The following is a 41,637-nucleotide window of genomic DNA, read 5'->3' as shown; positions in this document are numbered from 1 at the left end:
CCCCGAAAACGGCCCCCCAAGCTGCACCCGCTTGTAAGCCTCATAAATCGCCTCTAAAGCAGGCTCAGGCAGCGGCCCTTGTCCGCCGTAGTTAAAATAAGCTTTATTGGCCAAAGCTGAAAATTGTTGCCGGTGATTGTCCTTTGTCATTTTTTTTGGGGAATTATTGATAACGTTAATATTGCATAAATGTCGATCGTCCAAAACCTCTCTAAAAAAGGTTTCTTCTTCCTTCTTCCTCCGCTAGCATCTCTTTTGGGCATTTGTAGTGCTATTTGAACACAGTAAGTCGTCCTGAAACCTACTTTTTAGATGCCGCATAAATCCTCCCGACTAATGACTAATGACCAATGACCAATGACTAATGACTTCTAATTATTCTCTGCCTTGCGAATACTAAATGTTAATAACTGACAAACTGCTACTTTCCTATCAACGATGCAATCTCCGAGCATTTTTAGACACCTGCGGAGACTGGAAACAACTAGATCCCCCCAGCGACTTTTTGCTGAAACTGATGCGCGACAGCGCCGCATACCAGCAGCAGGTTTTGGAACACGAGACTTACCAACAACCATATTATCCTAGAGGGGATTGGGAAGCTGGCGCGATCGCTACATTGAGTTTAATGCAGCAAGGAGTCGATCGCATTTACCGAGGAGTTCTAATCCAAGGCGAATTGGGCCAAACCAACGGTAAATTAACTTCTATGGTAGGAATTGACGGTCAATATTTCTCAGATACGGGGGAAGTCTCCCAAACTAATATTCATCTTTCATCCTCCACTCCGCACTCTTCAAATATTACCCTCGTCAGCCGCCCGCATTTATTAATCAAACAGCCAGGACAATCCAAATTTGGCGATTGGAGTTACGTTACTGCCGATATTTGGCTCAGCAAACGACCAAAGCTAGACTATCAAATTATTGCAGCTTTTCACGCCAGAATATTAGCGGCCGTGCAGGGAAAAATCCCCGAATCTGCGTGGCTAATGCTGCGAAAAAAAGGGTTTTGGGAAGTGAATATCGATCGGCGAAATCCTCAGATGTTCGAGATATTAGATCGCTGCATTCAGATGATAGAAAATATGGATAAACCCGAAGTGTTCATTTCCCGCCAAAAATGCAATCTTTGCGGTTGGTATACTACTTGTCATGGGGAAGCAGAATCTATTAAACATCTTTCGCTATTGCCCGGAGTTACTGCCGGCCGCTATGCTAGACTAAAAACTCTAGGAATTACTGATGTAGAATCTCTCGCTAATGCTAATTCCGAATTGCTGGCCGATTATCCAGAATTTCCCGACAGAGTTGCTTTTGATGTGGTGCGGCAAGCTCAATCTCATTTGTTAAATCAACCGCTGTTGCGGGAAGAAGGAAGTTCGGCAACGGATTTTATAACGGATGTAACGGATGTCAGTTCGATGGAAGTCGGAAGAGGGAAGAAGGAAGAAGGAAGGCACGACACGGATTTTGACATGGATACACGGATCAAGGATATAGAAGAAGGTAGAAGTGAGAATTTAGAACAACTTAACTTATCTGAAATAGTACCAGATATTGTAGATAATATCTTGAATGACATCACAGTTGAAGAAGTAAAAATTAGAGAAAATAAACCAGCAGCACCAGCAAAGCCTGCGCCTATTCTCCGCAGCAAACCAATTCCCTATTCTCAATCTGTTTTTTTGTCGGTAGCCCCAATCGAACTCTATTTTGACATTGAAGCGGAACCGGAGATGAATTTAGATTATCTCCACGGAGTCTTAGTTGTCGATAGGTACAACAAAACTGAAAAATTCCACGGTTTTCTGGCAGAATCAGCAGCAGAGGAAGGTGCAATTTGGGAGCAATTTTTAGAATTAATGTGGGCTTATCCTATTGCTCCGATTTTCCACTTTTGCGACTACGAAGTCAAGACTTTTAAACGCCTAGCTAAACTTTACAATACTCCAGCTTATTTGTGGAAACCAGTGCTGAAACGGTTTGTAGATATTCACAAACAAGTGACGCAAAAGGCGATTATGCCGGTGGAAAGTTATGCACTCAAACCCATCGCCCGCTGGTTGGGTTTTGACTGGCGCGATGCTAAGGCTAATGGGGCTCAGTGTGTCTGTTGGTACGATGATTGGCTCAAAACTGGCGATCGATCGATCTTGGAGGCGATCGTCCGCTACAATGAGGACGACTGTCGCGCTACTTATGTGGTGAAAGATTGGTTGACTAATTTTTTGCTGAATCAGAAACGGTGATTTTATGATTAAACGAACCGCGAAGGCGCAAAGGGCGCGAAGTTAGAAAGAGAAGATAGTAAGATGCGAAAGTCAGCAAAAATAATTATATTTATTTCCTGTTTTTTGATAGCAGCAACTGTGGCAATTTTGATAAATTTGTCAGTCCAATCTTTCGCCCTTACCAAAATAGATTTTATCGGCAGAGCAATATTTCCTACTGGTTCTCCGTTTCAGGGGACGGAGATTGGCGGACTTTCGGGGATTACCTACGATGCCGAAAAACAAGTTTATTATGCCATTTCGGATGACCGCAGCAGCAAGGCTCCGGCTCGCTTTTATTCTCTCAAAATAAACTTGAAATCGGGTAAATTGGAAAAAGAAAATATTGAATTTACTGGTGTCACTACTTTATTAGATGAAAAGGGCGAAAGTTTTCCGAGTTTAAGTTTAGATCTAGAGGGGATAACTTTTGCGGGCAATAGCGTGTTTGTTTCTTCGGAGGGAGATGTCGATCGCCAAATCAATCCTTTCATCAAAGAATTCTCCCTCGACGGTAAACTGCTCAAAACGCTGCCAATTCCCGATCTATTTTTGCCAGACGACAAAGGCACTAAAGGCATTCGCAACAATCTATCCTTTGAAAGTTTGACTTTAACTCCCGATCGCCAATATCTATTCACCGCCACCGAAAACGCTATGGTACAGGATGGCGCCGTGCCTTCTCTGGAAAAAGGCAGCCCGTGCCGGATTCTGCGCTACGATGCGTTAAGCGGCAATCCAGATGCCTCCTTTGCCTACATCACCGAACCGCTACCCCCTGGTGCAAATCCTGTGGGAAAATTCACTACCAATGGTTTAGCGGATTTGTTGGCGATCGACGACAAGCGCTTGCTGAGTTTAGAGCGTGCTTTCTCCCTGGAAACCGGCGTTACTGTTAGGCTATTTGAGGTTTCTTTGGAAAAAGCCGATCGCATAGAAGGGATAGAAAGCCTCAAAAGCAGTCGGGGCGAGGTTTCTCCCGCTCAAAAACGGCTGCTGCTGGACTTGGAAACCCTAAAAATTCCCCTAGACAACATTGAGGGGTTGACATTCGGCCCGGAGTTAGCCGATGGTAGCAGAGGTCTGATTTTGGTCAGCGACAACAACTTCAGTCCCCTACAAGAGACTCAGATTTTGGGCTTCCAAATAAAAGTTCAAAAAACCTCTTGACAAAAGGTGAAGTTATAGGCATAATAGAAATTGTGCCTGAAAGAACGGCAAAACGAGGGACAGTAGTTCAATTGGTTAGAGCACCGCCCTGTCACGGCGGAAGTTGCGGGTTCGAGCCCCGTCTGTCCCGTTCTCTCGTAAATATAAAGTTTAAGCAGTTCAGCTTTGTAAAAAAGCTGAACTGTTTTAATTTATACTCAAGGATAACTCCTTGTACGATCGGCAAGCGCAGTACAAGGCTGGATTCTAACCAACTGCAGAAGGTATATTGTGTCAGTACGCACAGAACTGCTACTCCGTCTCAGACAGGAAGTTCTCGGCCCGAGAGAGTCTTGTTTCGAGGTGTTACCCAGCACCCAAGACCCCCGTAATGAGTTCATCACCGGTGTCCTGATCCCGCGAGATGCTAGCGAGGAGGATGCTAAGGAAATTGAAGGAGAGGCTGAAACTTTAGGGACTGGGATAGATGAATGCGGCGATGACGATTCCGACGAAGAATCCCCAATTGCAGCAGCAGCCCCGATTTTAGATCCCAAGTCTTTACCCCGTTCTATGGGGATTTCTTTTATTGTCCGCGCTACAGATACAGGGAAACCGCAGATAGCTTTTTGTGCAACTTGGGCGCGGTATCAAGATCAAAAAGATCCGCAGGGAAAACAAGTTTTCAGGCGAGTTCCACATTGCTACCTAACTCCGGAAATAACACCTATTTCCGAATTTTTACAAATCCCCGAAATAGATGCGGTTAGAATTACTCTTCGCAGCGCGCGGCGGGGTGACAATACTTACAAAGTATCGATTTACCTAGTTAATGAAACTTCTCTGATTGACCCGATGGAAGAGTCGGGAAAACGGCGGTTTCAGACAGGCGATATGATTTTTCAGCCTCAAATTCGAGTCCTTTGTGCAGAAAATACTGAACTTTTACCTTTTGATAGTTTTGAACCGGCTGCGGAGGTTCCTGCGGCGGGAAGTCTTGAAGAAGAAGATGAATCGTTAGCACTCATATATCGAGAGTATCAAGCTTACGCGCGGGGTCATTTGTGCGCTGCTGTTTGGGCAGAAATAGACCCCGAACGTCCTTGTCAGGTAGAAAATCCCTTGCTGTGGATTGACGCAGAAGTTGTCGATTCTGAATACGGAAAAGAGCAGCGGCAAAAGTTTGCTAAACCTGAATGCCGAACAGAATATGTCCCTTGTTATCCGATTCAATCTCCAGAAATTGATTGGGATTTGGAAACTGGACATCCTCCTGAACTCAGGACAACTGCATTAGCCCAAACCTGGAATCCGATCGCAATTCGGGAGGCGCTGCAACCTCTTGTCCATGGATATGCAGCTTGGATAGGTCAACAAGCCACAGCAGTCGATCGCTTGGAGAGTAGATATCGCAGGGCCGCTAACCGACACTTAGCAACCTGCCGTCAAGCAATGGCAAGAATTCAAGAAGCGATCGATCTGATCGCTGAGGATGAGGAAGTTAGGCTGGCTTTCTGTTTAGCTAATAAAGCAATTGATTTGCAGGCTTCTTGGAAGGGTAAGAGAGATGAATTTAGATGGCGACCTTTTCAACTTGCTTTTGTGTTAGTGAATATTCCGGCGATAGCCAATCCACTCCACCCCGATCGCGCAACTTGCGACTTATTAGCATTTGCGACTGGCGGCGGCAAGACTGAGGCGTACTTGGGTTTAGCTGCTTTCACTATGGGATTGAGAAGATTGAGATCTCAGAAAGATCCCGAGGGCGATCGCACCGGACACGGTATTAGCGTCATTTCTCGATACACCCTCAGACTCTTAACAATTCAACAGTTTCGTCGTGCTTTAGGCTTAATTGTCGCCTGTGAAGTGTTGCGAGTTGAAAATTTAGGAACCAGTGCACCTGTCGGTTGGAGACCTCCAAAGTGTAGCTTGAAAGATAGTAACATTTGGGGAACTACGCGCTTTTCTGCCGGATTGTGGGTTGGGGGAAGTGTTACGCCCAACAGTCTAAAAGGATCGTCATATCTCAGGGCGGGTGCTATTGATGCCCTCAAAGGGCAAAAAGCAGAGGGAGAACCTGCTCAGATTCTTAACTGTCCTTGTTGCGGCTCAATTCTAGCTATTCCCAAAGATGGTTTGGGTGCAAAACAAGACGGACATACTATTTATTTGGTCATCAAAGGTGAAGTTAAACCCAGCTTACTTGCTCGCCACGTTATACCTTTAGAGGAAATGGCAAAAGCTCCTATTTTTTCTGTATCTAACAACAGCAATGCTGAAGGTTATATTACACTATCAATTAATTTTAATTTAAAAGAAGGTGTCAGACTTTTATCGGGACAATTAGATGATTGGTGGAGAACTCAAGTAAAACCTCACTCAATCGATACAGAATTAGTTGCTTTCAGAATTAGCAGGTCGGGATATTTTAAGAAAGCTTATCAAGGCAGCCGCGGTGCCGAAAATATCGAAAATTTTGAAATTTACTGTCCCAGTCCCAACTGCTACCTAAACACGGCTAAGCAATGGAATGAAAAAGTACCCATTCAATTTAACCAAACATCTAAGCCTCTCTTCAACATTTCTAATAAATTGGTTTGGGAAAATCCAATAGCAGCTTTCAAACAAAGCTCGCACTCTTCCAGAATCCCAATTTCAGCATTTACAGTAGACGACCAAATTTATTCGCGCATTCCTTCTTTACTGGTTGCTACAGTAGATAAATTTGCCCGTTTAGCATTTGAGCCAAAAGCAGGCTCTCTTTTTGGCAACGTCAATCGCTATTGCAGCAGAGAAGGTTACTACCGTGCGAATGCAGGAGTTGAGTCAACATCTCCTCAAAAGCATAAAAAAGATGTGCATCCGCTGTTACCGCCCGACTTGATTTTACAAGACGAGCTGCATTTAATTGAAGGCCCATTAGGCAGTATGGTAGGGCTTTATGAAACGGCTGTTGATACTTTGTGCGAACAAATGTATCGCGGTCAAATTGTCAAACCTAAATATATTGCCTCTACTGCAACGGTACGACAGTCTCAATCCCAAATACAATGCCTGTTTGACCGCAATGTATTTCAATTTCCACCGATGAGTCTGTCAGCAGCAGATAGCTTTTTTGCCAGAACGCCAGCGAATGTTCACCCCATAGATACTGATGAAAACGATCGACATCCTAGCGGTCGCCTGTATGTTGCTGTGTGTGCTCCTGGTAAGGGCGCTCAAACTCCGATTGTTCGGCTGTACTCGTCAATGCTCCAAAGTATTTGGGAACTGAGACAAGGAGAATATAATGACACAGATTGCGATCCGTACTGGACGCTAGTTGGTTATTTTAATGCGATTAGAGAGTTAGCTGGAGCCTTGACTCTTTACCGCCAAGATATTGCGGAACGGCTGAAGTATGTTGCAGATATTAAAGGAGTTGCTCAACGAGAGTTAGGCGAAGAAATAGAGCTTTCCAGCCGCAAGGATTCGACGGAACTGCCAGGTTTATTGAGCAGCCTCGCCCAATCATTGCCTGAAGCCAAAGATATTGTTTTGAGTACGTCAATGTTTGGTACAGGTGTTGATATCGATCGCCTAGGTTTAATGATTGTCAACGGTCAGCCGAAAACTACTTCATCCTACATTCAAGCTACAGGTCGAGTCGGTCGTTCTCAAGGAGGTTTAGTCATTACTTTCTTCAGAGCTAGCCGTCCGAGAGACTTAGACCATTACGAGTTTTTTACTGGGTATCACAGAGCTATTTATCGCTATGTTGAACCGATTACAGTCACACCATTCGCTGCTAGGGCTAGAGAGCGAGGTATGGGGCCCGTAGCCGTCGCATTGCTGCGCCAAGCCAGAGAAATTCAGAATGTACCTGTTTTGGCGGAATGGGCGGCAAGGAGCAATGCTTCTGTGATGCAAAATAATCGCAAAGCGGAGGAATTAGAGGCGATCGATCAAGTAATTAACAGGCGATCGCAAATTCAACTGCCAATTCGCCGCCCGCCAGAAGATCAGGTCGATCGCGAAGTGCGAGCAGGCTTCGATCGCTGGAAAACAGTCGCAGAAAATGAAAACAATCTGGTTTATGAAGAATATGCGATCGATAAAGATCCAACCAAGCCCGTTGTCTTAGGAGATGAGCAACATCAAGAACGAAACTTTTCCGTCGTCTATCGGAATGCTCCCCAGTCATTGCGCGACGTAGAAGGAATGACACGCTTTGGTAGCATTCCCTCAAATTATCGACAAAACTCAGAAAATCAACGAGGTTAATTATGGCATCAAAAGGTCAATCTCTGCGGCCTTCACAGTACATTACAACTTTTGGGCCCGGCAGCATTCTGGAAACGCCAGACGGCCCAGTTGCGATCGCCTCTCCCAGCCATTCCCGGCTATTTGATAATAGTCATCCTGAGATTTATGAAATTCGAGACTTGCGGCTTTCACAAACTTTGTTGAATAACAAAAAAATCTTTCGGCTACCATCTAACGCTGAATTAGGATACAAAGAAAATTTAGTGGTATATAACGCTTATAATTTTCCGAGGTGGTCTCTGTGTCCAAATCACGGCATTCTTTACAGATACGAAAATCAGTCTTTAATAGATTGTCCTGACTGTCCCAAGAAACGCACATGGGTAGACGCATGGGCGAAGTCTCGCGAAGAAGCCGTTCGCTTTGTTTTAGCTTGCTCCCACGGACACGTTGATGAAGTTCCTTGGGCCTCGCTCATGAAACACACGGCTAAATGTTCTGGTTCAAGTTTCTACAAGTGGCAAGGCGGTGGAGGTGCCATCAAAAATATTCAGATTACCTGTCCAAATTGTGACGCTAAACAAAACTTTGGAAAGGCTTATTCTAGAAAGTTTCCATGTAGGGGTAAATTTATAGAACGAGGCTCAGAAGAAGGTACTGGATGTGGAAAGCCAGCCAAAATAATTCAACGCGGTGCTGCTAATTTGCGAGTTTCTGAAATCAGGTCTGCACTGACAATTCCTCCATTAGATACGGCTTTACACCGCCTCCTTCAAAGTCGTGCTGTCTTAGATGTTCTTGTTGCCGTACCTGTAAATTCTAAAAATCAGCTAGTACAGATTTTGAACAACTTAGTTAAAGGAAAGCGCCTCGATCCCACAATTACTGAAACTATTAATCAGTATGATGAGGCGGAAATTATGGGAGCGATCGCTGACATTTTAGGCGAAATAAACAATTCCGAAGAAATAACAGAAGCAACACTGAGAAAAGATGAATTTATCAGCTTGCAAAATGCAGCTTGTGACGGTGCTCCTCCTCAGCGTTCCGATAAACCAGGAGGGCCGAATCAATTTGAAGTCTACATCGAAAATGTGAGGCAATTCAACTTAGATTCAGGTCGAATTTTGAGGATAACACCGCTAAGCCGATTGCGAGTAGTAATGGTACAAATTGGCTACACGCGACCAATTGATGCAGACAATGAAAAAAATCAGCCGAAAATTGTCCCGGTTGAATACGTGCCTCCAAACGAGCGTATTGCTTGGCATCCTGGAGTTGAATTGTTTGGTGAAGGAATTTTTATCGATTTTGTATCAGACCGCGAACCTCAAGGAATTTCCGAGCATTTCCCTTTACAAGGAGAAGCCCCCAATCGCTGGCGACGCGCCTATAATGCACCCGAAGGCTACCGAAAAATCAAGGCTATGCCAGGAACTAAAGAAGAGTATTTGCATCCTGTTTTTGTGTGGTGGCATACACTCTCTCACCGTTTAATCACAGCACTTTCAGTTGATTCTGGCTACTCTAGTGCGGCCATACGAGAACGAGTTTATACCTCTACAGTTAACAATAAAACAACAGGAGGTGTGCTGCTTTACACTGCTCAATCGGGCGGCGACGGGACACTGGGAGGATTAATCGGTTTAGTTCCCCATTTCGATCGCATTCTTAAATCTGCTCTTCGCAATATAGATGCTTGCTCTAATGACCCGATTTGTATTGAAGAACAATTTGGAGAAGACAAGGTAAACGGTGCTGCTTGCTATGCGTGTCAGTTAATTTCTGAAACTTCCTGCGAACACAGAAATACTTTACTAGACAGGGGATTGTTACTAGACAATTTACCGTAAAAAATCTCGCATACTTGCATAGTAGGATTGTACTTGCTCGACAATAGGTTTGGCTATCGCCTCAGCTAAAAGAGGCGGCACAGAATTACCAACTAACTCAAACATTCTAGTCATAGGTGCGTCAAATACAAAAAAATCTGGGAAACTTTGCAGTCTTGCAGCTTCTCTGACAGAAATACTTCTAGTCTGAGTTGGATGAATATAAGCTAAACAGTCTTTCTGCATATGTGCTGTTAGTGTCCACGAAGGTTTATGCGATTCTAAGCGTCTGTACTTGTCCTCAAAAATTTGATCGCTATAGCGTTTAAGATCGTCAGGTATATTTTTATATTTTCCTCCTTGAGGCATGATGCTAAATATATACAAATCTTTGTCATTGTGAGCGCGACAAAGATGATTCATTACTGTTGTGTCAGATTGGCTTCTCATCAATTTTTGATATTCGGATTGTGGTCCGCACTTGTAATCTGTGGCAGAGTCAACTTGCCTTGGTGCCGTATTTTTTGTTTTTAAGGACAGACATTTAGGCTCTAATTGCGGTAAATCTTCAATAGCTTCTCCCACAGAAATAGGAGAAGCTGTATTCGGTTCGGGAAACTCAAAATTTAGATTTAAATCCTTGCGCCGCCCGACGATGAACAGGCGTTTTCGGATTTGAGGCACGCCGTAATCAGAAGCTACTAAGATTTTTGAGCTAATATCATAGCCTGGATAGTCGCCATCTTTTTTGTGCAGTCCATTTTCCAAATCTTGGATCAAAGTAGGGAATATCCAGTGGCTGTTGAGATAATTAACATTTTCAATTACAAAAAAGTACGGTTTATAATATTCAAGGAATCGAATAAAATCTTCGTATAAAAAGTTTCTAATATCCCTTTCAATATTTTTGCCTAAAGACCTCATTTTGCCTTTACCAACTACTGAAAATACTTGGCACGGCGGCCCGCCAATTAAAATATCAACTTCTCCGGGCTGCAAACCAAGTTTACTTAAATCTGTAATGGATTCGATCGGTTTGGCATCCAGCTTGAGCTGGCAGTCAGGGAAGTTTTTATGATGAGTTCTGATGGCATGGGGATTTTTATCAATACCTCCGATAATCTCGCAGCCGGCATTTTGAAAACCTAAACTCATCCCGCCTGCACCGCAGAAGAGATCGAGTACAGTAGGAGCTTTGATTGTGGACTTGGTTTGCTTAGGCATCAATCAGGACAGTCTTTCAGGTAAACTAATTACTACGTGGTATAGTTTAGTCGAAAATACTGGCAAAAAAACTTCTGCTGCTGGCGATCGAATTTTTCCCGAGCTAGTTTATCAGGTGTTGGAGCATCGAAGGTCTGGCTATTTGATAGAGTAACACTAGGACGATCGGCACTAGAATCGGAATAGCAACCAACAATCCCCATTTGCCAAACCTCAACTTTTGACCGTCCGATTTGAACAGGACAATCACAGCGATAATTCCCATGACTACCCAGAGGCCGCCGAAGCCCATGAAGACTGTATATCCTGCATCTTGCATTGTTTTTACCTGCTTTCGATCAATCAATCTTTAATGTTAGTTGCAGTTGGTTCCTGCTGAAATCTGCAAATCCGTCGATCGCACTTACTCAATATGACTCATTTCGAGTTTGGTTGGCAGCGGCCTTGAACTTCGCACTCGATCCGCGCAGTTCGATCGCTCATAATACTTGCTAAATCCTGCCTTCGGGTCAACCTCAGCCGCCAATCTGCCCAAATTCCGTACAGCCAATTAGCGATCGCCCCAATCACCGGCAACTTAGTAACAGCATAAATCCATCCCATTCCCAAAATCTCATAAATACGGCGAAAAACCTCCACATTTTTAACCGTCGTACCGTCGGGTAACACCGCGTGAATCCGCCCCATCGCCGTTTCGTAGTCAACTCCGCCGTGGGCTTCCGGGTTATAGCCATCCTCCGCGATATCCACAAACGACACCAAACCTCGCCCTGCATCCCGTTTCTTCAAAAAATTCACCTCTCGCACGCACAGCGGGCATTCAGCGTCGTACAGCAACTCGATTTGCCAAGAGGGCTTAACCTCAACAGATTCGGAAAACTCGGTTTTAGCAGCAGACATAGGGAAATATGTTTTAAGAGCGATCGCACACAAACATTCTACAAGAATTATTTGGTAGTCCTACGACAGTTATTTGTGCTTTGAAAATAGTCCCAAAGGTGAATTCAGTCTTGGCCGCCCGCAATGCTAATATCATCAAGATGCCCTTTGCCCAGTTGCCCAACAATCAAATATCAAACAATTCCAGGCCAAGCACCTGCCAAGCACAACTGTTAATTCGGCAACAAAATATAATAAAATTTTAAAGTCTGAAACATCCGCGATTCCCCCAACCAGCAAATCAACCCCAATCTAAAAGCAAAAATATACATGAATGTCAGAGTCCGTCTAGCCCCCAGTCCCACCGGAAACCTCCACATCGGTACCGCCAGAACCGCCGTATTTAACTGGCTGTTTGCCCGCAACCAAGGTGGCCAATTCATCCTGCGGGTAGAAGACACAGATGTCGAACGCTCTAAAAGCGAATACACCGATAACATCCTCGAAGGACTCACATGGCTGGGGATGAACTGGGACGAAGGCCCGAGTTTTCAGTCCGAGCGTCTGGAAATATACCGCCAAGCAGTCCAAACCCTTCTAGACAATGGACTCGCCTACCGCTGCTACACCACGTCGGAAGAACTCGACGAAATGCGGGAAGCACAAAAAGCCAACAAACAAGCCCCCCGCTACGACAACCGCCACCGCAACTTGACAAGCAAAGAGCGCGCAGCTTTTGAAGGCGAAGGGCGACAAGCTGTGGTTCGGTTTATCATTGACGACGATCGCACAATTTCTTGGAACGACATGGTGCGCGACACCGTAACCTGGAAAGGTAGCGACCTCGGCGGCGACATGGTAATTGCCAGAGCATCCAGCGGCGGCGTCATCGGCCAACCACTCTACAACCTCGCCGTAGTTGTCGATGACATCGACATGGCCATCACCCACGTCATCCGCGGCGAAGATCACATCGGCAATACTCCCAAACAAATATTGCTCTACGAAGCTTTGGGCGCGACAATCCCAGAATTTGCCCACACGCCGCTGATTTTAAACTCCCAAGGGCAAAAGCTTTCTAAACGCGACGGCGTAACCTCGATTTCTGACTTCAAAGATATGGGCTACCTCCCCGAAGCTTTAGTCAATTACATGACTTTGCTCGGTTGGACTCCGCCGGATTCAACGCAGGAAATATTTACACTGTCCGAAGCTGCAGAATTATTTACATTCTATCGAGTCAACAAAGCTGGTGCAAAATTTGACTGGGACAAACTCAACTGGCTCAACAGTCAATATCTCCACAAAATGCCAGTACCGCAATTGACAGATTTGCTGATACCTTATTGGCAGAAAGCCGGTTATGAGTTTGACACCGAGGCAGACCGCCCCTGGCTCGAACAAATAGCTGCTTTAATCGGCCCTAGTCTCGTTCGCTTAACCGATGCTGTCGATATGTGCAAGTTGTTCTTCTCTCCCACTGTGGAATACGAAGAAGAAGCACTCGCACAGTTGCAGCAGCCAGGGGCTGCAGAGGCTTTACAAGCAGTTCTAGAAGTTCTGGAAAGTCATGCCACCCTGCAGTCAGCCGAAGCTCAGAAAATCACTAAAAAGCTCAGTAAAGAGAAAAATCTGAACAAAGGGCTAATTATGCGATCGCTCAGAGCCGCTCTGACAGGTGCAATGCACGGCCCCGACCTGATAGAATCTTGGGTAATCCTTCACCAGCGCGGGACAGCGAAAACCCGCTTGCTTGAGGCCATTAGCAACTTGAATTTGCCCGCTGTTGGTGTCGCGGCCGAAACTCCTACCCCAGAACAACCAAACGCAGAAACAGTCGCCGAAACTTCTGTCGCACAACACCCAGCAGCGGAAGTTTCACCAGCCGAAATACCGACTTCAGCACCAGAGGTTTCAGCAGTCGAAATATCGGCTCCTGAAGCAGTGGCGGCAGAAGTTACAGCAGTCGAAATACCGACTTCAGAAACAGGCGAAGTGTCGGCTCTAGAACCAACCGACGGGGAGGTTGCAGCAGTCGAAATACCGGCTCTTGAAACAGTCGCAGCAGCAGTTGAAATACCTGCCGCCAACCAGCAAAAAACTATTGCGAGTGGAGAAATGACTTCATCAAACGAACCAGAAAAAACAATTATCATCACCGAAATTCCTGCTGAAAATGAAGCAGACAGTTCGAGCGGTACCACACAAGTCATAATTACCGAAGAACCGCCAAGTCAGACCCAGCAGATCAAAGAACAAATTATCTCAATTTTGTCGGAGTTTCCCGCTTACATCGGTAGCTTTTACGAGCAGTACAAAAGCCCCCTGACAGTTGTCGGTGTAATTTTAGCCTCGATTGTTTCTTTGAAAGTGCTTTTGGGCATAGTAGACGAACTCAATGACATCCCCCTGCTAGCACCCACATTTGAGCTAATCGGTATCGGATACACCGCATGGTTTGTCTACCGCTATTTGTTGCGCTCTTCCAACCGCCAACAATTAGGTCAAGAAATTCAAGCTTTGAAAGAACAAATTTTTGGCAAAAAGTCCTAAACTTTTGCTGGTAATTTGTTGAATTTGTGCCCGACATTGACAACTTTTTATGAGTTGTTAGTGTCGGATTTTTTCATGACTGTTAACTGTTGACTGTTCACTAATAACTGTTGACTGTTAACTGTTGACTGTTAACTGTTAACTGTTGACTGTTGACTGTTGACTGTTGACTGTTGACTAATGCTTTCGGGCCAACTAACAACTGAGGGCCCGCACGCACCATCCACCGCCCCTACCAACTAACAACTAACAACTAACAACTAATATCGTTTCCGCTTGCATCGGAATGATTTAACCGGCGCTAGAACACAGAGTACACAGAGTCCGAGAATATATATCTGAATCATTCCGATGCTACCGGATTTGATATAACAACTAACAACTGCCAACTAACAACTAACAACTAACAACTGCCAACTAACAACTGCCAATTAACAACTAACAACTAACAACTAACCACTAACAACTGCCAACTACCAACTACCAACTGCCAACTCACAACTGACTAAACTCCAGCAGCCGTAAAAGCAGCCCAGTGATAGGGATTAGCAAAAGGACAGGGTTTGCGGTTGCGAATTTGCTGCAAAGATGCCTCTGCAATCAGGCGAGAACTTTGAGAAAGCCGATCGAACGTTTGCGAAATTTGAGGTTGAAAATCCGCCAGCAACACCTCCAATTCCTCGCTAGTCAAATCTCGCAGCCACCTTTGAGCGTCAATCAGCGCCATCGCCACATCCCCCACCTGCAACCGAGGAAACCGCCCCAGATTTTCATAAAACTTGCTTGTCAGCAGCAGCATCGAAATATCGTTCACTCTCCACAGACTGCTGACCGCACTAGACGTACCAGCATACAACAAACCCGCCGACAAACCGACAAAATCTTCACCGGCGCTAGGGAAACCGCCGGCAATTTCGCAAGCCGATAAAGTCACTAAAAAGTATTGCCGAAAATCCAAATTAAAAATTTCTTCCAAACTCAGAGAATCATTCCTCAACAACACAGCAGATTTCATCGATTCCGCCAAATTTAGCACACTCAAACAAGCAAAGTGAGCACATTTTTTCTGCTGCAACTGCCCTGTTTTTTGGGAAAAAGCCTGTTGAATAGCAGGCTTTTGACGCAAAATTTCTGCACTGGAAAAATGTTCGGAAATAGTGCCGATTTCCAGGTTGCTGTAGAGTGAACTTTTGGTGAAAGTAGGAACTGCTAAAAGGTGCTGCAAACGCGGTCTGTACCGGCCAATAGCTGCGCCGCGCGCGCTTTGTCTCAACCGCAATAACTCGCAGCTAGGAGCATAGCGAATTCCTCCAGCAAATCGATCGATCAAATAACCAGCAGCCTCTGAAACATCCCCAAAAGTCGAACTTCGAGCAAAAACATCAGAACTGCTGTGCGCCTCCCCCTCAAAACTGCTGCTCGAATTCCACCCAGATTTGAAAATTCCCCCGCCCTCCTCAAGCCCCTCTGTCACCCCCAGAGGCAAAGCGTGGAGCGGTAAAGCGTGCAAAAATCGGTGCGGCACAAAAATTAGCCGATCGCAATTTTGGGGAATCAGCGCCACCAGTCGATCGATTTCCAGCAGCGCCGCCAAGCGTTTGAGCCGAGCCGGGAGATGATTGATCCAGCGACCTTTTTGCTCAGAATAAGCGCTGAGGTACTCCCTGGCCCAACTTTCGACAGCCAAAGCATTTTCCGGCGAACACAGGTGAACGGCGGGATATTGCACGTCAGCAACCACCACAAAAGCCACCAGCAAATCCTCAAAACTCGCCCACACCACAGCAGCGGAATTAGCATCAGGCAACAATTGGCGAATTTGCTCGAAAGCGATGGGTTCAACCTTGTGAGCTAAGCTGAAGAAAGGGTCGTTTGCCTGCACCGATCGAGCAATCAACCCATCAAACTGCCGCCACAATTGATTTAAGTTGATAAAATCCGAACTCGGCAGCAGAGAACCGCTGTTCAAACTAGAGCTGTCGCCCTCAGAAATTAAGGTAGCGCTCGACTCTGCCTCTGACTGTTCTTCGTGTCGCTGTGCCCTGGCTATTTCCAGTTGCAGCGATTTCAACGAGCCAAGCACCTCGGCAGAAAAGTCTCCTTTGGGAGTCAGATCGCATTTCAGCAGCAGTTCTACCAAATTCCGATTTTTGTGGCGTTCGGCATATTCCAGAGCCTTAGCGCGATATGCGGGTTGGGTGTTGCCGAGTTCCAGACAAACTTGCACCAGCCCTTTATAGAGTCCCGTCGAGATGCTGGCTAATTTGACTTTTGCCGTACCGATCCGATCGCCCAAATCGACCGCATCAACCCCAGCTTCAGGGCGCAATAATTCCACAGTATCGACAGCAGCAGCAAACACGCTGCAGGCGCGAAGCAACTCGCCGCGAACTCGGTAAGCTTGACCCAAATAAAAGACAATTTGCAGCCAGTGGTGGGGATAGGTTTCGCGAGTGTAGACTTGGCAAGCAGCGAGATAGCAGCCGATCGCGCGATCGAGGTGAGACAAGTTGTCCGCCTCCGTCAGTTTCGCAAAAGCCCGCCCAAGATCGATTTGCAGCATCGCCCAGCGTTCGGGGGCTGCCTGTTTGGTGTATACTCTCGCCGCATTTTGATAGCACGCGATCGCGCTTTTGAGGTTGCGGTTTTTTTCCCCTTTCAGGTGTTGGCTGAAAGCGCGGCCGAGATTGGTGCACAGCATGGCCCAGCGTTCGGGAGTTTTGGGACGGTTGCAAAAGAGCAAAGCATTTTGATAGCAGGCGATCGCAATTTCGATATTTTCAGCTTTGTCCCCTTTCACCCGCATGGTGTAGATTCTGCCGAGGTAAGTTTGGATCGAAGCCCAGAGTTCGGGAAATTTGATGCGGGTGTAGACTTGTAGAGCATTTTGAAAACACGAGATCGCCATTTCCAGATTTTCCACCGGATCGCCTTTAGCGCGATCGATAAACACCCGGCCTAAATTCTTTTGAGTCGTCGCCCACTGCTGCGGAAAAGCTTCCTTAGTCCGCACTTGCAAAGCTCTCTGATAGCACGTTACCGCGTATTCGAGATTTTCGGCTCGGTTGCCCCGCAGTTGCTCGCAGTAAGCATTTGCCAAATTATTTTGAGTCGTGGCCCAGCGGCGGGGAAACACCTTGCGGTTGTAGACTTGCAAAGCATTGTGGTAGCAAGCGACTGCCAGTTCTAGATTTTGGGCTTTGGATCCCTGCAGCCTGCGGGTGTAAGCGCGGCCGAGATTGTTTTGAGTGCTCGCCCAATCTACCCCGAAAGCTTCGCGGGTGCGAACTTTTAGGGCGTTTTGATAGCAGGCGATCGCCTGTTCTAAATTTTCTGCCGGATCTCCCCGCAGGCGATCGCTGTAAGCGCTTCCCAGATTGTTTTGCAGCGTCGCCCACTGGGATGGGTACTCTTCGGGAGTCTGCACTTCTAGGGCATTGACAAAGCAAGCGATCGCCAGTTCGATATTTTGAGCCTTATCGCCTTTCGGGCGATCGCTGTAAGCGTTGCCCAGATTATTTTGCATTGCCGCCCACTCTTGGGGAAAATCTTTGCGGGTAAAAACCTTAGCAACAGTTTCGTAACCTGCTATTTCGATTTCCAGGTTATTAGCCTTGGTACCGAGAGGAAACCGCCCAATTTTGTTACTCAGATTGCCGATCAGGGCTGCCATGCGCCTAGTCTCGGATTGATTGGCAGCGGGTAGTACCAAAAGTGCCCAGCAGCGCAACAATTCTGCGAAATTATGGTCTAGTTTGTCTAAATTATTTCTCAGCAGCGAGTACAGGTGGTGCGAGTCACTGCTGCCCGCCACTGCTTGCAAGGCTTCTGCTAAAAAAATTAGATATGCTACCCCGGTTTGAGGATTGCCATTTGCAGATTCTAAGGGTGCGATCGCCCTTTGGAAAAATTTGGCAGCTTTGAGCAAACTGTCTGGCGTCAGTGCCGGCACTTCCAAGTAAAGCGTTTGCACGAACCCAAAGTCGATCGACTTTGAGTTGGTCTTCAAAATCAAATCTATTCCTGAGTCAACAGGATTTTCCAGCAGCGCTTGGAGCATATTCACATCAGTTTTGCGACGCTGTTCGTCCATCGTGCATTCCGCCGAACTATTAACCATACGATCGCTGCTTCTGTCCAGCAATTAAATCAGTTCCCGGTTTAAATTTCAATTCCCAATCGGAGGTAGGAGTCGCCGAGGGGAATTAAAGAAACCTGGTTTTTCCACCATACACATCGCTACAACCTATTCGCCCCAAAAAACAGGTTTTCGGCCAAGTTTTAAACTGGATAAACCCGCCCCCACAGACTTGCAGCGGGGCGGGTTTATTTTTACCATGATAAATTTTAGACTTAAAAAGCTGATTGCTTGGAAGCTATAACAATCCTCAAAGATTTATACAGATATAGTCTTTCTCAGAAAGATGAGGTACTGTCCGGCATTGGGCATCTTGCCCCCCGAGCGAAGTCGAAGGGTGGGCGGAGCGAAGCGGAGGGATTGGGCGAGCGCGAAGCGGAGGGATTGGGCTATTACTCGTTACCTGGCTCTGCTTGGTAACGCAGATAGGCGAGGCTCTACCTCCTTTTTTCGCAGCCGAGGCACTTCCTATGGACATCGGTTCCCAGACAGAGCCAGGGAACCAGTTAAACTGAGTCGATTTAGTGTACCGCTAGAGAGTGCAGCGCCGTCTCCACCGCCTGCAAAGCCCGATCGACTTCTGCAGCAGAGACAATCAGCGGCGGCACAAACCTCAACACTTTCGGGCCAGCGGGAACCAACAGCACACCAGCGGCGATCGCCGATTTAACAATATCAGCCGATGTAAGTTCGATGTCAGCCTGCAATTCCAGCCCCACAATCAAACCCCAGCCGCGCACCTCAGCAATCAAATGCGGATATGCAGCCGCCAACTTGTTGAGGCCAGCTTTCAACTGTTCCCCGCGCTGCAGCACGTTTTCCAGAATGTTTTCCCGTTCTAAAGTTTCGCACACGCACAAAGCGACAGCGCAAACAAAAGGATTGCCGCCGAAAGTGCTGGCGTGACTTCCCGGTTCAAATACATCGCAGAAAGATTTGCACAGCATCGCGCCGATGGGGATACCGCCGCCCAACCCCTTCGCCGACGTAAAGATATCCGGTTCAATCCCTAGGTTTTCGTAGCCCCAATATTTGCCGCTGCGCCCCATCCCGACTTGCACTTCATCGAGAATCAGCAAAATACCTTTTTCGTCGCAAATTTCGCGAATCCGCTGGAAGTAGGCGATATCTCCGGGGCGAACTCCCCCTTCACCTTGCAGCGCTTCCAGCATAATTGCTGCTACTTGACGTTCGTCTTTGTCGAGTTCTGCGATCGCCAGTTCGAGCGCACTAATATCGTTATAAGGCACATAGTGAAATCCCGGAACCAACGGACTAAAACCCTTCTGATATTTAGGCTGTCCCGTCGCCGTAATTGTCGCCAAAGTCCGCCCGTGGAAACTAGCAACGGCGGTAATGATCGTCGGATTCGAGATATTTAATTTTTCGTGGCCGTACTTGCGCGCCAGTTTAATAGCCGCTTCATTAGCTTCAGCGCCGGAGTTGCAAAAGAAAGCTCTGTCCGCGCAAGAATGGTCTACAAGCCACTTCGCCAGCTCGCCCTGTACGGGGATGTAATAAAGGTTAGAAACGTGGTGTAAGGTCTGTATTTGCTTCGTTACCGCTGCAATCATCGCCGGATGGGCGTGTCCCAGAGTGCAGGTAGCAATACCCGCCACAAAATCGAGATATTCGCGGCCCTCGGTATCCCAAACGCGACAGCCCTGGCCCCGTTCTAGGGCGATCGCAAAACGCCCGTAAGTAGTCATTACATAGCTGTCGAAGCTTTCAGAACTGAACAAATTCGCTTCGGCTTGGACGCTTGGTTCTTTTAGTAAGGTTTCAGGACTCACGAACGGCTCCTTAACAGATAATATCTAGACCTCGATTGTACGGCAAAAATCCAGCTTAGCGGTGCAGCCTGTTACTTTTGTCATAAAATCATAACAGTAACAACAATTAATCCTTCACAAATCTACTGATGAGTTATTACATTTCTCCTAGCTTTCTCGATCGAGTTGCAGTACACATCACTAAAAACTTTTTAAATTTGCCGGGGATAAGAGTTCCCTTAATTTTGGGAATTCACGGCCGCAAAGGAGAAGGCAAAACTTTTCAAACCGAACTGGTTTTTCGGCGAATGGGCTTTGAACCCGTGATGATATCTGGTGGAGAATTAGAAAGTCCAGATGCGGGAGATCCAGCGCGTTTAATTCGCTTGCGCTACCGGGAAGCTGCGGAGCAAATTCGGGTGCGGGGCCAGATGTGCGCCATTTTTATTAACGATTTGGATGCCGGTGCTGGCAGGTTCGATACTACTACTCAATATACCGTCAATACTCAGATGGTCAATGCCACTCTGATGAATATTGCCGACAATCCAACTAACGTGCAGTTACCGGGAAGTTATGACAGCACGCCACTGCACCGAGTACCGATTATTGTCACCGGAAATGACTTTTCAACGCTGTACGCGCCGCTGATTCGCGACGGACGGATGGAAAAGTTTTATTGGGAACCCAGCCACGATGATAAAATTGGGATTGTCGGCGGAATTTTTGATTCGGACAAATTGTCAAAGGCCGAAATTGTCACTTTAGTCGATAATTTTCCCGATCAGTCGATCGACTTTTTTAGCGCTTTGCGATCGCGCATTTACGACGAACAAGTCCGCAAATTCATTCACCAAATTGGAATCGAGCGAGTTTCCAAACGTTTGGTAAATACTACAGAAGCACCGCCCGATTTCCACAACCCAGATTTCAGCCTCGCTCGTTTATTAGAAATGGGCGGTTTGATGGTGGGTCAACAAAAGCGGATTCAGGAAATGCGCTTAGTGGATGAATACAACCAATCGCGACTGTTCAACGTTCAAGGAACCGCCAATGTTCCTGCTGCCGCGCCAACGCAAAATCAATTGAGCGATCCTAATTCCAAATATTATAAAGCTTACGTAGAGCCAACTTCTGCCGTGAGTAACGGTCAAGGGCGGCTGAGTTCCGAGGTGTTGGAACAAGTGCAACAATTGTTAGCACAGGGCAGCAAAATCGGCATGGAATATGCAGACACTCGCCGATTTAAGACTGGTTCTTGGCATAGTTGCACGATAATTCAAAACGGAAAAGAAAAAGATGTAATTGCATCTTTAGAAACTTGTTTGGCGGAACACGGCGGCGAATACGTGCGGCTGATTGGTATCGATCCAAAAGTCAAGCGGCGGGTAGTTGAAACAATTATTCAACGGCCATAATAGGGCGCACAATACCCATTGCGAAAATTCCAATAACGATCGCCTTTGGGTAGTGTCGCACCAGTAATATCAAATCCTGTCTTCATCGGAATAGTAAATTCAGGCGTTGACTGTTAACTGTTGACTGTTGACTGTTAACCGTTAACTGTTATCCCTCGTTATATCGTTGACCGTTGCATCGTCAGGTGATTTAACCGGCGCTAGAACACAGAGTACACAGAGTCCGAGAATATATATCTGAATCATTCCGATGAAGAGAGGATTTGATATTACCAGGAAGAGCCTGGTAATGTAGATTCGGAGGCTCTACCTCCTTCTATCTCGCAACTTACAGGAGAGAGGACTTTAGGAAGTGCTTAAGTTATTAAGTTTTCGAGCCTAAACAGACAATACAGATAATATTACAAATTGCTTTGAAGCCCGATCGCAGTTACAATCGTCCACGCATCCACCAACAACAGCAACAGCGTGCATCCCAGCAAAATTAGATACATCCAAGGCTGCGATAAAGGGCGAATATCCCTCGTATCAATACCGGTTTTTGCTTCCACCAAACCGACTAATTTATTAAATCCAGCCACCCGCATCGGTAGCAGATAACCTTCACCCCCATGACTCAGAAAATAGTAAACCAAGCCTCCTTGACCGGTCGATCGAGGTTTGAGAGCCTTCACCTCAGTCCAAGGTAGCGACCAACCCCTGCGAAACACGCGCGGAAACCACTTCGGATAGGTAACTTCAATCCCCTCCTCACTGAGAATTACCCGTTCGCCGAGCACGCCGTAGAGGCCTGCTGCGCCGACAATAATTGCCGCCCAGAGTGCGATCGGAGGAATTGGTGCTTTCGTGACTTCCGACAAAAACGGTAAGGGAATTGTGAGGGCTGCGTATAAGCTCAACAGGGTGATTCTAATCAGGGGAGAAAGCCGGAATACTGCTGGCTCAAATGCTGGGGCGGAAGATGGAGAAAGTGCGGATTCGGATGACATAACTGAAATGAAAGAAGCTATTTAATGCTATTGTTGCACAGTTGTCAATTCCGCGAACAAAACTCAAGAAAATCTCAAAAACCAGACAATATTCGCTGTTTTGAGTTGCGATTTAAAATTTATTTCAAAAATTGTTATTTTTAAGTGTTGAGTTTTTATTTACCGCTTTGCAGAAGTTGGAATCTTGAGTGCGGAGTTATCAATTAACTGACAATTTATAACTCAAAACTCACAACTTCCATTAATCGACGGCGGTTAGCGCGGGTACTGTCAAAGGTTCTGAAATTTCTCTGGCTTTTGGGCGGCCGGGGGTTGCTGCGCGATCGCCCTGAACTTCCCCTCGCGATCTGCTAGGATTGACGTTTGAATAGGGGCCTTCGTTAATCTGCAAGCGATCGCAAGGAATGGTGTCCGATAAAATTGCACTCGCCATCATCCCGGTGTGAATTTCCAATGCTGCGGCGGACATCGCTTCAAACACCAAACGCTGTCCGGGAAAAACCACTCGTTCAAAATACCAGTTAGGAATGTTGGAGATGCGAGCAATCTGAATCAGACTGGTGGCGTTGACGTAGCAGCACAGAATCTTGCTGTCGGTGTCTGAGGGTAGTGGGTCAAGAATTTGAGCCATAACTGCTGAGGGAGCCTTACCTAAAAGTTTTAGTTATCTTCTCAGGCTAACACTAGGCGATCCCGCCTACTGTAAAGCCGACTACCAACTCCAAGGATTTTAGATTTTAGATTGGGGAATGACTTACTGAATCTGGATTGGGAGCTTGCCTGCAGTTGCATTTTTTGTCTTAAAGCGTGTCAATAACATACCAGAGACCGATCGCCCTAAAATTTCTATTTACCCAGAAAAATACCTAATTGTTGACTCTCATCGGCAATTTTCCGTCAAAATCCGCTGTATTTGCTTACATATTCGCTTTTTTCGGCTGCTGTCACCGACCGAAACTCGCAAACTCAGCCTTAAACCGCTCGGCCAAATTTTCAAATATTTAATATTAAATTGCCAAAATTAGAGAGATTGTAAAGTTATATTAAAAGAATATAAACATAGCTCGAAAAGTCGCAGTTTAGGATATAGCAATCATGGAAAACCGAGTTCTGTACGTTCGCCTCCCTTGTAATCCGATTTTCCCGATCGGAGTAGTGTACCTTTCCGATAGCGTACACAAGATGTTTCCCGATGTTCAACAGCGCATTTTTGACCTAGGCGCAGTACCCCCGCTGGATTACGCTAAAGGTTTGGATGCGATCGTCGATGAGTTTCAACCAACGCTGTTAGTTTTCTCTTGGCGGGACATTCAAATTTACGCGCCCGTGGGCGGTAGGGGCGGGAATCCCTTACAAAATGCCTTCGAGTTTTACTACGCCAAAAATCCGCTGACAAAATTCCGGGGAGCACTCGGAGGATTGCGTTTGGCCGCGTCTTACTACACCGAACTGTGGCGCAATCTGGGACTAATTAAGCGCGGATTGAAGCGGGCCCGGAAATACCGCCCGGAAGCCCGCGCAGTGGTCGGTGGCGGTGCTGTGAGCGTGTTTTACGAGCAGTTGGGGCGCAGCTTACCGGCGGGGACTGTGGTTTCGGTGGGGGAAGGTGAAGCTTTGCTGGAGAAGCTGATTAAAGGCGAAGATTTGGCGCAGGAAAGGTGTTATGTAGTAGGAGAAACTGTGCCGCGCGCGAGGCTAATTCACGAAAAGCCAGCCAACATCGAGAAAACCGCCTGCGATTACAACTACATCGAAACAATTTGGCCGGAGTTTTCATATTATCTACAGGATATGGACTTCTACGTCGGAGTGCAAACCAAGCGCGGCTGTCCTCACAATTGCTGTTACTGCATTTATACGGTGATTGAAGGCAAGCAAGTGCGGATCAATCCGGCGGATGAGGTGGTGGCGGAGATTCGGCAATTGTACGATCGAGGTATCCGCAATTTCTGGTTTACCGACGCTCAATTTATCCCGGCACGCAAATTCATCGACGATGCGATCGAATTATTGCAAAAAATCATCGCCTCCGGCATGGACGACATCCACTGGGCTGCTTACATCCGTGCGGACAATCTCACACCCGAATTGTGCGATTTGATGGTAAAAACGGGGATGAATTACTTTGAAATCGGCATCACCAGCGGTTCCCAGGAATTGGTTCGGAAAATGCGGATGGGCTACAACTTGCGAGTAGTTTTGGAAAACTGCCGCGATTTAAAAGCAGCCGGTTACAACGATGTGGTTTCCGTGAATTACTCGTTTAACGTAATTGATGAAACCTTTGAAACCATCCGGCAAACTATTGCTTATCACCGAGAACTAGAGCGGATATTCGGAGCCGATAAAGTAGAACCTGCTATTTTCTTTATCGGGTTGCAACCGCACACAATTTTGGAAGAATACGCCTTTAAACAGGATATTTTGCAACCAGGTTACGATCCGATGAGTTTGATGCCTTGGACAGCGCGCAAATTGCTGTGGAATCCCGAGCCTTTGGGCTCGTTTTTCGGACAAATTTGTTTAGAAGCTTGGCAGCGTAATTCCAATGATTTCGGCCGTGAAGTGATGGCAATTTTGGAGGAAAAACTCGGCTGTGCGGATTTGGAAGAAGCATTATCTGCGCCTGTGGAAACCAAAGATAAACAGTTGGCAGCAGTTAATTAATTACTAGGTTCGCAGTCAGGACGACCGTTTAAAAAAGGGGAAATGGGAGGGAGAATGTATCTGCCATTTCCCTTTTTATCATTAAAAAATCAAAATGTAAGAAACTCTTGCTACAATCATCAATCTTATACCAATCATTAGACCAGATTGCCAAAGTCGAAAACAATCTTCAAATTATCTGCGTTCATCTGCGTCTATCAGCCTTAAATCTGCGGTTGACCTATCAATCAAAGATTTAGGCAATAAGTTTATTAAAAATCGCAGATCGAGCAAATATCGCTTAAGATGTAATTATATATAGCGGTTCTCAGAAAGATGAGGTACGTTGTTGGGCCCCGGCCCTCAAGCGTCTGGGTGGTTATGTAAGCTGTCAGTCATACCTCATCTTTTTGAGAAAGGCTATAGTTAAAACCAGGAGTGACAAGATGTTTTCTAAAGATAGAGTTAAGGGCATTAAAAGAGTAGTTCTAGTTATGGCAGGCATTAGTGCGATTCCCTTCGGGATAGCTTCGCTTCACGGCTTTTTGACCGCTTCAGCACAAGCAACTGCACTAAATCAACCCGTTGGCCAAGTTCGGGCGATCGCGCCGAACACTTTGGGCAATTATCAACCGCTGCAAATTGCTCAAGTTGAGGGATGTCCGAGGGCCGAAATGGTGCAATCTTTCGCAACAGCCAACTTTTCTATATATATTTGCAAAACCCAGGAAGGCGATATTTTTTACCGCGGCCTCAGCAAAATAAATGGCAGCCAAATCAATGTCATGCAAGTAACTACAGGTGACGACGGAACTTATGAAGCGACTAACGGCAATATTATCTATTCGATTAACCCCCAACGCCTGCAAGTCCGGCAGAATGGTAAGGTAATTTTGACCGAAGGTGTTATCAAGTAGCACTAATTGTGATTCAACGATCGATCGGATAAATTTAGGGTGTATTTTATTTAAGTTAAAAATTCAAGACCAGCAAAAATATATTGATTCCTTAATAATCAAAGAGAATCAGCGGTAACGGTTATAAAATTGACTAACTTTTGTTCAAATATCTTTCAATCAAGACGATCGCCACGATATCGTCCACCGGTCTCGGCGGCGTCCGCATTCCCTTCGGAATCAAGCGATCGAGTCCCGTCGGAGGGTACATTTGCCAGTAGCGTTCCCTCGCTTCTAAGCTGCTGTATCTCTCATCCACCTGAACAATTTTGAGCGCAGGCGACAAACTCTGCGTCAGTTTTTGTTTCCAACTTTTAGAAGTCGTTTGATCTCCCATGACTAATAACTCAATTGAAAACTGTTCGCACAGAGATTGAATAGTCGAAATTGCACTCTCGGAGGGTACAACTTGATGGTAGGAGACATTGTTGTCTGTACTCATGACGGCGATGCCGCACTTGTCTTTACCTGGATCGAAACCTAAAATCATATTTATTAGTTCTGAGTTAATAAGTTTGTAGTTGCGCTGTTGTAGTCGAGGAAACCCATCGCCAACCTAGATATCATCTGATACTTGCATTCTTGAATGTCTCAAAATCTTTGCGGGCGATCGTACTTATTTTACTTAACTTTTTTGTGGGATTGACATATTATATCATGGGAATCCGTGCAGCAATATAAAATCATTTCCGTTCGATTTACCGCAAATCATAGAGACTGGAAAATATTCATTTTTTTTATTGGCTCTTGACAGGGAAGAAAATATGCGGTATTATAATAACAAATCATATTTTTATTGAAAATGTAGACCAACATCTAAATTAAGCTTTAAACCATGAAACAAAAGATTAATTTATGAATCAGCAAAATTTAGATAGTGACTTAAGTAATATTGAGTTAAACATTACCATAAGATCTGGAATTTTGTTAAAGCAGAGGCTGAGATGCTTTCTGTTTCGTATTTACTCTGAACAATATGATTCTTGCGATGCTCATGCCTTAGTCTTTTTTTCTGAGATTAACCAAATGAGGGTTAATGGGGAAAGAATAGAGCATACAGAATATTTAACTTTTCATGACACTCAAGGTCAAGTATGGCAAATTGATAGTTTCCGGGAGAACTCTCCTCCAGATCCTCCTGCACTTATCTTTCGTTTGACTCGTAGAAATTGACAGCACACAACATGGACGGTAGTTTGGGTCAGAGCAGGTTTTTATGCAGCATTTGCTGGTTAACACTTAGTTAAGTAGACAAGTTCAAACTTTAATTAAAGCAAGGTTGAATTTATGGGAAAGGCAAAACGACGTAAGAAAGTTCATCCTAATTATGAGAAGCCGACTTCTCAAAATGAGCCAATAGGCTTAGAAGAAAACTATGAGTGTTATGGAGAACGTGCAGAGTATTTCAGAGATTTAGATTTTTATCTAAATCAGGGTGGGGCTTTTGAAGAAAGTCTTCCTAAAGACCATAAATATAGATCCGTTACAGAAAGTCAACTTTTTCAGTTTATTCAAAATGCCGTTGATCGGGAAGAGCAAACTGCTACTTACATTCTAAATAAAGTGAAGTCATTGTCTGACCTCACTGAAATTCAGAGCGATTTATTAAGCCTAGTGGATAAGTCGATTATGTCAAAGAGAGATGGCGATCTCAATCAAGCCTTCAAATACTACGATCAAGTATTTAGTCATAACCAGACATGGTTTATGCTTTGGTACGGTCTTGCGAAACTGTTATGCCTATTTCGAGAATACAGGATGGCTTTTGCTTGCATAAAAATTTGCACTTACTTATACCCCAAAATGTGGAATGGCCGTCAATACCATTCCGATCATAATTTGTCATACCATTATGACCAAATCTATTCTTTAGCTATAGCTGGCGAGGAAAATGAATCTTATCTCAAGACACTAGGTCGTCCCCTTGATACAATAATAATAGCAGATTCTAACGGAAAAGTTATAGCAAATTCTCCAGTCGGCAAAATAAAAGTAGTCAAGCCAGAATCGCTCTCTTCAGATATCAAAACGCAGGTACAAGGTGATAGTCACAACATGGTAACGATTAAAGTTGTTGATGTTGGTCGCTCCGGTAATCCTGAGTATGCTGAATATACCCAGGCACAGATTAAAGAGTTCCGCTCCATAATCGTCACAGTGCTGACAAGAAACTTGATGCCTACTGCTGATGATTTTATTGAGACAGTTTTAGGTGCTTCTCTTGCGTGTCATTACTGGCGCAAAGATTTAAGTTTTGTTGGTGCTGTTGAACAAGTTGTACAAGATATAGAAAGAACTATGGGAAGAGGATATTGACATGGGAAAAGCAAAACGCCGCAAGCAAACTCCTAATTATAGGAAGCCTACTTCTCAAAATAAACCAATAAGCGTAAAATGGAACACTGAAATACATAATATAGATTTCCCAATCACACCGAGAAAAGCTTGTGAATTAAATAAAAGGCTTAGGGAAAAAGGATGGGGATGGTTTTACAAAGAATTCATGAGTCAAAATAATATGCTTACATCCCGGTACTATAGAACCGAGGTAATACTAAGTACGGCTCCTTACATGGGGGATACCAAGTTTAGTGTTGAGGGAAAAGACTTTTATGTTCCAATTGTCTGTTTTAATCCCCAAAGTAACATAGTCAAGGTACTGGGATTGAAACACAACGAAATTGTTCTTGTGTCTCGTTTTAAATACTTCGATCATCTTCACAGGAAGGTTATAAAACCACAATTTTTCGGTTGCGTAAAAATGTTAAGTAAAAATATTATACCGGAGTATGGATATGTAGGTTTTAATTGGCATTCTTGTGATTGGAACGAATCAGACGAAAACTCTTTGATTATAAATACTCTCAGAAATTCGGAGGACAATCAAGAAGAAAAAGTTAAAACTATTACAGAAAGAGAAGAGTTAGGGATATCAGCAGATAGAGTAGGAATTACAGTAAAGGTATATTACCCAGATGAACATGAGGGGCAAAAATGCCAAGAAGTTTTAGTGTTTTTGCTAAAAAGCTTGGGATTTTATCACACTACAGGTTATGAGGATAGAATTACTACGATAATTAATGAAAATTTAGGTGATAATTGGTTGAAAATCAGTTGGACAGATGGGTTCTGCTCCGGTTCCTACTGTAACCCAAATTGAGCAAGCCTATCATCAGTTAAATTTAATCTCTACTCCCATACCCTCATCACCCAGCACCCAAAAACCCAACAGATCCCAAAACCCTCACCGGGGGCAGGGAACAACCTCGGATCTAAAGTTACCCTAAAGTTCAACCACCTTTGAGAAAAGCATTCCTAATATAGAAGTTAGAACCCACAGCAAAGCCGATATTAAAAGCAGAGCTTAAGCCTGCTTACCCAAACTGAGAGCTACTAGACAGGGAGTATATCAAAATTATGGTAAACGCACAGAAAGCGCCAAGTTGTACGATCGACAAACTCAACAATATACTGTTACAATAATTATTACAAATGCTATGAATTGAGCAAAATTTTGTTCTGTGATGTCAATATCTCAGGGTTCGATTCTTAGTTTCTTTCTTTGCCTTCTTAGCGGTGCGGTGCGTCGCTGTGAGATTGTTGGTGGTGCTTCCAGATTTTTGGTGGCGACACACCCTACTAATTGGGTATGGTGCGTCGCTGTGAGATTGTTGGTGGTGCTTCCAGATTTTTGGTGGCGACACACCCTAGGATTGCTCTATATATGGCGGCACGGATTCCGATTATTTAATAATATGTCAAGGGCGCGAAAAAGTCAAGCAAAATTGTGATTCTATCGCCCAAAATCTTGGCTAAAATTCGATATGTCGATCGCACTTATTTTTTAATTTTCAAGTCTCCTTGGCCTGGTTTTTGTTGTCCGGTGCGGAAAACAACGGCTCCGTTTTCAAGAGCAACTAAATCTATTTTAAGCGGGCCGGCTATGTAAGTGACATCTGCGGCGATCGCCTGAACGTCCAGCGGTTTCTCGTACTGCTGCAACCGAGCGATAAAACCAGCCAAAGTTTCAATCTCACTGTCGGCAACTTGGACTCTACCGCCGACAACGCCGATCAGGCGAGCGCGAAATTGACAAGCTTCTATCAATTGCAGCAACTGCTGCCGCACCTGTTCGTCGGTCAAAGTCACCGGATCGACAGCAACCCCTGCAATCACATCTCCAGCGCGGAACACAACTCGATTGATTTCTGCTTCTGCAAATACCTTAATTAGCTTTTCTTGCCGCAGGTAATTAGCGCCGGCGACAATTCGCACCACGTAGTCTTCACCGTCTTTAATCTGACTAATTAGTTGATCGATTTCTGCTTTAGTAATTTGAATAACCTGGTCTCTAACCTTCTTATTCTCCGGCTGCATCAGTCCGACGGTGGTTTTATTTGCTTCTTGCAAAAGTCGATCGATCGCCCGACTCGCCTTATCCGGTTCCAAGATGCGAACAACGCCAGCAGCTAAAATTTGACCGCGCCTGATCGCAACTGTACCCTCGCGGATGGCCTGAAAGTCCCGTTCCAAAACTTGCACTTGCTGCTGCAATAAAGTTTGTTGCTGTTCGAGTTGAGTTTGTTGCTGTGCGAGGGTTTCTAAGAGTGCTTCCCTCTCGGCAATTACTTTGTCTCTCTCGACAATTATGCGATCGCGATCGGCGAGATTTTGCACCCGCTGGGCAATTTCCTTGTCCCGCTGGGAAATTAGTTCGTTGCGATTGACAATTTCTGCGTCTCGCTTGGCAACTTCTTCCTGCCGCTGGGCAATTTCTGCGTCTCGCTTGGCAATTTCTCGATCGCGCTGGGCAATTTGAACTTTCACCTGCTCTCGCTGCTCGATTAACTGTTGGCGTTCCCCTTGCAGTTGGGCGATTTCCGAGCTCAAAGCTGTTTTTTGATCGGAAACTGTTTTCAATTGGTTCTCAGTGCGATCGAGCTGAGCTCTTGTAGTCGATCGGGCAGTTTCAACCAGTTTCAACTGTGCTTCGGTGCGAGACTTAGCAGCTTCCACCCTAGCAAGCTGTTCTTCCGTGTCCGATTTAGCTGCTTCTACCTGACTTAACTGCTCTTGGGTTTTAGACTTGGCTGATTGCACGCTGTTGAGCTGGGCCCGCAGCGAGTTTAATTTTTTTTCTGTCCGAGCTTGCTCGGCATTAGCAGTTTGGAGCGATTGATTAATTTGCTCTAAATTGGCTTTAGCTTGCGCTTGAGCGGTTCTGGCTCCATTTAATTCAGTTTCAACTCGATTTTTTTCTTGAGTGGTTTCTTTGAGCTCTCTGCGGGCTTGGTTGAGCCTTTTTTGAATCTCGTCTATTTGAAAAACCCCGGTTCGCAGAGGCTTGCTGGTAGCAAACAAAATGGCCAAAGTAATTGCTGACAGGATGCTGCCGGCCATCACTGTCACCACAACAGCAGTGTCGCGGGGGCGAAGTTTGAACAAACTCAACCTTGCCTTGCCGACTTTCGTCCCAAGACGATCGCTGACAGTCGCGATCGTACCCCCCAACACTAAAATTACAAATACCAAGATGTATCCAGCAGTCATTCCGATTTTAAATTTAGGATGGTGGATTTTGGATTGAATCTAAAATCCAAAATCCAAAATCCTATACTTTCTCGGCATCAAGTGAATTGCTGGCTTAAGGCCACCGGGTTGTGGACAGTGATCTTTTTCTTGTGGATCGAGATCATAGTTTCTTGTCTGAGATCCCCCAGCAAACGAGTCACGGTTACCCGCGTCGAGCCGATCGCTTCGGCGATCGCCTGGTGGGACAGCTTCAAATCAATCGTAATCCCATCCGTACCGGGCACGCCAAAATCCCGGCACAGAATCAGCAAAAAGCTGACGAGTCTCGAACCCATATCTCGGTGTGCGAGGGTTTCGATCATCATCTCCGTTTGCAAAATCCGAGAAGAAAGTCCCCGTAGCAAAACCATAGGCAATTCTGCGTCTTCCTTGAGAGCTTTCTCGACTTGTTCGATCGGCAGCGAGATCAATTCTACCGGCGTAAACGCTACCGCGTGGTAAAATCTGTCCGAGCGGTGTCCCGTAATCAGAGACAACACGCCGAACACGCTGTTTTCCCGCAGGAGCGCCACAGTAATTTCTTCGCCTGCTTCATACACCCTAGAGAGCTTCACAGCGCCTCTAAGCAGAACGTAGACGCGCTCAGCCGGGTCTCCAGGGAAAAAAATTGTCTTGCCCCGTTCAAAGTTTTCCACAATGGGTGGAAACGCCCCGCCGCTGATTTGGCGGAACACGGCTGCTAGCGGTCTATCATGTGTCACGACTAGATCCTTTGTACTAATCAATAGTTTGTAAATTGTCGATTAAGCTTATTGAGTAAATATACTGACCAACCTCCAATGTCCAGGGATTCTGTTACAGCCATCTAATGTTAAGTTAAACACACGCTGTATGATATTAAATCTAGCCATTCTCTTAACTTTTTCAATTCCGCCCATTTAGCTCCACAACCAAATTAATCTCAATTGTGTCTCAATTGTCTGTCAATCAGTTAAATCTGAATCAGTTGTGTCTAAACTGGCGGAGTTGTCGGATATAGCCCACGAGAACGGTGCAAGTTGCTTCGAGAAGAAATACAGATGATAGATTTGACCGGAAAAAATGCTCTTGTTACGGGCATTGCCAACAATCGCTCGATCGCCTGGGGCATAGCTCAGCAGCTCCACAAAGCAGGGGCCAACCTCGGCATCACTTTTTTGAAGGATGAAAAAGGCAAGCACGAGCGCAAAGTCGCCGAACTTGTCGAACCGCTCAATCCCAGCCTGTATTTGCCCTGCAATGTCCAAAACGAGAGCGAAATCGAGTCTACTTTTCAAACCATCGCCGACAAATGGGGCAAGTTAGATATCCTGGTTCACTGCTTAGCCTTTGCCGGCAAGGACGAACTTTCAGGAGATTTCACCAACACCTCCCGCCAAGGCTTCTCCAATGCTTTGGATATTAGCGCTTACTCGCTGGTGCGGCTTTGTGCTGCGGCTAAACCGCTGATGGCGGAGGGCGGCAGCATTATCACGCTGAGTTATTTGGGCGGCGTGCGGGTAGTTCCTAATTATAATGTGATGGGCATTGCTAAGGCAGCTCTGGAGATGAATGTTCGCTATCTGGCGGCGGAACTCGGCCCGTTAAATATTCGGGTAAATGCGATTTCTTCGGGCCCGATTCGGACTCTGGCTTCGTCAGCAGTCGGCGGCATTCTGGATATGATCCACCACGTTGAGGAAGTGGCCCCGCTGCGGCGGACTGTGACTCAGCAGGAAGTGGGAAATGCTGCGGCTTTTCTGTGCAGCAATCTCTCTAGCGGGATTACGGGTCAAGTTTTATATGTCGATGCTGGTTACGAAATCATGGGAATGTAACAGTTGACAGTTGTCAGTTGTCAGTTGTCAGTTGACAGTTGTCAGTTGACAGTTGTCAGTTGTCAGTTGTCAGTTGACAGTTGTCAGTTGTCAGTTGTCAGCGAAGTTTTTAGACAGTTAACAGCAAGATTTGCCAACAGTCAACTGTCAATAACAGTCTTTTGTTCGCTACAAAAGTGTTAATCCCAAATTACTAATTATCAACAATAACTATGAATGACAAATTGGGAATTATGGAAATAATCGATCGCCCTCCAGTACCTCCTGCAAATTCGGTTCAACCAGCCAGGGCCGCGTTGGTGAAACGCACGACACTGGAAACGGATGTCACCGCCAGCCTCAATCTCGACGGTGTGGGAACTTGCAAAGCGTCCACGGGGATTCCGTTTTTAGACCATATGTTGCAGCAGATTGCTTCTCACGGATTGATCGATTTGGACGTACAGGCGATCGGGGATTTGGCGATTGACGACCACCACACCAACGAAGATGTGGGAATTACCTTGGGCCAAGCCCTAGCAAAAGCTGTCGGAGATCGATCGGGCATTTCTCGCTTCGGCCACTTCATCGCCCCTCTAGATGAAGCATTAATTGAAGTAGTCTTAGACTTTTCGGGACGGCCTCACCTAAGTTACAGCTTAGAAATTCCCAACCAGCGGATCGGCACCTACGATACTGAATTAGTGAAAGAGTTTTTTTCGGCGGTGGTGAACCACACTCAGATGACACTGCACATTCGACAGTTGCAGGGCGGAAATTCACATCACATTGTCGAAGCGGCGTTTAAGGCCTTTGCGCGAGCTCTGCGGATGGCGGTAGAAATCGATCCCCGGCGCGCCAGTCGGATTCCGAGTTCTAAAGGAGTTTTGTAGTTTGGGGTTTGCAGTAGCGCTTCTGGGCTACTGCAAACTTGTAAATCAAAATATATCTGCTATATAGTTAAAAACACCTTGACTTCCCTCGCCGTACTTGCCGATAAATTGATCGATTAGTCGATCGCTACACCTTTCTATAGCATCAGCTATAGAACTTTGTGCTAAAACTTGACTGGCAGATTGACGCAAAACTTCAAACAAATTTACAGTAAAATCAGTATCTTCACTGACAAAATCCCACAGTTCTCGACCGATCAAAGTGCTCATTTCAGAATTCGGCAGAAGTTGCTTCAGCAGACCAAAAGTTACAGTCTTATTAGTTCTCTTGCCGTAAGCTATACCAATATAAGCGCGATCGCCTGCATTAATTTTTTCCTGAATTTTGTCAGCCCAATATACTATCTGGTCTTTATCCATATCATTCGGGCCGCTTTTGACCTGTATCCAACAGCGATCGCCATCACTGGTAGTTTTGATTGCATCCCACCCTGACTTACCGGGCGGACTTTCTGCACTTTCAGAGCAAGATATCAATAGTTTTTCAATAAAAAACCCCATAGAAGTAACAATAGACCTAGTAGCCGCCATATAAACATTAAGTCTGACAACTTCTGCTGGAGTATCAAGATTTAACGCCCTAATTAAAAATGGGTTGGGGTGAATTTTTTCTAAAGTTAGATTGTCAACCATAGCTAACTGTCGCCTTGTGAAGTCCCGACAGATACTAGCTAGAAAATTTGCGGCTATAGTAAGTTGCAGCGAAAGCTTACCTGAAGATGTAAATGCTAAAATGCGTTCAATCTCATCGGGAGTAAATTTAAGAGCTCTTTTACCAGATATGCTGCTGATGCCGTTTCTGAGTGTTTCTGCTTGTAAATTAAAAAATTCTTCTAACTCCGCAAAATGACTGGCGAAAGATCGAGACTTGCTGGCAGGGAGTCCTACTTCTTTTTCTAAAACAAATGCTAATAATTCATGAAGTTGCTCTGACACTTTTATTTCTCCTCAACTCTATTTTAAATATTAGCTAACTGAAAAGAGACAACTGTTGACTTATTTCTCTTCCTCTAACTCGATCGCCCTTAATTACCTGACAAAGGTATTGACCGATCGCCTCTCCCAATAATACAGGAACAGCATTCCCAATTTGTCGGTATTTAGAAGCAGTCGATCCATAAAAAACCCAATCATCTGGAAAAGTTTGAATTCGCGCGCACTCTCTGACACTCAAAGGACGCAATTCATCAGGATGACACATATCTGTAGCCTTTTGATGGGGACTGGTTGTGACAGTAGGCGACGGTTTATCCCATGCCAAACGTCGGTAAAAACCAACTTTACCGCCTTCAGATTTATAAGCTCCTCCCATTGCTTCTTGCTGTAATTCGCTGGGTAAATGCCTCCAGTTTTGACCTGCTGTTAACAGACGCAGATACTTGAGGCGATTTTCTGAATAAGGGACAAATTCTGGCCGAGAATCTACTAAATCTTTTAATCCTTCTCTAATCGTCAACCATTTTGGTTTTTTAGCAGTACCTTTCTGACTGTAAGTTGGCAGTGGCAAAGTAACTGAATCATTACCTTTATAACCAATAAAAATTACTCTTTCTCTAGCTTGAGGAACGCCGTAGTCAGCAGTATTTAGTAAATCATACATAACTTCATAACCAATGCGTTTCATCTCTGCCAAAATCACTTGTAAAGCTGCACCTGGCATTTCATCATGTTCTAATTGCGCGCAACCTAAACCTCTGCGATCGTGAGGTCGATGTCGAATCGGAGCTGACAGCAATCCCTTGACATTTTCCATGATAAAAAAGCGCGGTTTAATTTCATCAACAATGCGTATGAAATCCATAAATAAGCTGCCGCGCGGATCTCCAACAGACCCCCGTTTTCCGGCTGTGCTGAAGGGTTGGCACGGGGGGCCGCCGGTCACTAAATCTACTTCATCAGCGCGCAGAGGTCTATCTAAACCTAAGATTTGTCCGCCTTCTTCTAAGAGAGTTTGGGCGCTGACTTCGCAAATATCTCTCGGTACAGCACATGGGGATAAGTGAGGACGATTTAGAGAGATAGTTTTGGTAGCATCAGGTTCAATTTCTACTAAACTTACTGTCTGAAATCCTGCTTTTTCTAGACCTAAATCTAAACCGTAAGCTCCAGCAAAGAGGCTAATAGTTATCGGTTTGTTGTTAATCACAAGTTTAAGCCTCATAATATGTATGGTATTTAGGAAATCTCAAGAGTTTGCGATATTCCAGCCTACCATTCATAACCGTGTTCTTTTCCCCATTGTATCCAAGCTTGAGCCATTTGTTTCATTCGACCGCGCTGCTCTGGCTTTACCGGATTATCACCAGTAATTGCCCTCAACGCCCAAAACCAATGATCTGGTTTTTGTTCGAGATCGCGAAAAATCAACGGTACAACAGGCTGTCCCATGCCAATAATTCTTTGATAAGCTGGGTGCATTGACTTTTGTGTAACTAATGACAGCATCCTTGTCTGGGCACGCCATTCTTCTGCAAAGCTATAAAACTCCGCTTCGAGTTCTACCTGACTTTTAATCGGGTATTTATAGGTTGTGATGCGATCCGGTAGTTTCATGTCAAGCCGTGGCTACTTCATAAATCTATATTACCTTACCTTCCCAAAGTATTCAGCCAATTAGCTAAAGAATAAACAATGCGATTTGAGTAAGGTACGTCAGATTGGAAAACCTCGACAATCGTTATACAATTTTATCTGACGCACCCTAGGATTCGATTTGAGTGTGACACGCTTGGTTTATTTCAATCTATCCAAACTTCGTCAAGAACCGGAAAGCATCCAGTACGTGACTCGCGCAAACGTAGGGCGAAGTATTGTAAAAACCTTGCCACGCCGCCGCCTTATCTTCATCGTACCTGTCCGCTCTTTCCGAGTGTCTTCCCAGCCAATTAAGCCGCACCGCGTGACCGACTAATACATCTAAAACAATGTATTCTTCTACTTTCAATTCTGGGTTGCGCTGCGCGAGCGCCGCCAACTCCATCAGCGCCTCAATATTGACTTGTCGGTATTCCGGCGCTACAATTTTGTTTAGCAAATGCTCGATTTGGAGCGCGAAATTTTTTTCGCCTGGGGTCATTTCCGCTAAAATAAGATCGCTATCTAAGCGATTTCGACGCTCTAATTTATCGCCAATAATCAAGCCTTTGCAGTGCCGCAGCAATCCCCAAACACTCGGATAAAAATCCTTCGGTACGCGGTTGACTGCACCTTCCATTTGCCGCTTGCGCCGCCATCCACCCGCAGGCATTTTGGGTTCCTCAAACACGGGCGCGACTACCCATTCAATATCTTTTTCCGGCTGTTTGACACGCAGTGATTCTTGCTGTTTGAGGATTTGATTCATTTCCTCATATTCTGCCAATACTTGGCGCAGGCGATTTTTAATTTCAAAGGGACTTAGCTGCATTAAATATTCGTAAGCTTCATTTTGCGTAACTCGCAATTCGCGGGCTAATTCGCTAGTTAACAGCAAAATAAAGTAACTCACTCTCAGAGTTAGCAACCCTTTAAACAACTGCGGTTCGGCTTTAATTAGCAAGCCTAAGTAAATCAGAATTTCTTGAGTGAGAACTCTATCGCGAACGTCCTCTCCACAGAATTCGCGAATTTTGTCCATGATTTCCGTGTAAGAACCAGGTCGCGAAATCAGCGAATCTTCGCTGTAGGCTTTCCCGACAGCAATCTGTTTTTGCTTCACCAAAATGTCTGTCACTGCATCCGACAAGCTGATATCAACTTTGTCCAGCAATCCAGCAGCGTGACGGACAACGGCCCATTGAATTTTTGATTGCGAACTTTCTCCAGCTTTTGTATAAACTTCGTTGAGTAAATCCACAACTTCAACAGTTGCTTCCGCGCCGCCAAATCCTGTATCAAAGTTTAATCCTTTGAGGCGAATCAGCGTATGCAGCAACTCAATTTGTTCGTACAAATTCTCTGATTTTTGCAGGCTGGTGAGCAATAATTGAGGATTAGTTTCGCACTCTAATTTAAATTCTTGGGTATGACCCAATGGCCAAGTTTTTTCGGGATTGTAACTCAGATAGGTGGGGGTTTCTACTGCACCTGTCACTGGAGATTCAGTGAATTCAAAATATTGCATGAAATCTATTCTCTCTGTGCCAGCAGTCAGCATTAACTGGTTAAGATTTCCGAGTTTGACAGGCGTATTTCCTGAGTTTCCGTCGCGGAGTTGCTTCATCAATTCCAGCAGTGCTTCGCGGCCGGTTTCGAGCATCGCGTGAGTCAGCATCAGCGTTACCGTGGGTCGTCCCAACTGATACCAATGGCGGTGAATGTGAGCTATTTCGCTTTGAATTTTAGATACTAGAAAATGGTAGTCTAGAGTTAGGTAAAATTCTTCTCTGTCCAAGAATGAGGGAAGAAATACGATCGCCTCTCCGCGAATTTTGAACACCCGGGAAGTCGTCAAACTCCGCAAACGGCGCACGGGGCGGCCTGTTAAGCCTAGTGAATCGTTGCGTCCAATCTCCGCGTAAATAGCGGATAATTCTTTGGCTTGGCGGACTTGAATTGGTTCTACCTGTTTTGGAGTTTGCGCTGCAATACCGTTGGTGGCTAATTCTGCTTGCAAATCTTTGTCTTCAGCTAACAGGGCAATTTGCACTAAAGGTTCTCTGTGCCCGCCCACTGACAGGTGTCTTCCCAAGGGGTCAATATCGCCAACTGCGATTAATCCTTCGTTGAGTAATTGACCTAGAAAATACAAACTTTGCGCCCAAACTAGGGGAACATTTTCATTGGGTAGGCGCTGCTGACTGCGGGGATTGAGCTTTTCTGCTTCTATATTTTCGGCGGGGACGTAGTACAATTCTGGTAGTAGTGGCAAACCAGAGCGATCGACTGCTAGAGATTCCAAACGCTGCTGGTACTCCTGCACTTGGGCTTGATTTCCCTGAAATAGGCCGTCCAAGAATAAATAAGTGAAAAATAGCGGCCACTCGCATTCTATATGCTCGAACTGCTTTAATTCTGTCGGTTCGTAATGCAGGCGATCGGCATCTTCCAAAACTGTTTGGTGTCCGTCCCGCAGAAACCGCTTGCAGCCGTAATTGCCTTGCAATTTGTCGATTATTTTATTTCTAGTTCGTTCTACTAATTCTTTATCTTCCACAGCAAAAGCCGGAAAACTAATCACGCTCAATAAAGCTGCATCTACTTCTTTTGAACTAGATTCCCGAGGCAAAAGCGATTCTAAAGTTACGCGGCTTCTGGCAATTTCATCGGGTAAAACGTGAATCACTGATGTTTGAGAACCGTTAACTCCGAACAAATCCAATCCATTTATTGCTTCCAGCGCTGCTTTTGCCATGCCAACCGAACTAGCATTTAATTCTGCATTGCCGCGATTAACTTTATTGCCTCTTTCCCAAATTCCGTAATCGGGAGTGCGGTAAGCTCTACCAATGTAGTAGACTAAATTTTGCACGAAATTGACTTCATCGATTGTAAAAATTATATGCAATCCCGAAGCCGTCATTTGAGCAAGAATCAACAAAAATATAGATGTAGCATCTAACTGTAAATGTCCCCATTGGTCATCGCCAACAACAATACTACCAGTTTGAGTATTGTATTTAGCGTGCAGGGCATCTAGCGGCAACTGAGTATTTTTAAAACGTTCGACTTTGCTCGATTGCTGCATCATCGCAAACAGCAAGCCGCGCATCAATTTGACTGTGCTGTGTTCGAGTTCAAAGGTTCTACCGCGATCGCCGTCAATTTTGCGGTAAGCTAAACCCAAACCCCAAACTGCCAAAATGCTGTACACATTATCCCGCACCCAAGCATCGGTGTAGTCGCCGTGAGCGTTAACGGCGGTACTCGCCGGAAGCAAGCCGGTAATTGGGTTCTGGCGCTTGAGGATAACGTTTTTGATTTGCTGGTAGTAATGATCTAACTTCGTTTGTCGCTCTTTTGTTGCGATCGCCATTTCGTTTTCCTTGGTTTTCCTGATGCGAGTTCAATTGCGGTGAATAGACTTTTAAATATATCAGAGATTCTATCACTGCTCCGATTCTGCCAACAACAAAACAAGGTGATTGTCATGTCCAGCCGCAACAAGAACAATAATAACCGCGTTCCTTTTGTAAAAATTGTCTACTCTACAGTGAAGGTTAATGGTAAAATTGAACTCGTGCCGATGGAATGGTACGCTGACGGCTCTGTCAAGAAAATTGAACGTTAATGAGCGATCGCACTTAGCAGCCTAACTCTAATGGACTTGCGCGTCGCGTACAAAAAAACGGTTCCTGGGCCACGGAATGATGACTTACCAAAATCTTTGTGGCACAAACCGGATTTTTTTCGTTCAAAAGTAGTCTAGCATCGATCGCCAAACTAAGCTAATTTAAATAACTAGGTGTGTAGAAATCTCACAGAAAGAAATATGGATCGATCGCGCCCGCAATTTTCAGTGCTGGGACTACCAGTTCACATATTAGACGATTACGCAGGTTGGCTGATAGAGCGCCTGCATCAAGGCTTAGGAAGTCACGTCGTGACACTAAATGCTGAAATGGCAATGCAAGCCGAGAAAAATCAGGCATTAGGCGATGTAATTCGCTCTGCAGAACTCGTGATTCCAGACGGTTCGGGAGTAGTGCTGTACTTGCGAATGCGGGGCAAATCGGCAAAGCGCTATCCGGGGATTGAACTAGCAGAATCGCTGCTGCAAGAAGCCGGAAAATTGCCCGATTCCGAACCGATATTTTTCTTTGGAGGTGCGCCGGGAGTGACGGCGAAGGCGGCAGAAAATTGGCAGCAAAAAGTGAAAGGATTGTCGATTTCTGCTCAACACGGCTATCTTTCTGCTGATGAAGAAACAGACTTCTGTGACAGCCTGAAAAAAATGCAGCCAAAACTGATTTTTGTGGGCTTGGGAGTGCCTCGCCAAGAGTTTTGGATTGCGGAAAACCGACACCTTTGTCCGCAGTCTATTTGGGTGGGAGTTGGCGGCAGTTTCGATATTTGGGCGGGAACCAAAGACCGCGCGCCGGCTTGGTTTTGCGACAATCATTTAGAATGGTTGTACCGGCTTTATCAAGAACCTTGGCGCTGGCGCAGGATGTTGGCTTTACCACAGTTTGCATTGAAGGCTTTGGGGGATTTTCGAGGTTGAAAATTGGATTGATAGAGTAACCGCAGATTCAAGGCAGACAAACACAGATTGACGCAGATATTTTCCTGCTTAAAAAGTGAATTTTGCCAGATATTTATTG

31 protein-coding genes, 1 tRNA gene and 2 pseudogenes are annotated in these 41,637 nt (G+C 45.4%); 19 read left to right on the top strand and 15 right to left on the bottom strand.

The genetic code is table 11. The features are described from left to right. Nucleotides 1–150, bottom strand: a pseudogene (locus IQ263_RS15445) (aminotransferase class V-fold PLP-dependent enzyme); the annotation flags it as partial. A 250-nt stretch (nt 151–400) separates the two neighbouring features. Here IQ263_RS15445 and IQ263_RS15440 point away from each other — a divergent pair. The 5 genes from IQ263_RS15440 (at nt 401) to drmB (ending at nt 9,522) form a co-directional block, all read left to right on the top strand. Continuing rightward, nucleotides 401–2,251 (top strand): TM0106 family RecB-like putative nuclease, encoded by a 1,851-nt coding sequence (locus IQ263_RS15440; RefSeq protein WP_194068194.1) that lies wholly within the window; start codon nt 401–403, stop codon nt 2,249–2,251. Nucleotides 2,252–2,371: 120 nt separating this feature from the next. Beyond that, nucleotides 2,372–3,442 (top strand): esterase-like activity of phytase family protein, encoded by a 1,071-nt coding sequence (locus IQ263_RS15435; RefSeq protein WP_370589105.1) that lies wholly within the window; start codon nt 2,372–2,374, stop codon nt 3,440–3,442. 56 nt (nt 3,443–3,498) lie between these two features. After that, nucleotides 3,499–3,572, top strand: a tRNA-Asp gene (locus IQ263_RS15430). Between the two features lie 140 nt (nt 3,573–3,712). Next, nucleotides 3,713–7,687: a DISARM system helicase DrmA gene (drmA, locus tag IQ263_RS15425; RefSeq protein WP_194068192.1), complete on the top strand. Its 3,975-nt coding sequence runs from the start codon at nt 3,713–3,715 to the stop codon at nt 7,685–7,687. Nucleotides 7,688–7,689: 2 nt separating this feature from the next. Continuing rightward, complete coding sequence (gene drmB, locus IQ263_RS15420; RefSeq protein WP_194068191.1) at nt 7,690–9,522, top strand: DUF1998 domain-containing protein; 1,833 nt, start codon at nt 7,690–7,692, stop codon at nt 9,520–9,522. Here drmB and IQ263_RS15415 read toward each other — a convergent pair. The 3 genes from IQ263_RS15415 to IQ263_RS15405 all read right to left on the bottom strand — a co-directional run bounded on the left by IQ263_RS15415 (nt 9,514) and on the right by IQ263_RS15405 (nt 11,625). After that, nucleotides 9,514–10,725 carry a DNA cytosine methyltransferase gene (locus IQ263_RS15415; protein ID WP_194068190.1) on the bottom strand — a complete coding sequence of 404 codons (1,212 nt, stop codon included), beginning with the start codon at nt 10,723–10,725 and terminating at the stop codon, nt 9,514–9,516. The genes drmB and IQ263_RS15415 overlap by 9 nt on opposite strands. A gap of 103 nt (nt 10,726–10,828) precedes the next feature. Then, entirely contained in the window at nt 10,829–11,044 is a 216-nt protein-coding gene (locus IQ263_RS15410; RefSeq protein WP_194012303.1) for a hypothetical protein, read from the bottom strand. Nucleotides 11,045–11,142: 98 nt separating this feature from the next. Continuing rightward, nucleotides 11,143–11,625 (bottom strand): thiol-disulfide oxidoreductase DCC family protein, encoded by a 483-nt coding sequence (locus tag IQ263_RS15405; protein ID WP_194068189.1) that lies wholly within the window; start codon nt 11,623–11,625, stop codon nt 11,143–11,145. 309 nt (nt 11,626–11,934) lie between these two features. Here IQ263_RS15405 and gltX point away from each other — a divergent pair. Together gltX and IQ263_RS29855 are read left to right on the top strand one after the other, a co-directional pair. Then, a pseudogene (gene gltX, locus IQ263_RS29860) lies at nt 11,935–13,356 on the top strand (glutamate--tRNA ligase); the annotation flags it as partial. Nucleotides 13,357–13,722: 366 nt separating this feature from the next. Beyond that, on the top strand, nt 13,723–14,157 hold the full coding sequence (locus tag IQ263_RS29855; RefSeq protein ID WP_333093038.1) for a CAAD domain-containing protein: 435 nt from the start codon (nt 13,723–13,725) through the stop codon (nt 14,155–14,157). 505 nt (nt 14,158–14,662) lie between these two features. Here the strand turns inward: IQ263_RS29855 and IQ263_RS15395 are convergent. Next, complete coding sequence (locus tag IQ263_RS15395) at nt 14,663–18,301, bottom strand: CHAT domain-containing protein (protein ID WP_228050081.1); 3,639 nt, start codon at nt 18,299–18,301, stop codon at nt 14,663–14,665. A gap of 225 nt (nt 18,302–18,526) precedes the next feature. Here IQ263_RS15395 and IQ263_RS15390 point away from each other — a divergent pair, with 225 nt between their 5' ends. Beyond that, nucleotides 18,527–18,715, top strand: a complete 189-nt coding sequence (locus IQ263_RS15390) for a hypothetical protein (protein ID WP_194068187.1) — start codon at nt 18,527–18,529, stop codon at nt 18,713–18,715. 101 nt (nt 18,716–18,816) lie between these two features. Here the strand turns inward: IQ263_RS15390 and IQ263_RS15385 are convergent, their stop codons facing one another. Then, nucleotides 18,817–20,088: an acetylornithine/succinylornithine family transaminase gene (locus IQ263_RS15385; RefSeq protein WP_194068186.1), complete on the bottom strand. Its 1,272-nt coding sequence runs from the start codon at nt 20,086–20,088 to the stop codon at nt 18,817–18,819. A gap of 128 nt (nt 20,089–20,216) precedes the next feature. On the opposite strand from IQ263_RS15385, the gene IQ263_RS15380 reads away from it, so the two are divergent. Further along, nucleotides 20,217–21,485 (top strand): RuBisCO small subunit-like domain-containing protein, encoded by a 1,269-nt coding sequence (locus IQ263_RS15380; RefSeq protein ID WP_194068185.1) that lies wholly within the window; start codon nt 20,217–20,219, stop codon nt 21,483–21,485. A 401-nt stretch (nt 21,486–21,886) separates the two neighbouring features. On the opposite strand, the gene IQ263_RS15375 is transcribed toward IQ263_RS15380, so the two are convergent. Both IQ263_RS15375 and IQ263_RS15370 read right to left on the bottom strand, forming a co-directional pair. Further along, a complete protein-coding gene (locus IQ263_RS15375; RefSeq protein WP_194068184.1) occupies nt 21,887–22,474 on the bottom strand; it encodes a hypothetical protein in 588 nt (195 codons plus the stop codon). A gap of 241 nt (nt 22,475–22,715) precedes the next feature. Next, nucleotides 22,716–23,105, bottom strand: coding sequence for a DUF1830 domain-containing protein (locus IQ263_RS15370; RefSeq protein WP_194013036.1), 390 nt, complete (start codon nt 23,103–23,105; stop codon nt 22,716–22,718). A 464-nt stretch (nt 23,106–23,569) separates the two neighbouring features. Here IQ263_RS15370 and IQ263_RS15365 point away from each other — a divergent pair, with 464 nt between their 5' ends. Together IQ263_RS15365 and IQ263_RS15360 are read left to right on the top strand one after the other, a co-directional pair. Next, nucleotides 23,570–25,141, top strand: coding sequence for a photosystem II high light acclimation radical SAM protein (locus IQ263_RS15365; RefSeq protein WP_194068183.1), 1,572 nt, complete (start codon nt 23,570–23,572; stop codon nt 25,139–25,141). 425 nt (nt 25,142–25,566) lie between these two features. Continuing rightward, entirely contained in the window at nt 25,567–26,037 is a 471-nt protein-coding gene (locus tag IQ263_RS15360; RefSeq protein WP_194068182.1) for a hypothetical protein, read from the top strand. A gap of 133 nt (nt 26,038–26,170) precedes the next feature. Here the strand turns inward: IQ263_RS15360 and IQ263_RS15355 are convergent, their stop codons facing one another. After that, nucleotides 26,171–26,566, bottom strand: coding sequence for a pre-16S rRNA-processing nuclease YqgF (locus IQ263_RS15355; protein ID WP_194068181.1), 396 nt, complete (start codon nt 26,564–26,566; stop codon nt 26,171–26,173). Nucleotides 26,567–26,931: 365 nt separating this feature from the next. Here IQ263_RS15355 and IQ263_RS15350 point away from each other — a divergent pair, with 365 nt between their 5' ends. The 4 genes from IQ263_RS15350 (at nt 26,932) to IQ263_RS15335 (ending at nt 29,867) form a co-directional block, all read left to right on the top strand. Then, on the top strand, nt 26,932–27,249 hold the full coding sequence (locus tag IQ263_RS15350) for a hypothetical protein (RefSeq protein ID WP_194068180.1): 318 nt from the start codon (nt 26,932–26,934) through the stop codon (nt 27,247–27,249). A gap of 114 nt (nt 27,250–27,363) precedes the next feature. Continuing rightward, nucleotides 27,364–28,392, top strand: coding sequence for a hypothetical protein (locus tag IQ263_RS15345; protein WP_194068179.1), 1,029 nt, complete (start codon nt 27,364–27,366; stop codon nt 28,390–28,392). A 1-nt stretch (nt 28,393) separates the two neighbouring features. Next, nucleotides 28,394–29,236: a hypothetical protein gene (locus tag IQ263_RS15340; protein ID WP_194068178.1), complete on the top strand. Its 843-nt coding sequence runs from the start codon at nt 28,394–28,396 to the stop codon at nt 29,234–29,236. Nucleotides 29,237–29,600: 364 nt separating this feature from the next. Further along, entirely contained in the window at nt 29,601–29,867 is a 267-nt protein-coding gene (locus IQ263_RS15335; RefSeq protein WP_194068177.1) for a hypothetical protein, read from the top strand. 46 nt (nt 29,868–29,913) lie between these two features. On the opposite strand, the gene IQ263_RS15330 is transcribed toward IQ263_RS15335, so the two are convergent. Further along, nucleotides 29,914–31,626, bottom strand: a complete 1,713-nt coding sequence (locus tag IQ263_RS15330) for a DUF3084 domain-containing protein (protein ID WP_194068176.1) — start codon at nt 31,624–31,626, stop codon at nt 29,914–29,916. 77 nt (nt 31,627–31,703) lie between these two features. Next, nucleotides 31,704–32,369, bottom strand: coding sequence for a global nitrogen regulator NtcA (gene ntcA, locus IQ263_RS15325; RefSeq protein WP_194010494.1), 666 nt, complete (start codon nt 32,367–32,369; stop codon nt 31,704–31,706). Nucleotides 32,370–32,687: 318 nt separating this feature from the next. Between ntcA and fabI the strand changes: the two genes are divergently transcribed. Next, complete coding sequence (gene fabI, locus IQ263_RS15320) at nt 32,688–33,464, top strand: enoyl-ACP reductase FabI (protein WP_194068175.1); 777 nt, start codon at nt 32,688–32,690, stop codon at nt 33,462–33,464. A gap of 233 nt (nt 33,465–33,697) precedes the next feature. Further along, nucleotides 33,698–34,336: an imidazoleglycerol-phosphate dehydratase HisB gene (gene hisB, locus IQ263_RS15315; RefSeq protein WP_194068197.1), complete on the top strand. Its 639-nt coding sequence runs from the start codon at nt 33,698–33,700 to the stop codon at nt 34,334–34,336. Between the two features lie 45 nt (nt 34,337–34,381). Here hisB and IQ263_RS15310 read toward each other — a convergent pair whose 3' ends face one another. The 4 genes from IQ263_RS15310 to IQ263_RS15295 form a co-directional block, all read right to left on the bottom strand. After that, on the bottom strand, nt 34,382–35,332 hold the full coding sequence (locus IQ263_RS15310; RefSeq protein WP_194068174.1) for a PmeII family type II restriction endonuclease: 951 nt from the start codon (nt 35,330–35,332) through the stop codon (nt 34,382–34,384). A 34-nt stretch (nt 35,333–35,366) separates the two neighbouring features. Further along, nucleotides 35,367–36,557, bottom strand: coding sequence for a DNA cytosine methyltransferase (locus IQ263_RS15305; RefSeq protein ID WP_228050079.1), 1,191 nt, complete (start codon nt 36,555–36,557; stop codon nt 35,367–35,369). Between the two features lie 47 nt (nt 36,558–36,604). Then, nucleotides 36,605–36,949, bottom strand: coding sequence for a hypothetical protein (locus tag IQ263_RS15300; RefSeq protein WP_194068173.1), 345 nt, complete (start codon nt 36,947–36,949; stop codon nt 36,605–36,607). A gap of 190 nt (nt 36,950–37,139) precedes the next feature. Further along, nucleotides 37,140–40,349 (bottom strand): glycoside hydrolase family 15 protein, encoded by a 3,210-nt coding sequence (locus IQ263_RS15295; protein ID WP_194068172.1) that lies wholly within the window; start codon nt 40,347–40,349, stop codon nt 37,140–37,142. Between the two features lie 114 nt (nt 40,350–40,463). Between IQ263_RS15295 and IQ263_RS15290 the strand changes: the two genes are divergently transcribed. Together IQ263_RS15290 and IQ263_RS15285 are read left to right on the top strand one after the other, a co-directional pair. Continuing rightward, nucleotides 40,464–40,604, top strand: coding sequence for a hypothetical protein (locus IQ263_RS15290; protein WP_194068171.1), 141 nt, complete (start codon nt 40,464–40,466; stop codon nt 40,602–40,604). Between the two features lie 201 nt (nt 40,605–40,805). Further along, nucleotides 40,806–41,537, top strand: a complete 732-nt coding sequence (locus tag IQ263_RS15285; RefSeq protein ID WP_194068195.1) for a WecB/TagA/CpsF family glycosyltransferase — start codon at nt 40,806–40,808, stop codon at nt 41,535–41,537. Nucleotides 41,538–41,637: the final 100 nt, after the last annotated feature.

The organism is Tychonema sp. LEGE 06208, assembly GCF_015207505.1.
Taxonomy (GTDB): domain Bacteria; phylum Cyanobacteriota; class Cyanobacteriia; order Cyanobacteriales; family Microcoleaceae; genus Microcoleus.
The sequence above is the reverse complement of the archived record's forward strand: the minus strand, read 5'-3'. Positions and strand labels throughout refer to the sequence as shown.

Bases quoted from the DNA above. Each gene is read 5' to 3' on its own strand.
- IQ263_RS15340 (WP_194068178.1), top strand. From the start codon at position 28,394: ATGGGAAAAGCAAAACGCCGCAAGCAAACTCCTAATTATAGGAAGCCT.
- IQ263_RS15440 (WP_194068194.1), top strand. From the start codon at position 401: ATGTTAATAACTGACAAACTGCTACTTTCCTATCAACGATGCAATCTC.
- IQ263_RS15405 (WP_194068189.1), bottom strand. From the start codon at position 11,625: ATGTCTGCTGCTAAAACCGAGTTTTCCGAATCTGTTGAGGTTAAGCCC.
- IQ263_RS15290 (WP_194068171.1), top strand. From the start codon at position 40,464: ATGTCCAGCCGCAACAAGAACAATAATAACCGCGTTCCTTTTGTAAAA.
- fabI (WP_194068175.1), top strand. From the start codon at position 32,688: ATGATAGATTTGACCGGAAAAAATGCTCTTGTTACGGGCATTGCCAAC.
- IQ263_RS15285 (WP_194068195.1), top strand. From the start codon at position 40,806: ATGGATCGATCGCGCCCGCAATTTTCAGTGCTGGGACTACCAGTTCAC.
- IQ263_RS15295 (WP_194068172.1), bottom strand. From the start codon at position 40,349: ATGGCGATCGCAACAAAAGAGCGACAAACGAAGTTAGATCATTACTAC.
- hisB (WP_194068197.1), top strand. From the start codon at position 33,698: ATGGAAATAATCGATCGCCCTCCAGTACCTCCTGCAAATTCGGTTCAA.
- IQ263_RS15415 (WP_194068190.1), bottom strand. From the start codon at position 10,725: ATGCCTAAGCAAACCAAGTCCACAATCAAAGCTCCTACTGTACTCGAT.
- IQ263_RS29855 (WP_333093038.1), top strand. From the start codon at position 13,723: ATGACTTCATCAAACGAACCAGAAAAAACAATTATCATCACCGAAATT.
- IQ263_RS15375 (WP_194068184.1), bottom strand. From the start codon at position 22,474: ATGTCATCCGAATCCGCACTTTCTCCATCTTCCGCCCCAGCATTTGAG.
- IQ263_RS15350 (WP_194068180.1), top strand. From the start codon at position 26,932: ATGAATCAGCAAAATTTAGATAGTGACTTAAGTAATATTGAGTTAAAC.
- IQ263_RS15335 (WP_194068177.1), top strand. From the start codon at position 29,601: ATGTCAATATCTCAGGGTTCGATTCTTAGTTTCTTTCTTTGCCTTCTT.
- IQ263_RS15355 (WP_194068181.1), bottom strand. From the start codon at position 26,566: ATGATTTTAGGTTTCGATCCAGGTAAAGACAAGTGCGGCATCGCCGTC.
- IQ263_RS15345 (WP_194068179.1), top strand. From the start codon at position 27,364: ATGGGAAAGGCAAAACGACGTAAGAAAGTTCATCCTAATTATGAGAAG.
- IQ263_RS15370 (WP_194013036.1), bottom strand. From the start codon at position 23,105: ATGGCTCAAATTCTTGACCCACTACCCTCAGACACCGACAGCAAGATT.
- drmB (WP_194068191.1), top strand. From the start codon at position 7,690: ATGGCATCAAAAGGTCAATCTCTGCGGCCTTCACAGTACATTACAACT.
- IQ263_RS15300 (WP_194068173.1), bottom strand. From the start codon at position 36,949: ATGAAACTACCGGATCGCATCACAACCTATAAATACCCGATTAAAAGT.
- IQ263_RS15380 (WP_194068185.1), top strand. From the start codon at position 20,217: ATGAGTTATTACATTTCTCCTAGCTTTCTCGATCGAGTTGCAGTACAC.
- IQ263_RS15330 (WP_194068176.1), bottom strand. From the start codon at position 31,626: ATGACTGCTGGATACATCTTGGTATTTGTAATTTTAGTGTTGGGGGGT.
- IQ263_RS15365 (WP_194068183.1), top strand. From the start codon at position 23,570: ATGGAAAACCGAGTTCTGTACGTTCGCCTCCCTTGTAATCCGATTTTC.
- IQ263_RS15360 (WP_194068182.1), top strand. From the start codon at position 25,567: ATGTTTTCTAAAGATAGAGTTAAGGGCATTAAAAGAGTAGTTCTAGTT.
- IQ263_RS15305 (WP_228050079.1), bottom strand. From the start codon at position 36,557: ATGAGGCTTAAACTTGTGATTAACAACAAACCGATAACTATTAGCCTC.
- IQ263_RS15410 (WP_194012303.1), bottom strand. From the start codon at position 11,044: ATGCAAGATGCAGGATATACAGTCTTCATGGGCTTCGGCGGCCTCTGG.